Source organism: Ruminococcus sp. MCC718, from assembly GCF_018783905.1.
In the GTDB taxonomy this organism is placed as follows: Bacteria; Bacillota; Clostridia; order Lachnospirales; family Lachnospiraceae; genus Hominisplanchenecus; species Hominisplanchenecus faecis.
Genome location: NZ_WQNP01000135.1, coordinates 1 through 57671 on the forward strand (window position 1 = coordinate 1; position 57671 = coordinate 57671).

At 46.5% G+C, this 57671-nt stretch carries 30 protein-coding genes, 1 pseudogene and 1 riboswitch (1 of these 32 running past the window's edge); of the genes and pseudogenes, 25 read left to right on the forward strand and 6 right to left on the reverse strand.

Annotated elements, in window-relative coordinates:
- Positions 1-132, forward strand: a pseudogene (locus GPK60_RS11485) (IS256 family transposase); the annotation flags it as partial.
- 1106 nt (positions 133-1238) lie between these two features.
- On the opposite strand, the gene GPK60_RS11490 reads toward GPK60_RS11485, so the two are convergent.
- The 4 genes from GPK60_RS11490 to murC form a co-directional block, all read right to left on the reverse strand.
- Complete coding sequence (locus tag GPK60_RS11490; protein WP_022119515.1) at positions 1239-2411, reverse strand: ribose-phosphate pyrophosphokinase; 1173 nt, start codon at positions 2409-2411, stop codon at positions 1239-1241.
- A 100-nt stretch (positions 2412-2511) separates the two neighbouring features.
- On the reverse strand, positions 2512-3510 hold the full coding sequence (locus GPK60_RS11495) for an ATP-binding protein (RefSeq protein ID WP_022119516.1): 999 nt from the start codon (positions 3508-3510) through the stop codon (positions 2512-2514).
- A gap of 10 nt (positions 3511-3520) precedes the next feature.
- Positions 3521-4624: a DnaD domain protein gene (locus GPK60_RS11500; protein ID WP_215660194.1), complete on the reverse strand. Its 1104-nt coding sequence runs from the start codon at positions 4622-4624 to the stop codon at positions 3521-3523.
- A 209-nt stretch (positions 4625-4833) separates the two neighbouring features.
- Complete coding sequence (gene murC / locus GPK60_RS11505) at positions 4834-6213, reverse strand: UDP-N-acetylmuramate--L-alanine ligase (protein ID WP_022119517.1); 1380 nt, start codon at positions 6211-6213, stop codon at positions 4834-4836.
- Between the two features lie 314 nt (positions 6214-6527).
- Between murC and GPK60_RS11510 the strand changes: the two genes are divergently transcribed.
- The 21 genes from GPK60_RS11510 to GPK60_RS11610 all read left to right on the forward strand — a co-directional run bounded on the left by GPK60_RS11510 (position 6528) and on the right by GPK60_RS11610 (position 49751).
- Positions 6528-7802 (forward strand): glucose-1-phosphate adenylyltransferase, encoded by a 1275-nt coding sequence (locus tag GPK60_RS11510; RefSeq protein ID WP_022119518.1) that lies wholly within the window; start codon positions 6528-6530, stop codon positions 7800-7802.
- The gene (gene glgD, locus GPK60_RS11515) at positions 7799-8917 is read left to right on the forward strand and encodes a glucose-1-phosphate adenylyltransferase subunit GlgD (protein WP_173866566.1); all 1119 of its coding nucleotides are present in this window, start codon (positions 7799-7801) and stop codon (positions 8915-8917) included. The genes GPK60_RS11510 and glgD overlap by 4 nt, the downstream gene beginning before the upstream one ends.
- A gap of 233 nt (positions 8918-9150) precedes the next feature.
- Positions 9151-9846, forward strand: a complete 696-nt coding sequence (locus GPK60_RS11520) for a response regulator transcription factor (RefSeq protein WP_173882165.1) — start codon at positions 9151-9153, stop codon at positions 9844-9846.
- Positions 9827-11245, forward strand: a complete 1419-nt coding sequence (locus tag GPK60_RS11525) for a HAMP domain-containing sensor histidine kinase (RefSeq protein WP_215660197.1) — start codon at positions 9827-9829, stop codon at positions 11243-11245. Before GPK60_RS11520 ends, GPK60_RS11525 begins: the two co-directional genes overlap by 20 nt.
- 157 nt (positions 11246-11402) lie before the next feature.
- Positions 11403-11978, forward strand: coding sequence for an aminoacyl-tRNA hydrolase (gene pth / locus GPK60_RS11530; protein WP_215660200.1), 576 nt, complete (start codon positions 11403-11405; stop codon positions 11976-11978).
- Between the two features lie 30 nt (positions 11979-12008).
- Positions 12009-15530 (forward strand): transcription-repair coupling factor, encoded by a 3522-nt coding sequence (gene mfd, locus GPK60_RS11535; protein ID WP_215660209.1) that lies wholly within the window; start codon positions 12009-12011, stop codon positions 15528-15530.
- Positions 15531-15706: 176 nt separating this feature from the next.
- Positions 15707-16819 (forward strand): peptidyl-prolyl cis-trans isomerase, encoded by a 1113-nt coding sequence (locus tag GPK60_RS15720; RefSeq protein WP_215660211.1) that lies wholly within the window; start codon positions 15707-15709, stop codon positions 16817-16819.
- A 780-nt stretch (positions 16820-17599) separates the two neighbouring features.
- Positions 17600-22324, forward strand: a complete 4725-nt coding sequence (locus GPK60_RS11545; protein ID WP_215660213.1) for a glycoside hydrolase family 2 TIM barrel-domain containing protein — start codon at positions 17600-17602, stop codon at positions 22322-22324.
- A gap of 521 nt (positions 22325-22845) precedes the next feature.
- Positions 22846-24591 (forward strand): ABC transporter ATP-binding protein, encoded by a 1746-nt coding sequence (locus GPK60_RS11550; RefSeq protein WP_022119527.1) that lies wholly within the window; start codon positions 22846-22848, stop codon positions 24589-24591.
- Positions 24588-26315, forward strand: a complete 1728-nt coding sequence (locus GPK60_RS11555; protein WP_147631918.1) for an ABC transporter ATP-binding protein — start codon at positions 24588-24590, stop codon at positions 26313-26315. Before GPK60_RS11550 ends, GPK60_RS11555 begins: the two co-directional genes overlap by 4 nt.
- A 259-nt stretch (positions 26316-26574) precedes the next feature.
- Positions 26575-27096: a flavodoxin domain-containing protein gene (locus tag GPK60_RS11560; protein WP_022119529.1), complete on the forward strand. Its 522-nt coding sequence runs from the start codon at positions 26575-26577 to the stop codon at positions 27094-27096.
- A gap of 213 nt (positions 27097-27309) precedes the next feature.
- A riboswitch (cobalamin riboswitch) is annotated at positions 27310-27503 on the forward strand.
- Between the two features lie 186 nt (positions 27504-27689).
- Positions 27690-35042 (forward strand): Ig-like domain-containing protein, encoded by a 7353-nt coding sequence (locus GPK60_RS11565; protein ID WP_215660216.1) that lies wholly within the window; start codon positions 27690-27692, stop codon positions 35040-35042.
- A 166-nt stretch (positions 35043-35208) separates the two neighbouring features.
- Positions 35209-39177: an Ig-like domain-containing protein gene (locus tag GPK60_RS11570; protein ID WP_215660219.1), complete on the forward strand. Its 3969-nt coding sequence runs from the start codon at positions 35209-35211 to the stop codon at positions 39175-39177.
- 82 nt (positions 39178-39259) lie between these two features.
- Entirely contained in the window at positions 39260-41419 is a 2160-nt protein-coding gene (locus tag GPK60_RS11575; protein ID WP_215660222.1) for a DUF4430 domain-containing protein, read from the forward strand.
- Positions 41413-42768 carry a prenyltransferase/squalene oxidase repeat-containing protein gene (locus tag GPK60_RS11580; protein ID WP_173897655.1) on the forward strand — a complete coding sequence of 452 codons (1356 nt, stop codon included), beginning with the start codon at positions 41413-41415 and terminating at the stop codon, positions 42766-42768. The genes GPK60_RS11575 and GPK60_RS11580 overlap by 7 nt, the downstream gene beginning before the upstream one ends.
- 164 nt (positions 42769-42932) lie before the next feature.
- Positions 42933-43844 carry a MoxR family ATPase gene (locus GPK60_RS11585; RefSeq protein WP_252191388.1) on the forward strand — a complete coding sequence of 304 codons (912 nt, stop codon included), beginning with the start codon at positions 42933-42935 and terminating at the stop codon, positions 43842-43844.
- A gap of 9 nt (positions 43845-43853) precedes the next feature.
- Positions 43854-44951, forward strand: a complete 1098-nt coding sequence (locus GPK60_RS11590) for a DUF58 domain-containing protein (RefSeq protein WP_215660227.1) — start codon at positions 43854-43856, stop codon at positions 44949-44951.
- Positions 44952-44960: 9 nt separating this feature from the next.
- Positions 44961-47390 (forward strand): transglutaminase domain-containing protein, encoded by a 2430-nt coding sequence (locus GPK60_RS11595; RefSeq protein WP_215660230.1) that lies wholly within the window; start codon positions 44961-44963, stop codon positions 47388-47390.
- 198 nt (positions 47391-47588) lie between these two features.
- Entirely contained in the window at positions 47589-48065 is a 477-nt protein-coding gene (locus GPK60_RS11600; RefSeq protein WP_022119537.1) for a small multi-drug export protein, read from the forward strand.
- A gap of 111 nt (positions 48066-48176) precedes the next feature.
- The gene (locus GPK60_RS11605; protein ID WP_147631926.1) at positions 48177-48404 is read left to right on the forward strand and encodes an HPr family phosphocarrier protein; all 228 of its coding nucleotides are present in this window, start codon (positions 48177-48179) and stop codon (positions 48402-48404) included.
- 6 nt (positions 48405-48410) lie between these two features.
- On the forward strand, positions 48411-49751 hold the full coding sequence (locus tag GPK60_RS11610; protein ID WP_215660233.1) for a polysaccharide deacetylase family protein: 1341 nt from the start codon (positions 48411-48413) through the stop codon (positions 49749-49751).
- Between the two features lie 174 nt (positions 49752-49925).
- Here GPK60_RS11610 and GPK60_RS11615 read toward each other — a convergent pair whose 3' ends face one another.
- A complete protein-coding gene (locus GPK60_RS11615) occupies positions 49926-51536 on the reverse strand; it encodes a CTP synthase (protein WP_022119540.1) in 1611 nt (536 codons plus the stop codon).
- Positions 51537-51681: 145 nt separating this feature from the next.
- The gene (locus tag GPK60_RS11620) at positions 51682-53160 is read right to left on the reverse strand and encodes a DUF1846 domain-containing protein (protein ID WP_147631928.1); all 1479 of its coding nucleotides are present in this window, start codon (positions 53158-53160) and stop codon (positions 51682-51684) included.
- A gap of 249 nt (positions 53161-53409) precedes the next feature.
- On the opposite strand from GPK60_RS11620, the gene ftsH reads away from it, so the two are divergent.
- The 3 genes from ftsH to hprK all read left to right on the forward strand — a co-directional run.
- Complete coding sequence (gene ftsH / locus GPK60_RS11625) at positions 53410-55398, forward strand: ATP-dependent zinc metalloprotease FtsH (RefSeq protein WP_215660288.1); 1989 nt, start codon at positions 53410-53412, stop codon at positions 55396-55398.
- Between the two features lie 18 nt (positions 55399-55416).
- Positions 55417-57273: an excinuclease ABC subunit UvrC gene (gene uvrC, locus GPK60_RS11630; RefSeq protein ID WP_173897651.1), complete on the forward strand. Its 1857-nt coding sequence runs from the start codon at positions 55417-55419 to the stop codon at positions 57271-57273.
- A gap of 226 nt (positions 57274-57499) precedes the next feature.
- Positions 57500-57671, forward strand: partial view of an HPr(Ser) kinase/phosphatase gene (gene hprK / locus GPK60_RS11635; RefSeq protein WP_147631930.1) — the 5' end (the start) only. Its footprint extends 779 nt past the window's final position; the window shows 172 of its 951 coding nt (coding positions 1-172); its start codon is at positions 57500-57502; the stop codon falls past the right edge of the window.

A 57671-nucleotide genomic window follows, 5' to 3' on the forward strand; every position in this document is an offset into this window, starting at 1 on the left:
GCACTGGAAAAGATGCTGTATCTTGCCAGCGAAAACGTAGTCAGGAAATGGACACAGAGATATCGGAACTGGGATCAGGTGTTGAATCAGTTGATTGTCTTGTATGGAGAACGGCTTACCAACTGTCTGTAGAGAAAAGAAAAGCAGGAATGGATTTGCTCCAAAGCTGACCATTCCCGCTTCCTTTCTATTCCGTCGGCATTTGTATTATTGCCAGAATTTCCCTACTCTATTCCAGAGGTCGGGTGTGGGCAGCGCCCACGAAAAAAGCAATCAATACAATGTCTTATTTGTCATGCAAAAAAATCAAAACGGATGTATAAAATCTTATCAGATGGTTATACTGTAAATAGAAAGATAGATTCGACAACAACAGAATTATAAATTCGACAGCAAAACCTTACATATCTATTTCTTATCAGAAAGATTCACTTTCCAAAGACACAAGATTTTTTACAGCCTCGACGAAAAAGGCAGAACCCGTGACACGCATCGTTTCCTGTTCGATTTGTGCCGTCTATGATCCGCCGTTCGCTGGAACTCGCAGCTACGCTGCTCAGACACCGCTCGGCGGCGGAAACTAGACACAAATCTTTTTACTTCACTCGGAAAAAGATAAAGACATAATTTTTATACAAACTGATCTAAAACGATATCATAGATAATGACCTGATGATTTGTGTTGTAATAACATAGATTATCAGGTTATTTTATATCAGATGTGCACAGAAGAATATGTCATGCGATGTATGATGTGCACCTTGCAGCAAGAAAGCCAGAAGCATTCTTGAACAAATATACAATAGAATTGTCCGACTTATTGTTGCAATTTTATAAAAATATTGGAAGTTGTTAGAAAAGTGTAAAATAAGAAGTTGCTTTCATTTATGGAGAAAAAGTAGTGCCCACACCTTGGTAGTATGAATCCTGTTTGCTCATGTGCAAATAAAATGCGTGATATTTGAGGTACATGTGGTATGTAAATAAGAACAGCCATAATGATTCGAAAACAAATCGTACTGACGATAGCAAGGCTTCCGTCGTGAGGTTTGCGATGTTTCCGCCCCCGAGCCGCTGTCTGAGCCTCGAAGAGGCGAGTTCAGGCAAAGGGCGGATAACACACGAGCGAACCGAACAGGAAACGAAGCGTGTCAGAAGATTGTTTTCGAACCATTATGGCGTTCTGTTTTCCAAAACTATTTCATTCTTAAATCACATCTGTTTGTGCAGGACAAACATTATGAATTGTGTTCTTTTAAGAATTTATTGATCCGGTCTAATGGGTTTAACAGACTGCTGATGGATGCATCATGATTCAGCGTATCAATGATGTAAGCGATATACTTGCTGAGGTCGCAGTTGATATAATACGGTTTCTGGAGCAGCTCCGGTGTCTGGTATACCAGGTTGGTTGTCAGAATGAAATCAAACATGCCGGCTTCATAAGCCTTGTCAAATTTCTCCATGCCGTTTGTGAACAGACCAAACGTAGAGCAGATAAATACACGGTTTGCTTTGCGTTTTTTCAGTTCTGCAGCGACTTCCAGAACACTTCCGCCGGAAGAGATCATATCGTCGATCACGATCATATCTTTGCCTTTCACATCAGAACCCAGGAACTCATGTGCAACGATCGGATTTGTACCGTTTATGATGGTAGCATAATCACGACGTTTGTAGAACATACCCATGTCGGTTCCCAGAACGTTTGCCATGTAGATAGCACGTCCCATACCGCCTTCGTCCGGGCTGATGACCATCATGGTGTCTTTGTTCGGATGAAGATCCGGAACTGCACGGAACAGACCTTTGATAAACTGGTAAACCGGCTGAACGGTCTCAAAACCTTTCAGAGGGATTGCATTCTGCACACGCGGGTCGTGAGCATCAAAGGTAATGATATTGTCAACGCCCATGCGGACCAGTTCGTTCAGTGCCAGTGCACAGTCCAGAGATTCTCTTCCGGTACGTTTGTGCTGACGGCTCTCGTAAAGGAACGGCATGATGACATTGATACGTCTTGCTTTTCCGCCTACTGCTGCGATGATACGCTTCAGATCCTGGAAATGGTCATCCGGTGACATATGGTTTGTATATCCGCAGAGATTGTAGGTCATGCTGTAGTTACATACATCTACCAGAAGATAAAGATCTGCTCCGCGGACGGACTGACGGATCACGCCCTTTGCTTCACCTGAGCCAAATCTTGGCACTTCTGCGTTGATCAAATAAGAATCCCGTTCGTAACCCTGGAAAGAAAGGCTGTTCTTGTGTTCATGGTTCCGCTCCTGTCTCCATGAAACCAGGTAGTCATTGACTTTTTTGCCCAGCTCTTTATGGCTGTCCAGTGCGATCAGCCCCAGTGGTCCTACCGGGATGGTTTCTATACATCGTTCTTTTGTTGTCTGCATTTTGTTGTTGTCCTCCTACGCATACTTACTACATTTTAAATGAAAACCCAATCCTATACATACCTACTTTAACATAAAGTAAAGCAAAGTCAAGCCATTTTCAGCCCTGTTCACCAAGCTTTTTCATTAAGCGGATATCTTTGCCGATCAGTTTCCGCATTTTGAAATTACTGGAAATCCGCGAAAAGACACGCTCGGAATACAGATCCCGCAGAGATTCCAGAGAGAGATTGGTGGAAATGATCGTGGATTTCTTGTTCATCAGACGTTCATTAATACAAAGGAACAGCTGAGAAGCGACGAATGTATTCGTCATTTCCGTTCCGAGGTCGTCGATGATCAGCAGATCGCAGTCAAAAATGGCACTGTGCTGCTGCAAAACTTCATCTTCGGCATATTTTTTGCCGAACGTGGCCGTTGAGAGCACTTCAAACAGGTCAAAAGACGTAAAATAAATGACAGAATGTGCACTTTCAAGCAGTTCCTTGGCAATGCAGTGCGTCAGAAAGGTTTTGCCGACGCCTGTCGCACCGTAAAAGAGCAGATTGTCGTGTTCCATATCAAAATTCTGTACAAAGTGCAGGCATTCATCGACGATTTTCTGGATGTTCTCGCGGGCATTTCTGCCGGTCACGCGGTCTTTCATCGTTTCTGGATAATAATGGAAGCAGAAATGGTCAAAATTTTCCGTTTCCAGGATTGAAGTCAGGTTTGACTGGGTGTAAAGCAGGTTGATCGCTGCCTGGCGGAAACAGTGACATTTCTCATTTCCGATATAGCCGGTGTCTTTGCAGTCCGGGCAGGAATAATGCATTTCCAGAAAATCTTCCGGGAATCCGGCATTTTTCAGCAAAGCTTTGCGGTGGATACCGTATGCGGCAATCTCTGTTTTCAGGTCATCGATCGAAGCAGCCTCCCCTTCCAGAAGGCGGCGGGCACATTTCATGCTTAAAGAAGCGATTTCTCCATTGATCTGTGAAAGCTCCGGCAGTTCCTTTTCTGCAAGGGCGATGCGTGCCTCCTGATCCCGGCGGTTCTGAAGCTGTTTTTTGTTGTATTCGCGGATGATCGTATCGTATTGTGTGTTCGTCAGTGCCATGGCAGTCCTCCTACTGGTTCAGCAGCGATTCCAGATGATCAAAATCATAGTCACGCTGCGAGAAATTGTTGAATTTGCTTCCGGAAGTTACGGCAGGACGCTGTTTCGATGCCGCTTTTCCCGTCTTCTGATGTTTCTGATCAAGTTCCCGGATTTCATTCAGATGGTGGATACCGCTTGCGTGCCAGCTTTCCAGGATTTTGTTGGCATACTGGAAACTCGGGTTCTGCGTCTGGGTCAGTGTGCGGCTGCACGCCTCTAGAATGATATCCGAAGTAAAATGCAGGTCATCAAACCAGTGGTCGATCATCTGCACTTCCGGTTTGCCGGGACCCCGGTCGCGGATGCCGAAAGCATTTAACACAGAATAATATTTCTGGCTGTACTGAGACTGGCGTTCCTTTGCCTGCCCGGCATTTGTGATGCCTTCCTCTGCCCATGCCAGAGCTACTTTATCTATGTAATGAAAACTTTTCGTTCCCCGTGAAATACAGTACTCGATCAGATATTCGATCAGCTCAAAATTAAAATGCAGCGAGTCATAATAATATAAAATAGAAGACATTTCAGTCGGCGAAAGACTGTGCCCGAGGTAAGATTCTGCGATCAGCAGGAGTTGCTTGATATCCTGTTCTCCCTGAAGGGCAGCCATACGGTCTCTGGAAATCTTCAATTTTGGAGAAAGGTCCTTTGCTTCCGTGGAATCATTCGGTTCGGAAGCTGCTTTTTTTGCTGCATTTTTGGAAACGGGTGCCTTTGCAGATGCAGGGAGCACTCCGGAAGAGACAGAAGCAGCAGCCTGCTGCACGCTCTCCGGCTTTCGAACTTCCAGAAAGACCAGATCGCTGATGCTGCCGTCCTGGTCAAATGCCAGGTCGATCAGTCCCTGGTCTGCCCAGTACTGCAGGCCGCGGTAGATGTCCCGCTCGGTATAATCAAAAAGTTCCGCAATGGATTCCAGAGGAATACTGCCATAGTCCGCCGCATGACGCAGCAGACAGAGATAGAGCTTGACATATTCTCCGCCGGCCTGTGGCATATAGTAATCGATAAAATAGTTGGATACGGCAGTCATGTTGTTGGAAAACGGATGATGTAAACGTATATTTTTCATAAGGTAACTCCCCTCCTGTGGAGCAATTCGCAGGCATCGGTTGAGGAAAAAAGGCTTTTCCCCGACATTTCTGTCCACTAGTATAGCATAAAAGAGATGCATTGAGAATAAGGGAAATAAGGGCAGAAAAATCCACATGTTCTGCAAAAAAAGAATGTGCAGAAACATGTGGATCAAAGGAATCAAGACCGGAAAAACGTGTGCAGATTTTATTCTCCGAGCAGTTTCTCACCGATCTTGACAACGTCGCCGGCACCCATGGTGATCAGGACATCACCCGGCTTGCAGTTTTCGAGCAGACAGGTCTCAATCTTGTCGAAGGAGTCGAAATAATCCGCACAGCCGCCAAGAGCGTTCACTTTCTCTGCCAGCATGGATGAGCTGATGCCGAGGGTATCCGTCTCTCTGGCAGCATAGATATCAGCCAGAACGACATGGTCGGCAAGGGTCAGAGCTTTTGCAAAGTCATCCATCAGAGCTTTTGTCCTTGTATAAGTATGCGGCTGGAATACGCACCACAGCTTTTTGTGCGGATAGTTGTGTGCAGCGTGGAGTGTAGCTTCGATCTCAGTCGGATGGTGAGCATAGTCATCGATAATCGTTACGCCGCCGATCTCGCCTTTTTTCTCGAAACGACGTTTGGTGCCGCCGAATTTCTCAAGACCGATACGGGTATGTTCCATGGAAACGCCCATCTGATCGGCCAGGGCGATGGAAGCCAGAGCATTGCTGACATTGTGGATACCAGGAACGTGCAGCACAAAATGACCGAGCAGGGTATCTCCTTTATAGCAGTCAAAGGACGGATGTGCGAATTCGTCAAACGTAATATTGGAAGCATAATAATCGCTGGAAGCGTCCATACCGTAGGTTACGATCTTGCAGGTCAGTCCTTTTGTCAGCTGATCCAGGTGTTCAATCTCACTGTTGACGATCAACGTGCCGTCGTCCGGCAGCAGCTGGGCAAATTTGCGGAAAGAATGGCGGATATCATCAAGATCCTTGAAGAAATCCAGATGATCCGCATCGATATTTAAGATCACGCTGATCTTCGGGAAGAAATGAAGAAAACTGTTCGTGTACTCACAGGCCTCGGTCAGGAACGTGTCATGACCGCCGACACGGATATTGCCGCCGATCGCATCGAGGATACCGCCGACCGAGATGGTCGGGTCCATATCTGCTTCCAGGAAAATGTAGGAAGCCATGGAGGTGGTTGTCGTTTTGCCGTGCGTTCCGGAAATGGCAACCGGCGTTTTGAAGTTGTGCATCATCTGGCCGAGCAGTTCGGCACGGGAGAGCATCGGGATCTGTTTTGCTACCGCAGCGGCATATTCCGGATTGTCCGGGTGGATGGCGGCTGTGTAGACCACCAGATCCGGTGTGTCATCCAGGTTGGAAGCACGCTGACCGTAGTAGAGAATGGCTCCTTCGGCTTCCAGCTGCTTTGTGAGCTCGGATTCGTGGGCATCGGAGCCGGATACTTTGAAATGCTGCTTCAATAATATAGAAGCAAGCCCGCTCATGCTGATGCCGCCGATGCCGATGAAATGTATATGCATTGGTTTCTTGAAATCTATCTGATACATAGTTGTAGTCTCCTTTGTTGTTAAAGTCTGATTTTAGTATAAACTTTTTTTTGAAAAAAAGAAAGAGCTTATTGGAAATCCGGCATAACTTTTACCGTGTTTTTAGGCAGATAATTCAAAGAGTTTTCGCAGAAAAATCGACATAATGCAATTATAATAAAAAACAGGAAAATTTTTTCAAAAATTTGTAAAAAATGTTCACTATTTAAGAAACCTGTGATATAATAAAAAATACAACATAGATGATGCATTTCAGGCATCATGGGAACGGGAAAATGGTTCCTGATGTGAAAATAATATTAAGAGGTGATAGCGTGATTAAAAAAGAAATGATAGCCATGCTGCTTGCCGGAGGACAGGGAAGCCGTCTCGGTGTCCTGACTTCAAAAGTGGCAAAGCCGGCGGTAGCATTCGGCGGCAAATATCGTATTATTGATTTTCCGTTGAGTAACTGTATCAATTCCGGTGTGGACACAGTCGGAGTCCTGACACAGTATCAGCCGCTGAGACTGAACACTCATATCGGGATCGGTATTCCGTGGGATCTTGACCGCAATGTCGGCGGCGTTACCGTACTTCCGCCTTATGAAAAGAGTTCAAAGACAGAATGGTACACAGGTACAGCAAATGCCATTTACCAGAACTTGAATTATATGGAAACTTACAATCCGGAGTATGTCCTGATCCTGTCAGGTGACCATATTTATAAGATGGACTACGAAGTAATGCTTGATTTCCATAAAGCAACCAACGCAGATGTAACGATTGCAGTTATGCCTGTTCCTATGGAAGAAGCAAGCCGTTTTGGTATCGTTGTCACAGACGAAAACAACGTCATTACAGATTTCCAGGAAAAACCGGCAGAGCCAAAGAGTAATCTTGCATCCATGGGTATCTATATTTTCTCATGGAAAGCATTGAGAGAATCTTTGATCGCACTGAAAGACCAGAGCAACTGTGACTTCGGCAAGCACATCATCCCATGGCTCAAAGAGCGTGGAGACCGCATGGCTGCCTACGAGTTCAACGGTTACTGGAAAGACGTTGGAACACTTGGTTCTTACTGGGAAGCAAATATGGAACTGATTGATATCATTCCGGAGTTCAATCTTTACGAAGAGTTCTGGAAGATTTATACATCCAGCGAGATCATTGCACCGCAGTATATTTCAGCAGATGCAAAAGTGGATAAATGTATCGTCGGAGACGGTACCGAGATTTACGGTGAAGTACATAATTCTGTGATCGGACCTGGCGTTACGATCAAAAAAGGTGCGGTTGTGCGTGATTCTATTATTATGCGAGGCACGACGATCGGCGAGAACGTAACGGTAGACCGAAGCATTATTGCAGAAGGTGTTACGGTTGGCAATGACGTAGAGATCGGTATCGGAGAAGAAGCACCGAACAAGTTCAAACCTGCTGTATATGCCTTCGGACTGGCTGTTATCGGCGAGAAATCCGTCATCCCTGCCGGTGTTAAGATAGGAAAGAATACAGCGATTTCAGGAATTACCACAGCAGAAGATTATCCAAATGGTATTTTGGAGAGCGGTGAATCTATTATAAAGGAAGGTGATATGGCATGAGAGCAGTAGGTATTATTTTAGCAGGCGGAAATAACCACCGGATGAGAGAGTTATCCCAGAAGCGTGCGATTGCTGCCATGCCGATCGCGGGTGGTTTCCGTGCAATCGACTTTGCACTGAGCAACATGACGAATTCTTCCATCCAGAAAGTTGCAGTGCTGACACAGTACAATGCAAGATCCTTAAACGAGCATCTGAGTTCTTCCAAATGGTGGGATTTCGGACGTAAACAGGGAGGTCTGTTTGTATTTACACCGACCACAACTGCAGACAACAGTTTCTGGTACCGCGGTACGGCAGATGCGATCGCACAGAATCTGGATTTCCTGAAGAAATGCCATGAGCCGTATGTGATCATTGCTTCCGGTGATGGTGTATACAAGCTGGATTACAACAAAGTGCTGGAATATCATATCGAGAAAAAAGCAGATATCACCGTGGTATGTAAAGACCTTCCAAGAGGAGAAGACGCAACAAGATTCGGTGTTATCAAAATGAATGAAGACAGCCGGATCGAAGAATTCGAAGAGAAACCGATGGTAAGCAATTCCAACTGCATTTCTACCGGTATCTATGTGATTCGAAGAAGACAGCTGATCGAGCTGATCGAGCGGTGTGCACTGGAAGACCGCCACGATTTTGTAAAAGACATCCTGATCCGTTACAAAAATCTGAAACGTATCTATGGATATAAGATCAAAGATTACTGGAGCAATATTGCATCCGTAGACTCTTATTATAAAACAAATATGGATTTCCTGAAACCGGAAGTACGTGATTATTTCTTCCATCAGTATCCGAATATTTATTCAAAAGTAGATGACAATCCGCCGGCAAAATACAACCCGGGTTGTGAAGTGAAAAACAGCCTTGTTTCAAACGGCTGTATTATCAATGGTTATGTGGAGAATTCTGTTCTGTTTAAGAAAGTTTTCGTCGGAGAAAACTGCGTGATCAAGAATTCGATTATTTTGAACGATGTCTATCTTGGAGACAACACACACATCGAGAACTGTATCGTAGAGAGCCGTGATACGATCCGTGCCAATTCTTACCATGTCGGCGAGGACGGCGTCAAGATCGTGATCGAGAAAAACGAGAGATATGTGCTGTAAGGTATTCTTTAGTTTAGCAAAAACAGGTGTGGGGACCGGATATCCGGTTTAAACACGATATAATAAAATGGGGACGAAAAGTGCTTTTATCCGATAGCTGATACCGGATGGAAGCATTTTTTTCACAATTATATCACAATTCTTGCGTAAACTTGAAAAAAATAAAAGATGCAAAAATGACGAAAACAGGGGGAACAGGGAAAAATCTGAAATCAGGAAAGGGGAGTATATCCGTGAACAAAAATGTCATATTATTGATCGAAGATGAAGAAAAATTATCCAGGACACTTGCAGAATATCTGGAGTTGAACGGATACCGTGTACTGCGGGCACTGAACGGACTGGAAGGGCTGTCGATGTTTTATGACCATATGCATGAAGTGGATCTGATCCTGCTGGATATCATGCTGCCGGGTATGGATGGCAGTGAGATCCTCAAGGAGATTCGCAAAAAATCCAATGCACCGGTGATCATGGTGACAGCAAGGGACTCGATCCACGATCAGCTTCTGAACTTTGCAAACGGGGCGGATGATTATATCACGAAACCTTATGCACTGGCGATCGTCAAGGTTCATATTGAGGCAATCCTGAAACGTGCCGGAAAACAGAAAGAGAGGGTGGAAGTCGGACACATCGCGGTGGAGCCGGATACCTGGAGAGTGTATGTGGATGAAAAGGCGATCGAGACAACACCGAAAGAGTATGAACTTTTAAGTTATCTGATCAAGAATAAAAATGTCGTTATGACAAGGGACAGCATCCTGGAATCGGTATGGGGATATGATTACAGCGGAGATACGCGTACGGTGGATACTCTGGTAAAACAGCTTCGCAGGAAGATTGCACCGTATGGAAGTTATATACGTTCGGTGTATGGTGTCGGTTATATATTTGAAGGAGAGGAAAATGAAACAGCAGAAGCTTAGGGCAAGTATGCTATTGATGGAGCTGATGTTTCTTCTGATCGTGGTCGGAGGAAGTGTGCTTCTTTATAATATGTTTGCATCGGCTTATTACCGGCATCAGAAGAGCCGGGTGATCGAAAAAGCATACGAAGAAGTAAAACGCATGGATCTGTCAGGGATCGGCGATGAAGAGATGGAAACATTCAAAAGCTATGAAGGGCAGAATCTGACATTTACCATAGCAAATAAAGAGATGGATCCGGTTTATACAACCGGATCTTCACAGGATAATTTATATCAGGAAGAAAGACAGGTGCACCGCAATATTGTTGTATACCGCAAATTTTTCGAAAAAGATCCAAAAGTACAGTTCTGGAATGCAAGAGGAAAAGAAACGTTATGGTTATTTGGAAGGCTGAAACAGGGCGATGAGCGTTATTATATGTGTGTGAAAGAAAATGTACAGAAAGTCTACAGTGCCCTGTTCTATACCGAAAAATTTTTGCTGTTCGTGGTTGTTTTTTCCCTTCTGAGCGGTTGTGCATTTATGTACTGGCAGTCGCGAAGGATTGCAAAGCCAATCGAAGAACTTTCCGGTGTTTCGCAGAAACTGACTGAGCGTGATTTTTCCGTGCGGGCAAAAAATTACGGAACGTATCAGGAGATCAGTGTTCTGGCACATAATTTCAATACGATGGCAGATGAGATGCAGGATTATATCCAGAAACTGGAAAGCAGCAAGGATGCACTGGAACGTTTCAATAAAATGCGGAACGATTTCACGGCAAATGTCACACATGAGCTGAAGACACCGCTGGCGGTCATTTCCGGACAGATCGAGCTTTTGCAGGCGATGGGAGATAAGGTGGATCAGGATTATTATTTCTCGTCGATCCGTGAAGAAGTGCAGAAGATGAGTGATATGGTTGGAAATCTGCTGAATATTTCTTCTATGGAGCATGAATTGGAAAATGTGGAGAAGCAACGTCTGAATTTATCAGAAACAGTAGAATATATGATGTTGAAATACGATGCACTGTTTCACAAAAAGAATCTGAAGATCGCAAGCGAGATCGAAAAGGACTGCAGGATCCTCGGAAACCGTGAATACATTGAGCAGGCAGCGGGAAACTATATCATGAATGCTTTTGCACATTGTGGCGAGGGAAGGCACATGAAAATTTCTCTGGCAAAGAAAGACGGAAAAGCGGTTTTTGGTGTTTACAACGACAGTGAACCGCTCACAGACGAAGAGAAAAGAAAAATCTGGGAAAAATATTACCAGGGAGAAGAACAGGCAGGGCACAGCGGACTCGGACTTCATATTGTAAAGACTGTGATCACGATGCAGGGCGGAGAATATGGTGTGGAGAATGAGAAAACAGGGGTAAGGTTCTGGTTTTCCTTCCCACTTGTGTAAAAAATGTGAAATCCGAAGACAGACTTGAAAAAAGAGCAGATTTAGAGTATGATGTGCTGGTAAAAAGAAAAGAAACAAAACAGGTAAAAAGCCCGGCTTTTGAAAGTGGGATACCCCACAGAAAAAGGCGGGCAAAATTGTCGTTGGAGGTAAGGATATGTATATAATCGCAGGACTTGGAAATCCTGGCAAACAGTATGCACAGACCAGACATAATGTCGGGTTTGACACGATAGATATATTAGCAGACAAGTATAATATCAGCGTGGATACAAAAAAACACAAAGCACTCTGCGGAAAAGGCATGATCGAAGGTCAGAAAGTGGTGCTTGCCAAACCGCAGACTTTTATGAACTTGAGCGGCGAGAGTGTGCGGGAACTGGTTGATTTCTATAAGATCGATCCGGAAGAAGAACTGATCGTCATTTACGATGACATCAGCCTGGAGCCGGGACAGCTTCGCATCCGTCCAAAAGGAAGTGCCGGCGGCCACAATGGCATCAAAAACATCATCGCACATCTTGGCACCCAGGTTTTTAAACGGGTGAAGGTCGGAGTCGGTGAGAAACCAAAAGGATATGATCTGGCAGACTATGTGCTGAGTCGTTTTCAAAAGGATGAAAGAGTGCTGATGGAGGAAGCCTTTGAGCGGGCCGGAGAAGCAGCCGTCTGCATGATGAATGACACCATGGAACATGCGATGAACCAGTTTAACAAGAAGACAGAAAAATAGACAGGGGCTTGAATGGGAGGTAGCAGACGGATGAGAGCTTTTACAGAACCGCTTCAGGAGCTTGAAGAATTTCAGAAAATACAGCAGGCACTGAAAAAGCAGTCAATCCAGGTGACAGGATGTATCGATGCCCAGAAAGCACACTTTATCTATGCAGCAGGGGCGGCAAAAAAGAAACTGATCGTCACATACAGTGAACTGCGTGCAAAAGAACTGTGTGAAAATTATCGCCTGTTTGATAAAAATGTGCTGTTTTACCCGGCAAAAGATCTGATCTTTTACAGTGCCGATGTGCAGAGCAATCTTCTGGTACAGCAGCGGATCCGTGTACTGCAGAAACTGATGGAAGAAGAGGAAGTGACCATCGTCACGACCATGGGCGGTATCATGGATCATCTTCTGCCGCCGGAAGTTTTTCAAAAGCAGATCGAGACGGTAGAGAGCGATTCGGAATTTGACATGGAGCTCTGGAAAAAGAAACTGACAGCCATGGGCTACGAACGAGTGGGACAGGTCGAAGGAAGCGGGCAGTTTGCCGTGCGAGGCGGTATTCTCGACATTTTTCCGCTGACCGAAGAAAATCCGGTCCGCATCGAGCTGTGGGGCGATGAGATTGACTCTATCCGCAGTTTTGATGTGGAAAGCCAGCGTTCCATTGAAAATCTGGACCGAATCCGCATTTATCCGGCGGGCGAATTTATTGCTGATGACGGGCGGATCAAAAAAGGGCTTGCGGTGCTGGAAAAAGAGGCGAAAAGGCTTGCAGATCAGTTCTTTCAGGAACGGAAAACAGAAGAATCGGCACGCCTGAAAGCTTTTGCAGAAGAAGTAAAACAGAGTCTGACGCAGTGGAAGCAGATGTCTGTGCTCGATGGTCTGGCTCCTTATTTTTATGACAGGATGGTTTCGTTTGCGGAATATTTTCCGAAAGAGGCACTGGTGGTGTTAGATGAGCCGAACCGCCTCTGGGAGGAAGCACAGGCGATCGAAAAGGAGTTCCGGGAGAGCATGACAAACCGACTGGAAAAAGGGTATGTGCTGCCGGGACAGATGAACCTGCTCTGTGAGAGCCAGATGGCATCCGAAAAATTGCAGAAACATCGCTGCATGGGGCTGTGTATGCTGGAGGCGGCAGGACCACAGTGGCATTTTGCGGAGCATTTCAGCATCGATGTACGCAGTGTCAATACCTACAACAACAGCTTTGAACTTCTGGTGAAGGATCTGCAGCAGTGGAAGAAAAAGGGAGAACGCGTGATCCTGCTGTGTGCATCCAGAACCAGGGCGAAACGTCTGGCAGAGGACCTTCGTGATCATGAACTGCGGGCATTTTATTCGGAAGATGCCGACCGCATCGTACAGCGAGGCGAGATCATGCTGCTTTACGGAAGTGCCCACCGCGGGTATGAATATCCGCTGATCAAGTTCCTGGTGATCTCGGAGAGCGATATTTTCGGCAAAGAAAAGAAAAAACGCAAAAAGATCAGACATTACGAAGGTAAGACGATCCACAGTTTTTCAGAGCTTTCTGTTGGCGATTACGTGGTGCATGAAAACCACGGACTCGGCATTTACCGCGGGATTGAAAAAATAGAAGTCGATAAAGTCACAAAAGATTACATGAAGGTGGAGTATGCCGGCGGAAGCAACCTTTATGTGCCGGCAACGCAGCTCGATGTCATCCAGAAATATGCAGATTCGCAGGCAAAACGCCCGAAACTGAATAAACTGGGGACGCAGGAGTGGGGGCGTACCAAGACAAAAGTACGCAGTGCGGTCAAAAACATCGCAAAAGATCTGGTGCAGCTCTATGCGGCGAGACAGCGGGAAGAGGGATTCTGCTATGGAGAGGACACGATCTGGCAGAAAGAGTTCGAAGAGACGTTTCCGTTTGATGAGACGGACGATCAGCTGGAGGCGATCGAAGCGGTGAAACACGATATGGAGAGCAATAAGATCATGGATCGCCTGATCTGCGGCGATGTCGGATATGGCAAGACGGAAGTGGCGATCCGTGCGGCGTTCAAGGCGGCACAGGAGAGCAAACAGGTGGTATTTCTGGTGCCGACGACCATCCTTGCCCAGCAGCATTATAATAATTTCGTCCAGAGGATGAAAGATTATCCGGTGCGTGTGGATCTGCTCTGCCGTTTCCGCACGGCAGCAGAACAGAAAAAAACGCTGGAAGATCTCAAAAAGGGACTGGTTGACATTGTGATCGGCACGCATCGGGTGCTCTCAAAAGATGTGCAGTTCAAAGATCTCGGTCTTCTGATCATCGACGAGGAGCAGCGTTTCGGTGTCACGCACAAAGAAAAGATCAAAAAGCTGCGGGAAAACATCGATGTGCTGACCCTGACGGCAACGCCGATCCCACGGACGCTGCATATGAGCCTGGTTGGGATCCGCGATATGAGCGTTCTGGAGGAAGCACCGATGGAGCGTGTGCCGATCCAGACATATGTCATGGAATACAACGAAGAGATGGTGCGGGAAGCGATCAGCCGGGAACTGGCACGGGGCGGACAGGTCTACTATGTCTATAATCGTGTCAACACGATCGTAGAGACGGCAAATAAGATCGCATCGCTTGTGCCGGAGGCCAGAGTGGCATTTGCACATGGGCAGATGAAAGAGCGTGAACTGGAAAAGATCATGTATGACTTTATCAATGGTGAGATTGATGTGCTTGTATCCACGACGATCATAGAGACCGGACTGGATATTTCCAATGTCAACACGATGATCATCCATGACGCGGACAATCTTGGCCTGTCGCAGCTTTATCAGCTCCGCGGGCGTGTCGGACGTTCGAACCGGACGGCGTATGCTTTTCTGATGTACCGCAGAAACAAAATGCTGCGGGAAGTGGCGGAAAAACGTCTCCATGCGATCCGGGAATTTACCGATCTTGGCAGTGGCTTCAAGATCGCCATGCGTGATCTTGAGATCCGTGGTGCCGGCAATCTCCTCGGGGCAGAGCAGCACGGCCATATGGAGGCAGTCGGCTACGATCTTTACTGCAAAATGCTCAATGAGTCCGTAAAAGAACTCAAAGGTGAGACGCAGCCGGAAGAAGAATTTGATACCGTCATCGATTTGGATATTGATGCTTTTATCCCGGAACGTTATATTAAGAATGAATTCCAGAAGTTGGATGTCTATAAACGCATCGCCACGATCGAGAGCGAAGAAGAATACGATGATATGCTCGAAGAACTGATGGATCGTTTCGGAGAGCCGCCAAAAGCGGTGCAGAACCTGCTTGCTGTGGCAAATTTAAAAGCGATGGCACACCGGGCATGGCTGACCGAGATCGCACAGAAAGGCGACCAGATCCGCTTTACCATGTTTGAGCGGGCAAAGGCAGATCCGGCAGGGATCGAGCTTCTGGTAAAAGAGAGCAAAGGGAAAATGAAATTTGTCATAGATACCAATCCTTACTTTATTTATATGAAGCCGCGTAAAAACGGAAAAGATAATGAGAATGTGCTGACACTGGTACGCAGCCTGACGGAAAAGATGATAAAAAATCTGGCATGTGATGTATGATAAGCTCCTTGAAACAAGAATGTCAGGAATGCTTTAGAATATCGGATGACAATTGACGTACCAGGTGAAAAAGGATATAATAGCAGACAGTATGGTGCCTGAAAGAGGATTTTCTGCGGCAGGATGCCGGAGGTATTCTTGAATGAATGGCACCAGTTGATCAGGAGGAAAAGACAGTGAAAAAAACAATGAAAAACAGACTGGCAGTCGCAGGACTGTGCTTTACGCTGACAGCAGGGATGCTGACCGGATGCAGTGGAAATTCAGGCAAGGCGATCATTACATTGGACGGACAGAAAACAGAATATGCAGTGGCAAATATCATGCTTCGTTATAGCCAGGCACAGATGCAGGCATTTTACGGAGCTTATCTTGGAGATAATCTGTGGTCACAGTACGGCGATTCCACAAAGAGCACGATGATGGATACCCTCAAACAGATGCTGATCCTCGAACAGCATCAGGACGAGTATAATGTGAGCCTGACAGACGATGACAAAAAGAAGATCGATGAAGCTGCACAGCAGTTTATGGATGACAACGACCAGGCAACCCTGAAATCCATGGGTGCGACAAAAGAACGTGTGGCACGTGTTCTGGAACTGTACACGATCCGCAATAAAATGTCAAATGCGATCGTTGCAGATGTTGATACCAACGTAACTGATGACGAAGCAGCCCAGAAAACGATCAATTACGTGGTATTCAGCACTGCAGATACGACCGATTCGGATGGCAATAAAGTGGTACTGACGGATGATGAGAAAGCAGCTTTGCTTGCAAATGCACAGAAAGTACGTGATGCAGCAGCAGGCGGCAAGAGCATGGAAGATGCAGTCAAAGATGTCGATGACACCAAGACCGTGAGCAGCACCTCTTATGGTGATAATGATGAAAGTTACACCCTGGATGAAGCGATCCGCAATGCGGCAGATAAACTGAAAGACGGAGAAGTGGCAGATGAAGTGATCACCACAGATGCAGGATATTATGTCATCCAGATGAAAGCAACCTATGATCCGGATGCAACTGCAAGCAAAAAAGAACGGATCATCAACGAAAGAAAGAGCAGCAAATTCAGCGAAGTCTACGATGCATGGCAAAGTGCAGCAGACTACACACAGGATGATGCTCTGTTAAAAGAGATCACCTTCAATGATATTTACCAGATGGCAACCGAGGCTCAGAGCGAGACCGGAACGGAAAGTACAGAAAGTACCGAAAATGCCGGAAGCACAGAGGCAACCGAGGCTGCAAGTGAGACAGAGAGTGCAGCTGCAACAGAATAATTATCATGCTGGACGTAAAAAGGCAGAGCACGTGACACGCATCGTTTCCTGTTCGGTTTGTGCCGTCTATGATCCGCCGTTCGCTGGAACTCGCAGCTTCGCTGCTCAGACACCGCTCGGCGGCGGAAACTAGACACAAACCTCACGACGGAACCTTGCTACCGTCACTGTGCAGCTGCCTTTTTTCTGTCCAGCATATACATTTCTCAGGCTTTCAAAATTACCGCAAGATGGTACGGAGTTTCTTTTGATTCAGAAACTGGTGATAAAATCGCTAGGGTATAGATACGGGTAGATTTTATGAGTGTGCAGAAGAACATATAATGTATGATATACATCTTTTGGCAAAATAATAAACGTATTCTGAAATCAGGAAGATTGGAACTGCCAGATGCATTAGTGGGAAAAACAGCACAGTCATAACAATCAGAAAGTAAGTCAAGCTGACGGTAGCGAGGCTTCCGTCGTGAGGTTTGCGATGTTGCCGCCCCGGAGAGCCGCTGTTTGAGCCTCGAAGAGGCGAGTTTAGGCGAAGGGCGGCTAACACACGAGCGAACCGAACAGGAAACGATGCGTGTCAGCGGATTTACTTTCTGATGTTATGACGTCCTCTTTAACTATAGTGAAGTTCAAACTAAAAACCTTGACGTTCCACAGGTTTTATTGTATGATAATACTGAATATTTTCGGTGACGCGAATCAGGATTTCGTATTACTGAACAACTTGGGGAGATTTCGGAGGGGAATATCCCCACTTTTAGTCAGTTAAGGAGGAAAAGTATGAGAAGAAAAAGCAGCAAACAGTTGTTTTCTGTACTGATGGCAACCGCTATGGTTATGTCCGGCATCAGCGTTCCGGTCATGGCATCACCGGTTGACGACGCTATGGTGCAGTCTGCTCTGGCAGAAGCCGGCGTAGAGGCATCTGAAAGCAGAGAGATCAATTTCAACAAAGGCTGGAAGTTCCACTTTGGAGATGTGACTGGTGCAGAAGCAAAGAATTACGATGATTCCAAGGCAGATGAATGGGGAGATTTAAATCTTCCGCACGACTTCAGTATCACACAGAAGCCGTCCAACTCCAACGAAGCAGAGTCCGGATTTATGCCGGGTGGTACAGGATGGTACCGCAAGAGCTTTACCCTGCCGAGTGATTACGCAGGCAAGAGTGTTGTCCTGAACTTTGACGGATCTTATAATCATACATATGTATATGTAAATGGCACAAAAGTAGGCGAAAACCATTATGGATATAATGATTTCGCATTTGATATTTCAAAATACCTGGCCTGCGACGGCACCACAGAGAATGTGATCAGCGTAAAAGTGGTACATCAGACTCCGTCCAGCCGCTGGTATTCAGGATCTGGTATCTACCGTGACGTAGAGCTGATCGTTACCGATGCCGTGCATGTTTCCAGAAACGGCACTTACGTGACTACACCAAATCTGGCGACAGAAAAAGACGGCGATGTTACCGTTAAAGTACAGACCGATGTCCAGAATGACAGCAGTGCACAGGCAGCAGCCCAGATCCGCACAACAGTCCTGGATGCAGAGGGCAAAGCAGTTTCCAAGGCAGTGACCACAGATGTGACACTGGCAGCAAACAGCACAGCAGAAAAAGAACAGACCCTGAAAGTAAACAAACCGGCACTGTGGAGCACAGAAAATCCGAACCTGTACTATGTACAGACCGAAGTTCTGGTAGACGGAAAAGTAAAAGACACTTACAAGACAACCTACGGTTTCCGTTACATCAATTTTGATGCAAATACCGGTTTCAGCCTGAACGGCAAAAATGTAAAACTCAAAGGTGTATGTATGCACCATGACCAGGGTGCACTCGGAGCCGCATCAGAACGTGATGCAGTATACCGTCAGGTTAAAAAGCTCAAAGAAATGGGATGTAATGCGATCCGTACCTCTCACAACACACCGTCTTCTGTACTGCTTGAAGCATGCAACGAGCTGGGTATGATGGTTATGGATGAGACGTTTGACGGATGGGCATTCCCGAAAAACGGCAACAGCCAGGACTTCAGCACACACTTCAACCAGACCATCAGTGCAGACAACAAGCTGCTTGGTGCAACGACAGGCGACACCTGGTATAAATTCATTCTGGAATCAAATATCGAGCGTGATAAGAACGATCCGTCCGTTATCATCTGGGATATCGGAAATGAGCTGAACTTCGGTGTTACCGATTTCAGCCAGTACGAGCAGTACGCAAAGAACATGAAGAGCTACATCGAAGCAATCGATAAGACAAGACCGATCACAGTTGGTGATAACAATCCAAATGGTCTTCAGAATGCCAATACACAGGAGTTCCGTAACAAAGTATCTACTGTTCTGGCGAAGAACGGTGAGGGACTTGCAGGAGCCAACTATTCTATGGGATCTATGGCAGGTATCCATAAGACACATCCGGACTGGAAGATCATTGCTACAGAGTCAGCTTCTCCAAGCAACAGCCGCGGTATCTACAATACACTGTCTCAGTACAACAAGACAGGTGACTATCAGTGTACCGCATACGATACCAACGCCGTATCCTGGGGCAACACAGCACGTGAGTCCTGGTGGTACACGATCAAAGATGACTTTGTATCCGGTGAGTTTATCTGGACCGGATTTGACTACATCGGCGAGCCGACACCGTGGAACGGAACCGGAACAGGAAGCGTCAGCGGTGACAAACTGGCAGTACCGAACTCCTCTTACTTTGGTGTGATTGATACCGCAGGCTTTGAGAAGGATTCCTTCTATTTCTACACAAGCCAGTGGAGAGAAGATAAAAAGACACTGCACGTCGTACCGCAGAGCTGGAATGCAGAAGACTTAAGTATCTCCGGCGGCAAAGTACCGGTATACGTTTATTCAAACGCAGCAAAAGTAGAACTTTACCTGAACGACAAGCTGATCGGTACTTCCACAAGAACCCCGATCAAGACAGCAGCCGGTCATGAATGGGCTACTTACAGTAATGTATCAAACGATGCAGACCAGTGTACAGCAGTCAACGAATCACAGCAGTGGAAAGCCCAGGCAATCCAGTTCAAGGTAAAATATGCAGAAGGCACGCTCAGTGCAAAAGCCTATGATGAAAGTGGAAACGAGATCACAGACACGCTTGGTTCTGCTTCCGTTACGACAAACAGCGACAAAGGTAGCAGCCTTGCAGTTACCGCAGAGAAGACAGAGATCCAGGCTGACGGCAGCAGCTTAAGCTACATTGATATTGATGTCAACGACAAAGACGGACGTTTTGTAAGTGCCGCAGACAACAGCATCCGCTTTACCTTAACAGGTAACGGAACGATCGTTGGTGTGGATAACGGAAATCCATCTACCGTAGATAAATTCCAGCAGAAATCCGTTCTGACAAGCGACAAGACCGCAAACATCAAGGCATTCAGCGGAAAAGCACTCGTTATCGTACGCAGCACCGAAGGTGCAGGCGGTTTCGTACTGAAAGCAGAATCCGCAGGTCTGAAAGGGGATTCTGTATTTGTAAGTACCGTAGGTGACAAAAAGGGTGAAGTATTCCTGAAAGATTACAAGATTGAATCAGAATACACCGTTACCATGGGAACCAAACCACAGCTTCAGACAGCCGTAACCGGTATCATGAGTGATGATTCCACACAGAAAGGTACGATCACCTGGAATCTGACAGCTGAGATGTACAACACTCCTGGCGAAAAAGTCCTGAACGGAACACTGAAAGTTGGAAACGAAGAAGTAGCAGTATCTGCAAACCTTCATGTAAAACCGATCATCGTGGCAGTACAGAACTACACAAGAGCAACCGTAAAAAATCTGGTTCCGACCCTGCCTTCAACTGTAGCCGGTATCCTTCCGGATGGCACAGCTTATGGTGCGTATGCAGTTACCTGGGAGTCTATCAAAGCAACGGATCTGGCAAACGTCGGTGATGTTGTAACAGTAAATGGTAAAGTTGACGTAGACGGCACAGAGATGACTGCAACGGCAACCGTACGTGTCGCAGAAGGCGAAGTAAAAGAAGCAGTCAACGTAGCAAAGGAATATAAGACTCTGACAGAGAGCTGCGGACAGCCTGCAGATAATCTGTTCTCCATCGTAGATGGTGTAAACAATGTTCTGGATAAGCCGAATATGCGATGGACAAACTGGAACGACCATCTGCTGAACTCTTCACCGGTTATTACGTTTACATGGGATGAAGTTTACGAACTGGCAAGCATCAATGCATGGTTCTTCGGTGATACGTTCGTATCCGCACCGGAAAGCGTAACCATCGCAGTGTCCGAAGATGGTGAAAACTTCAAAGAAGTTGCATTTACCAAGGGAGATTACCAGGTAAACCAGAAGAACGAACTGGTATTTGAAGATGTCCAGAAAGCAAAAGCACTGAAATTTACCATGAAACAGCAGGGAACAGGCTATGTTGGTCTGACTGAGCTGGAGATCTGGACAAGCACAAACGGTTATACATCCAACAGCACAGCGGAACTGAGTGATCTGAAAGTAAACGGAACAGCAGTAGCCGGCTTTGCAGCAGGCAAACTGGATGGTTATACCGTAAACGTAGACAGAGCAGACAAAGCGGTTGTAGAAGCAACTGCAAGAGACAATGCATCTGTAACAGTAGTACCATTTGATAAAGATGACGTTGTAAAGGTAATCGTTACCTCCGAAGATGGTAAGAAGACCAATACTTACAAGATCAAACTGAATGCAGAGAAAAAAGTAGCAGACAAAGAAACGATCGAAAAAATCCAGGGTGAGATCAAGCTGGCAGAAACAATTGAGAAAGCAGAGTACACAGCAAGCTCTTATGCAGCATATGAAGCAGCTCTGAAAGAAGCTCAGGATATCGTAAAGAAAGACGGAGCTACAAGAGAAGAAGTAAATGCAGCACTTGCAAAACTGCAGACAGCAAGAGCAAATCTTGTAAAAGGCGTTGATCCGAAGCCGGAACCGAACCCGGAACCAAAGCCAGAACCAAAGCCGGAACCGACACCAAACCCGACACCAAACCCGACACCGAACCCGACTCCGGCCAACGATGTTCCGGCAAAAGGTGCTACGATCAAGTACAAAAACGCTACTTACAAGGTGACAAAATCTGCAGCAAAGGGTGGTACGGTAACACTTGTTAAGAGAAATAACAAGAAGACAGCCTTTACTGTTCCGGCAACCGTTAAGAGTGCGAACGGCAAATACACCTTCAAGGTAACTGCGATCGCAAACAAAGCATTCAAGGGCGATAAGAAACTGAAAAAAGTTGTGATCGGCAAAAACGTTCAGACCATCGGCAAGAGTGCGTTTGAAAAAGCAACAAACCTGAAGAGCATCACGATCAAATCCACTTCTCTGAAGAAAGTCGGCAAAAAAGCATTCAAGGGTATCCATGCGAAAGCAAAGATCAAAGTACCGGCTAAGAAGCTGAGATCTTACAAAAGACTGCTGAAAGGAAAAGGACAGAAAGCAGGCGTTAAGATCACAAAATAAGCACATAGAAAAGCGGATACAAAGACAGCCCGATCGGAACTTATAACCATCGGAAAATCGTCCCCGGCAGTGAAAAACTGCCGGGGCGGTTTTTTTACTTGTAAAATATGTAAAAAATGGATAAGATATATAAGATGATGCCAGGGTCAAAAGGTCTAAATCCACATGAGCTTGCTCATAGGTGGATGAAAGACCTTGGGACCCGCCCCGATATGGAGCAGAACATCCAGTGGATGTTCGTTTTGCTCCGACCGAAGCGGAGCGTAGACATAAAAGTGGGATGATAATCCCACGATATGCGAATAGTGGGGTGCTATGTGCCAGTGGCACATGTTTAGCACCGACCGAAGCGGAGCGTAGAAAGGATTGTGGGAGTGCAACGCACGGAACAATCCGTAGGCATCATAGTTGGGGATTTTTGACACCCACATCATAGGATGCCAAAAGCGGTCTGTTTTTACCATTTTGGTATAAAAGAGAAAGTTTCTTTCAAATTGCAGTGAGAACGGAAAGGAGAAATTTTGAAAAAACTTCTTATATATCTTCGCGACTATAAAAAAGAGAGCATTCTTGCCCCGGCGTTCAAAATGCTGGAGGCAACGTTTGACCTTCTGGTTCCTCTTGTTATGGCTGCGATCATCAACACAGGAATTGCAAACAAAGACAAAGGGTATATTCTGTCACACTGCGGACTTCTGATCCTGCTCGGTGTGATTGGTCTGACCTGCAGTATCACCGCACAGTATTTTGCGGCGAAAGCATCCGTTGGATTCTGTACGAAGGTGCGGCATGTGCTGTTCTCACATATCCAGTCCCTTGGATTTGCGGAGATGGACAAGCTGGGTACTTCCACACTGATCACGCGAATGACGAGTGATATCAACCAGGTGCAGAGCGGACTGAATCTCTTCCTGAGACTGTTCCTGAGATCCCCGTTTATTGTATTCGGAAGCATTGTTATGGCATTTATCGTAAGTCCGAAGGCGGCGGTTATTTTTGTTGTAACGATCCCGCTGCTTTCCATCGTTGTCTTTGGCATTATGTTGATCACGATGCCGCTTTACCGGAAGGTACAGGGCAGCCTTGACGGAATCCTGGGGATCACCAGAGAGAATCTGACAGGTGTGCGTGTGATTCGTGCTTTCGGAAGAGAGGAGCAGGAGAAGGATCGCTTTGAGGAGAACAACGGACTTCTGGTACGCAGCCAGCTTCTGGTCGGAAAGATCTCCGCACTGATGAATCCGCTGACTTACGTGATGATCAACCTTGCGGTTGTTGTGATCTTAAATACGGGAGCAGTGCAGATCCATCTTGGAAATATGCAGCAGGGCGATGTGGTAGCCCTTGTGAATTATATGAACCAGATTCTGATCGAGCTGGTCAAGCTGGCAAACCTGATCATTCAGGTGACAAAAGCAATGGCGTGTGCAGAGCGTGTTGCTTCTGTTCTGAACGTAGAGCCGGAAATGGAGTTTTCCTGTCCGGAAAACAATGCAAAAAACAGAAAAACAGGCACTTCAGATGAAGAAGTGGCATTTGATCATGTATCGTTCACTTACGGCGGTGCCGGTGCAGAAACGCTCTCCAATATTCATTTTACGGTGAAAAAAGGACAGACCGTGGGTATCATCGGCGGAACCGGAAGCGGAAAATCCACGCTGGTCAATCTGCTGGCACGTTTTTATGATGCAACGGACGGACAAATCCGCATCGGCGGTCACGATATCAGAAGCTATTCAAGAGAAGAGCTGCGTGGCAAGATTGGTATGGTCATGCAAAAAGCACAGCTGTTTTCCGGTACGATCCGTTCGAACCTTCTTTGGGGCAATCCAGGAGCGACCGATGAGATGCTCTGGGCAGCTCTTGAGACTGCACAGGCAGCCGAATTTGTACAGAAAAAAGAGAAACAGCTGGATGAACCGGTGGAGCAGGGAGGACGCAATCTGTCGGGAGGTCAGAAACAGCGTCTGACGATCGCCCGTGCTCTGGTGGAAGATCCGGAGATCCTGATCCTGGATGACAGTGCAAGTGCACTGGATTTTGCAACGGATGCGGCACTTCGAAAAGCAATCCGTGAGTTGGATAAAGAGATGACGGTATTTATCGTCAGCCAGAGAACGTCCAGTCTGATGCATGCCGATCTGATCCTGGTGCTGGATGACGGCAAGACCGTCGGCATGGGCACGCATGAAGAACTGCTCGGAAACTGCCCGGTTTATCAGGAAATTTATGAAAGTCAGTTTGGAAAGGCAGGTGAGACGGCATGATCATGAGAATCTGGAAACATATTCGAAAATACTGGTTTTATATTGTATGCAGTCTGATTTTTGCCGCTCTTTCTGTTGCATCCCAGCTCTATGTGCCGATTCTGACCGGAAATGCTATTGACCATATGATCGGAGTCGGAAAAGTAGATTTTGCGGGTGTGGCGGCGATCGTACGGGTGATCGTGGCAGCGACTGCTGTGACGGCGATCTCCCAGTGGATCTTTGGTATTTGCAATAACAAGATCACTTATAATGTCAGTCGTGACCTGAGAAATGCAGCGATCGCCAAGATCCAGAGACTGCCGGTTTCTTATCTGGATGCACATCCGACCGGAGATCTGGTCAGCCGTGTGATCGCCGATGTAGAGCAGTTTGCAGACGGACTTTTGATGGGATTTACCCAGTTTTTTACCGGAGTTCTGACGATCCTCGGAACACTGGGTTTTATGCTGTATGTCAATGTGCCGATCACGCTCGTCGTTGTGTGCGTCACACCGCTCAGCTTTATAGTGGCAGGTTTTATCGCAAAGAAAACGTATCGTAATTTCCATATGCAGACCGAAGTCCGCGGCGAGCAGACTGCATTTATCAATGAGATGATCGAAGGACAGAAAGTGGTACAGGCATTCTGTCATGAAAAAGAAAATGTGGATCAGTTTGATGAGATGAACGAGCGTCTTCAGAAGGCGAGCCTGAAAGCAATCTTTTTCAGCAGCATCACAAACCCGGCCACCCGTTTTGTCAACAACGTGGTTTATGCCGGTGTGGCTCTTGTCGGAGCACTGTTTGCCGTGTCCGGCGGCATCAGCGTCGGTCAGCTGTCCTGCTTTTTAAGTTATGCAAACCAGTACACAAAACCGTTTAATGAAATTTCTGGTGTTGTCACAGAGCTTCAGAATGCCATGGCATGTGCGAGCCGCATTTTTGAGCTGCTCGATGAAGAAGAACGCACTCCGGACAAAGCAGATGCGAGAGTACTGACGGAAGAACAGGTTGACGGAACCGTAGAGATTTCCGATGTTTCCTTCAGCTATGTGCCGGACCGCAAACTGATCGAGCATTTCAATCTCTCCGTAAAACCGGGCGAGCGAGTGGCGATCGTAGGACCGACCGGCTGCGGAAAAACAACGATGATCAATCTGCTGATGCGTTTCTATGATGTAGATGCCGGCAAAATCTGCGTTTCCGGAACAGATATCCGTGATATCAGCCGCATTTCCCTTCGCAGAAGTTACGGCATGGTGCTCCAGGATACCTGGCTGAAATCAGGAACGATTTATGAAAATATTGCCTACGGCAGACCGGATGCCACAAAAGAACAGGTCATCGAAGCTGCCAAAGCGGCTCATGCCCACAGCTTTATCAAGCGACTGCCGGACGGCTATGACACCGTGATCTCAGAAGACGGAGGCAATATCAGCCAGGGACAGAAACAGCTGCTGTGTATCGCCAGAGTCATGCTCTGCCTGCCGCCGATGCTGATCCTGGATGAGGCAACATCCAGCATCGATACCCGTACCGAGATCAAGATCCAGCAGGCCTTTGCCAGCATGATGAAAGGCCGCACCAGCTTTATCGTGGCACATCGTCTCTCGACGATACGTGAAGCAGATATTATTCTTGTGATGGACAGTGGAAAAGTTATAGAACAGGGAACACACGAAGAGTTGCTGGCGGAAAAAGGATTTTATGCAAAATTATATAACAGTCAGTATGAATTGTGATAGTTTTGTAAAGTAGTGTCCTTGTTTTGTAAAGAATTTCTGATATGATTATATCTGATGATGCCAGGGTCAAAAGGTCTAAATCCACATGAGCTTGCTCATAGGTGGATTTAGACCTTGGGACCCATCCCGATATGAGCATAAAAGTGGGATGATAATCCCACGATATGCGAATACTTGGGAGGATTGTGGGAGTGCAACGCACGGAACAATCCGTAGGCATCAGTAAAAAAGAACGCAACAGAAGGAAGGTGCTAAAGTGAAACAGATTGTCATATATAAATCGAGAACCGGATTTACGAAAAAATATGCAAAGTGGCTTGCACAGTCGTTAAACTGTGAGTGCATACCACAGGAAGATGTCGGCGGAGAAAGGCTCTCGGATTACGATGTGATCATTTTCGGGAGCAGCTTCCGTGCAGGAAATGTAGAAGAGCTGAAATGGTACAAAGAGACGATCCTGCCGTTTGAAAAGACAAACGTGCTGTTTGTGACCGGGGCGATGCCGCCGTCTTCTGCAGACGCTGTCAAGTCTATTGAACAGCAGCTGGGCAAAGGAGAGGACAGAGAAGTAAAAGTATTCTACCTGCAAAGCGGGCTGAATTATGAAGCGATGAATCTTGGCGATAAGCTTATGATGAAAGTCTTCTGCAAGATGATGAAAAGCCGCAAAGCACACAGTGAAGAAGAGAAAGCCCTTTTTGAACAGATGCAGAAATCCTTTGATGTCTGTGAAAAGGCAAATCTCGAACCGATGCTCAACTATATACAGGGATTATAAAAAAACAGGAATGTTACATGATTAGAATATGAGATGTGACATTCCTGCTTTTTTGACTTTATATAATAAAAAGCATCTGTTATACGAATCGAACAAACGTATGTAAGATACGAAAAAATTCAGTTATATCAAGGACTTTCAGCAAAAAGAAAAAAGTGGATTTGATTGACAATTATAGGAAATAGGGGTACACTGTTGGCGTAATAGAGGGCTAATTTCATAGGAGTTTTGTGGTGAGATTGCGTTTATGTGATCTCTTTAAAGGAATCCGGTGAGAATCCGGAACAGTTATTCCCTGCTGTATGGGGGACGAAAAAGATTATTTGCCACTGGTTAGTCAAACTGGGAAGGCATCTTGAGTAGGAGGAACCCAAGTCAGAACACAAACACAAAACCGGTTTATCAGCAACGTCCGCAGGCATAGCGGAGGTGTATTTTTTGTCCCCTTTTGCCCGGTGTCTGAAAATTATGAAATTGGAGAACACACAGAAAGGGAAGGAGGAAAACGAAAAAGGAAAACACAGATGTGAGCATGTGTAAAATAAAAAAAGCAAACAGAAGCGAATCGCCAAAAAGCGAATGAGGAGAAACAAATGGAACGAAGAGAAAAAAGATTTGCTTCCAGAATTCTGGCATGGTTTCTGACCTTTTTGATGATCACAACCATGATTCCGACAAGTGCATTCGCAGCACTGCCGGCACAGGACACGGGAGCAGTTGTTTCAGAGGATGCGTCATCGGATGAAACAACGCAGGATGGTATTCTTTTAAAGACAACTTTGACGGACAAGCTTAAGGTAAAAGGACAGCGCAAGCTGTTCGATGTCTGGGCAAGAGATGCTGAGGACAACACGCTCAAACCGACAGCAACTCTTGACGGACAGGTACTTTCGGCAACCTGGAGTGATAATGTAAAGACAAGCTTTACGCTGGATTTCCAGGGCATGGAAGAAGGAGAGCATACCGTTGTTATTTCCGCAGAAGACGGAAAAGGAGCATCGAAAACACAGACTTATACCGTTATTTATCAGAAAGCCAAAAAAGGCGAATTTATCGGTTATGCAACGGTCAGCATTGAAGCCTTTACAATCTCAAAAGGTTATATCGTAGAACCAGTTCTGATGCCGGTTTACGAAGGTGACAATGCAGCGAAAGCATTTGTAAACCTGATCCGTGAAGAAGGCTATGATGTAGAATACACCGGAAGTCTGACCAGCGGTTTCTATCTGTCCCATATCGTAGGATCTAATGCAAAAAACCCAAAGAATGCGACAAAGAAACTGGATCTTGCCGGTGCAGCACTTGAGCCGCATATGGCAGAAAAACTTCCGGATCTGATGTTTGACGCCGACGGCGGAACAGAAGGTTCTCTTGGTGAATTTGACTACAACTACATGTCAGGATGGATGTACTGTGTAAATACGGTATTCCCGAATGTAGGATTTGCAGATTATTATCTGTCTGACGGCGATGTCATGCGTGCACAGTTTACTCTGAAGTACGGCGGTGATATCGGAGGTTCCAGCGGTATGGGCGGCGGCTATGATGATTCTTACAGCGTCGCAAACAAAGATGTGCTGACCACCACTCTGGCAAAGATCAATTCTGCACCGAACAGTGCCGAGCTGAAGGCAGATCCGGATATCGCAGCAAAGATCACAGAAGCAAAAGAAGTTCTGCAAAATATTGTTGCAGAACAGAGTGAAGTAGATAAAGTAAACGATGAACTGAACAAACTGCTTGGCGGTGAGATCACAAGTATCACACTGGATCAGAGTGAGATCACACTGGAAAACGAAGGTACCATGCAGTTAAATGCAAAAGTGGAGCTGACAGGCAAACCGACCGAGCCAATCGAATGGAACAGTGAAGAACCTTCTGTTGCAACGGTGAAAAATGGTTTGGTAACAGCTGTCGGTGCAGGAACGACCACGATCACGGCAACCTGCGGCGAAAAGACAGCAACCTGTAAAGTAACCGTAAATGCAAGTCCGCTTCAGGAAGTCCGGCTGGATAAATCAAAAATGGAAATCCTGAAAAATGACAGTGAAACACTGACAGCGACACTGGTTCCGGCAAATACCACAGATGACAGAACCGTTACCTGGAGCACAAATGCAGAAGATGTCGCAACGGTAAATCAGAGCGGAAGAGTAACCGGTAAAAAAGAAGGAACGGCTGTCATTACAGCAAAGGTTGGTGACAAAGAGGCCAGCTGTACGGTAACAGTCAAAGAAGTCCATACACAGCGGATTTATTTTGATGACAGCAAACTGACCCTGAATAAAGGAAAGAACAAAACCTTATCTCTGAGATTTGATCCGTCCAATACAACGGATGCAAAAAAAGCGACCTGGGAAAGCTCAGAGCCGAGCGTTGCAAGTGTTTCCACAAGCGGATACGTACGTGCACTGAAAAAAGGAACGACTACGGTCACGGCAAAAATCGGTGACATGACTGCTTCCATTGAAATAGAAGTTGTAGAAGTGCCGATGACCGGCGTAAAGATCAGCTATGGCTCTAAATCACTGAAAGTAAAACAGTTCACCTATATGTCAGCAAGCTATCTTCCAAGTGATACCACAGATACCAAGAGCGGAACCTGGAAGAGCAGCAATACAAATGTGGCAACCGTTTCCAGTTCAGGAAGGGTAACTGCAGTCAGTGAAGGCGAAGCGATCATCACATTCATAAGCGGTGCTTTTACTGCAGAATGTTATGTAAAAGTTCTGCCTGCAAATGCAGACGTGTTCAGCACCATATCCATCACTCCGAATCAGAAAGAGATTGGATGTGGCGTTTCTGATACACAGAAGATTATGGCAGATGTAGGCAATGGAACCGATCCGGTCGTATGGACTTCTTCCAATCCGGCAGTTGTGGCAGTCAGCACAGACCAGTCTTTGGCAGCAGCACAGTCAGCAGAGAATACGATGCAGGTTGGAAAAGAAGCAGTGGTCACAGCAACCGGAAAGGGAACAGCAGTGATCACAGCAAAATCAGGACAGAAGAGCGTAGATATTCCGGTAACCGTTGTAGCAGCCGGCATGAAAGAGTTCAAGATCCTGGCAGGAACCAATGCAGAAACTTCTTTTGCATACGAGATCACACCGGAATATAATATTACGAAAAACAAATATCAGGTTGTCATCCCGGATGCAATTACCAATGTATATCTCTACTCCAAACTTGCAGATAATGTAACTGCAACGGTAACAGCACGTTACACAGCGGCAAATAACGGATCTGCGAAGAATATTACACTGAGAAGTGGTGCGACATCAAGTGCCGCCTACCTGACCAAAAAAGACATGAATGGCAACACACTGTATGTAGATGTGAAGAAGGGAGACGAGACAACAACTTATGAATTTGATGTTGTTCGTGAATCCACTCTGACATCCTTAAGTGTGGCATCTGCAGATGGAGAAGAAGTACTTCATCCTGGCTTTGATAAAAATGTAACAGATTACACAGTCAGTGTAACCGACAACAACGACAGCGTAAAAATAAATGCAGCAGCATTTCTGGAAAACGCAGCAGTTTCTGTCAACGGTACCGCAGTGACAGGAGAAACATCAGTTCCTCTGAGCGGAGATGAGACTGTGATCACCGTCAAAGCAGCAATGGAAGATGCACCGTCTCAGGCAAGAGAATACAAGATTCATGTTCTGAGAAAAAAATCCGTAAAACTGACACTGAAAGCAGATCCGGCAGATACAGTGATCACACTGAAAGATGCTGACAGCAAAAAGCTGAAAGCAGAGAACGGTGTATACACACTGAAGGCAGAAGAAACTTACAGCTATGTTGCCGTAAAAGCCGGATATGTTACAAAGAAAGATACGATTTCTATTACAGAAAACACCGAGAAAACCATCACAATGGAAAAAGCACCGGAGAGCACCAGAAAAGATGTATCCGCAGCATGGAAAAACTTCCGTAACAGTGATGACAACATGGGTATTACCTCTGCAAAAACACCAACGAGCGAGGCGACAACCTACGAAAAATGGTTTAAGAAACTGGGAAGCGGCTGGGGTGCAGCACCGAGTGTGCAGATCATCGTGGATAATTCCCTGATCGTCATGAGTGCAAACCATATTTACAAACTGGATCTGAATACAGGTGATATCCTGCAGACAGGCGATATGGTAGCAGCGACAAACTTTGGATACACACCGCCAACCTATGCAGACGGCATGATCTTTGCACCGCTGGCAGACGGACGTGTACAGGCGTTCAATGCAGAGACACTGGAATCTCTGTGGGTTTACCAGGATACGCTGAAAGGCCAGTCCTTAAGCCCGATCACTTACAGTGACGGTTATATTTATACCGGATTCTGGAATGCAGAGACAAAAGATGCAAACTATGTGTGCATCCCGGTTACGGATGAAGATCCGACGAACACACAGGAAGCAAAAGAAGCAGCATGGCAGTACACAAGCCTTGGCGGTTTCTACTGGGCAGGTTCTGTGGTACGCGGTGACTATGTTGTATTTGGTACGGATGACGGCACAAGCGGTTCAGACGGAACCGGACATGTATTATCTCTGAACAAGAAGACCGGAGAAGTTATGGACAGCGTCGATGTAATCGGTGACCAGCGTTCTACGATTGCTTATGACAAAGAAACAGACAGACTGTATTTCACAACAAAAGGCGGCTACCTCTACAGTCTAAAACTGAAATCCGACGGAACCTTTGATAAAGATACGCTGAAATCCGTACAGCCTGGAAGCATGAGCACCAGCACACCGGTTGTATACAACGGAAGAATCTATATCGGTGTGACAAGCGGAAGTAACTTCAGCGGAACCTATTCGATCAGCGTGATTGATGCGGCAACGATGACAGAGATCTACAAAGCACCGCTGAAAGGATATCCACAGTGCTCTGTACTTCTGTCAACCGCTTATGAAAAAGAAGACGGAAGTGTTTATCTGTATGCAACTTATAACAAGAATCCGGGTGGTATCACTCTGATCCGTGATAAAAAAGGACAGACAACTCCGGATGTAGAAGAAATTTTCACACCGGAAAAAGCAAGACAGCAGTACTGTATCACAAGTATTATCTGTGACGAAAACGGTACGCTGTACTATAAGAACGACAGTGCATGCGTTATGGCGGTTGCATCCAGTGAGGCATATATGACCGGCGTAACATCAAGTGCAGAAGGCAGCACGATCGATAATGGCGTGGCATTTGACGGAAAACTTTCCAGTCATGACATCGCTGTCCTGACTTCGGCAGATAAGACGACTCTGACCTTTACTGCTTCCGAAGGAAGCAGCATTACCATCGATGGCGTGGAAGGAAACAGCAGAGAGATGGAACTGACAGAAGCAGGCAAGAGCTTTGATGTTGTTGTGAAAAAAGGAAGCGATGAAAGAACTTATAAATTCACACTGAAACGTGAAAAACCGAATACCAACTTAAAAGAACTGTATGTCAGCGACAGTAATCAGTTTAACATGGGACTGGTCAGCTTAACACCGGCGTTCAGTAAGACAAATCATGTTTATCATGCAGAATACAGCACAACACGCCGCTTCCTGAATATCTGGACAGCAGCAGAAGATACAGGTTCAACTTATAAACTGTATCCGGTAAGTGCAGTAGGAAAGAGCACGGTCATCAGCAGTTCAGAAGGAAATATCATCCGTACTGCAACAAACAGTGGACACGACCGTTATGCGATCTATTTTGCAGACAACAGTGACTGCGCGACCGTCCGGATCGAAGTAACTGCAAAAGACGGCAAGACGAAAGATTCTTACTATGTAACACTGAAACAGCAGACAGGAAATGCACCGGTGATCTCGGCAGAAGAAGGTGCAGGTGTGCGTAAGAGTGCAACAAGTGCATCAGTAACATTCACAGCAAATGAATACGGTACGTTGTACTATAAAGTATTGCCGGAAACGGAAACTGCACCGGAATCCATTGATACAACAGGTGAAGGCATCCAGGTTGAAGTAGGTGAAAATACACTGGAATTAACCGATATTACAGATGCAGCATACAAAGTCTATATGGTGCTGAAAGACAGCGACAGTACACCAAAGACAAGTGAAATGCTGACCGTCAGAGTGGCGTCGGTAGAAGAACTGCTGGCACCGGCAAAAGAAGCAGCCATCACAGAGCTGAACGTATACAAAAATGCAGAGGATTACCGTGATGCAGAAAAAACACAGATCACAAAGATCCTTGCAAATGCAAAAGTCCTGATCAACAATGCAAAAACAGCAGAAGAAATTGCAGAACAGTTAAGCGATGCAAAAGCAGATCTGGACAAACTGAAAACAAGTGCAGAACTTGCAGCGGATGAAAAGACACAGACCGATGCAAATGCAGTAAAAGCACTGATCGAAGCACTTGGAGATGTAACACTCGAGAAAAAAGAAAGTGTAGAAGCAGCAAGAAATGCATACGATGCACTTTCCACAGATGCGAAGAAACTGGTTTCCAATTACGATGTTCTGGTTCAGGCAGAAAAGAGCATCCAGACTCTGGAAGCAAAGAAACAGCAGGAAGAACTGAAAAACCAGATGGATGCAGCGGCAGCAGCATCGATAAGCAATGCAATCACAGCGATCGGCGAAGTAACGCTGGATAAGAGAGGTGTAGTAGAAGCAGCAAGAGCCGCATATGACACCTTGACAGATGATCAGAAAGTCCTGGTAACAAACTACACAGATCTGACAGCAGCAGAGAGCCGCATTGCAGAGCTTGTAAAAGAGGCAACGGACAAAGCAGAAGCAGACAAGGCAGAACAGGAAAGACAGGAAGCCCTGAAAGCCAAAGCACAGCCAGTCATCGATGCCATCGCAGCAATCGGAGAAGTAACGCTGAACAGTGAAAAGGCGATCACAGCAGCAAGAAGTGCATATGAAGCCCTGGAAGCAGAAGTAAAAGAAAAAGTAACGAACCTGTCGGATCTGGTCGTAGCAGAGAAGAATCTGGCACTGCTGAAAGCAGAAAAAGAAAGTCGGGACAAAGATGCAGCGGCAGCAGCATCCGTAAGCAGTGCGATCACAGCAATCGGAGAAGTAACGCTGGATAAGAGAGGCGTAGTCGCAGCAGCAAGAGCCGCATACGATACTCTGAGTGATGTCCAGAAATCACTGGTAACAAACTACAGCGATCTGCAGGCCGCAGAGAGCCGCATTGCAGCACTTGTAAAAGAGGCAGCAGACAAAGCAGAAGCAGACAAGGCAGAGCAGGCAAAACAGGAAGCTCTGAAAACCAAAGCACAGCCGGTAGTCGATGCGATTGCAGCAATCGGAGAAGTAACACTTGACAGTGAAGAAGCGATCACAGCAGCAAGAAGTGCATATGAAGCACTGGAAGCAGATGTGAAAGAAAAAGTAACGAACCTGTCTGACCTGGTTATCGCAGAAAAAGACCTGGCTGCACTTAAAGCAGCAAAGAAAGCAGCAGAAGACCTGAAAGCTCAGCAGGATGCTGCAAAGAAACAGGAAGAAGAAGCCAAGAAAGCACAGGAAGAACAGAATGAGAAACTGAAAGCTCTTGAAGAGGCAAGAAAAGCTCAGGAAGAAAAGCAGAAAGCACTTGAAGAGGCACAGAAGGCTCAGGATGCAAAACTGAAAGAGCAGGAAGAAAAACTGAAAGCAGAGAAAGACAAGTATGGATTTAATGAGAAGACAACTTTGAAATCTGCAAAGGTGAAAGGCAAAAAAGTAACTCTGAAATGGAACAAGGTTAAGGGTGCAAGTGGATACGAAATCTACTGCAAGACTGGAAAAGGCAAGTGGAAACTTGTGAAGACGCTCAATAAGGGCAGCAAGGCAAGCTACAAACTGAAAGGAAAAGCAGGTAAGAAATATACCTACAAAGTACGTGTATTCCAGAAAGTAGAAAATAAAGTGATCTACGGTCAGTACTCAAATACCAAGTCTGCAAAGATTAAAAAATAACAATTAAATTTCCGTATGCTGAGAGCATAAAAATATGAAATATATGCTTATCAGCAAGGAAGATGGATGATCAGGGGGGGCAGAAATCTGCCCCCGGATCACCATTACAAAGATTACAATTTCAGAAAAAGAGATGCACTTACAGAAAGAACAGGAGTGTGGAGAAATGAGCAGAAAAACAAAAAAATGTGGTTATAGAAAACGGATTCTTGCAGGAGTTCTGTCGGCAGTTGTAGCTCTGTCATCTGTCCAGATGCCTGTTACTGCTGTCCATGCGGCAGCGTGGGATCAGAATAAATTTTCAGACAGTCTGAAGCTGCGTTTCTGGAACAATGAAAAGCCGGGAGTGCGTTTTTATATCAATGCAGCGGCAAAATATATTCTGGAAAACCAGCAGGAGCAGTCAGAAAAAACAGGAAACAGCTACCCGACCGTAGGAAGTACGTTTGGAGAATGGTCAGTATGGGATCTGCTGCGCGGCATGTATACAGGGGCAGATTATATCAACAGCATACCGGAGAATTATTTTTCTGACTATTTAAAACGTGTGGAAGCACATGTGGAAAATAAGAAAGGAAATCTGCATGCGGCAAAGTCTACCGAGTGGTCAAGACTGATCTTGCCGCTGACTGCAATGGGATATGATATCCGAAGCGTGGCAGGCTATGATTTTATTGAAAAACTATCTGATTCATTCAGTTTTTCGTATCGCCAGGGCATTAACGGTCCGATCTGGGAGATCATTTCCATGAACAGCGGCGGTTATGAATTTGACCAGACGGATCATCCAGAAACAGCAAATACCTTTGGAAAAATGCTGGATTACATTCTGAATCTGGAGATCACCGATGCAAACGGAATCAAAGGCGGCTGGGCATTGTCAGGAAATGTACCGGATGCCGATATCACTGGCATGACACTGACAGCATTTGCACCATATTATCTGAGTCAGGAAAAATATGAGCAAACAGATGCAACCTATAGTTATGATGAGTTTGCAAGTGCGGTAGAACGCGGTATTCTCGTGCTGGCAAATATGCAGAAGCCGAACGGCGGTTTTGAGAGCTGGGGAACGGTCAACAGCGAATCGACCGTATGGGCGATGATGCCGCTTCTAGAAATGGGGATCGATCCGAAATCAGATAAGGTAACGTTGCCGCATATCGGAAAAACATGCAGCTTTGTCAAAGAAGGAGCGACACGGGACGGCGTTTACACCGACAATATGGTAGATGCACTTCTGACCTTCTGGGCAGCCGGAAGCGGAAGCAGTGCGTCGATCGGCGGATTTAAACATGTAACGGCAGGCTACGACGGAGGTGGCGGTTCCGGCACAACGGTCAATCCGATGGCAACCGACCAGGCACTTTACGGACTGATTGCATACGACCGTTTTGCACACAAACAGAATTCCCTTTTTGATATGCAGGATCAGCTGGACGGCAGTTATCTGAATGCCACGGCAGATACTTATACGATCACCTATGACGGTCAGAAAGAGGGCGAGACCTTCACAACAGAAGCTTCCCCTTATGCAGAAGTACTCTTATCCGAAGGAAAAGTAACCGATGAACAGGAAACATTTTTGACGGAGTGGAATACCAAACCGGACGGAAGCGGAATCAGCTATTATCCGGGAGAACTCCTTTCCATGCCGGAGCAGGATATCACGCTTTACGCACAGTACGGACAGCCAAGTTATGCACTGAAATTTGAATTAAACGGTGGTACTCTTTCCGATGACATCATTCTTCCGGACACCTACAGTCCGAAAGACCAGATCACACTGCCGACCGCAGATGAGATCACAAAAGCAGGATGTAAATTTGACGGATGGTACACCAATGCGGAATTTACCGGAAGCAAAGTGACCGAAATACCGGCACACAGTCATGGCGATAAGACTTTTTATGCAAAATGGACGGTAAATACTGAAAAAGCAAATCAGTTTTATGCGATCGTGAATCGTCTGTCCGGCCATGCGACAGCCATTTCTGATAAAGAAGACATTGAAAAGGCGAGAGAATTGTATGATTCAATGCTGGATATCGAGCGGGAGCGGATCACGGCAAGTACTTACCATACTTTCCAGAAGAAGGAAAAAGAACTGAAGGAACTGCTTGCAAGCATGGATCAGGCAGAACAGGTCAGTGCGATGATCAAAGCACTGGATAAAGAACTGACGCTTGCAGATGAGCAGCCGGTAGTGCGTGCAAGAAATGCCTACGATGCACTGACAGAAACAGAAAAAGCGATGGTAGAAAATCTGGATATTCTGACGAAAGCAGAAGAAAAGATCTCACAGATGAAGGAGAACAAAGAAAAGGCAGATGCCGTGATCCGTCAGATCGAAGCGATCGGAGATGTGACCTTAGATTCCAGAGAGGAGATCACAGTGGCAAGAGAAGCATTCCAGGCACTGACAGAGAGCCAGCAGGCACTTGTTCCGGAGCGTGTGAGAAAACTTCTGGAGAATGCAGAAAAGAAGATTACAGAGCTTTTGGAGAAGAAAGACAGGATCGATGCATTTTCAAGCTGCGTTAAGCGGATCCCGGAAAAAGTGTCACTTACAGATGACAGTCTTTCACTTCTTATGAATGCCCATGCCGCATGGCTGAAATTGAACGATGAAGAAAGGGCACAGGTAGATGGAAAGCTGATCGAACAGATCAAAGAAAAAGAAAAAGAATTGCAGGAGCTTGCACAGGCAGAGGCAACGGATGAGGATTATACGGCAGTCAAAGAGATGGAAGAGCGGATTGCTGCGGCAAGCGGTGAGGTGAAACTTGAGGATGAAGAGACCCTGAAAAAGATCCGAAGTGATTTTGATGCGATGAAAAAGATCCGGCAGGCGATGGTTGTCAATTATTATTCTCTCGTTGCACAGGAAATGGATCTGGAGAAGCTGAAAAAAGATACCGCCATCGCAGAAGCCATCAGCGAGCGAATTGCAGCACTTGGCGAGATCACCTTTGAAAGTGAAGAGACGCTGACGGCACTGCGAAAAGATTACACTGCACTGACAACCGCACAGAAAAATCTGGTCAGAAATTATGAGCTGCTTGCACAGGCAGAAAATAAACTGGCAGATCTCAAATACAACAGAAGCCAGGCAGAGTCAGCTGTTGAAAAAATAAATGCCATAGGAGAAGTGACCCTGAACAGTCGTGAAGCTATCGCAAAAGCAAGGGCGGCGTACGATGCACTTCTGGAAGATCAGAAACAGTATGTCAGCGAAGAAATCTTAAAAATATTGACCGATGCGGAGGCAGAATATGCGAGACTGGAGTCCCTTGTTCTGAAAAACATCACGCTGGATAAAACAGAAGTCAACATGAAAAAAGGAGAACGGGTGACACTTCATGTGACTTACGATCCGGAAGATACGATCAGTGACAAAACCATCATCTGGAATGTGGCAGATCCTTCCGTGGCAACCGTGGAAAACGGCACAGTGACAGCCATCGGCGGCGGAGAAACGGCGGTGTCTGCCCATGTTGGAATGCTGACAGCGACCTGTACCTTAAAAGTGGAAGTTCCGCTGGAGAAACTTACATTTACAGAAAACAGCGTGACGCTGAAAAAGGGCGAGAGTCATATGTTAAAAGTACAGCTCCTCCCGGAAGATTTGAATGTAGCGGGCAGCATCCGTTATCGCAGTGCTAATCCACAGGTGGCATCTGTGGATGCAGACGGACAGGTCCGTGCACTTGCATCCGGAGAGACCCTGATCACAGCGTACTGCGTGGAGCAGCCTCAGATCCTGGCACAGATCAAAGTGACAGTTAAAGAAACGCAGCAGGTACAGCCGAAACCGACCGATCCAAACCAGAATATCACCGTTTCCGTACCAAAAGTTTCCTTTATTTCCCTGAAGGCATCCAGGAGCAAAAAAGCAGTGCTGAAGTGGAAGAAGATCAAAGGCGTGTCCGGATATGAGATTTCCTACGCAATCGGAAAGAAGAAAAACTGGAAGCGGGCGAAGACGATCAAAAAGGCGAACACCACAAAACTGACCTGGAAGAAACTGAAATCCAGGAAAAAATATTACTTTAAGATCCAGGCTTATAAGATCGTCGGAGGAAAGAAATACAGCGGAAAATACAGCAAAATTCGTTCTGTGAAAGTAAAATAAGCGGTGACTGATCCGGAACATCACAATTACAGTGAAAAATGGATCAGAATATTTTACAGTTTCAGAATAACAGGAGGAGCATATGAAAGAGCTTTTTCAAAAAATGATGAAAAAGTTGCGGAAACATTCAGAAGCAGCAGGTGCCATTGCGGCACTGCTGCTTATTGTGCTGTTTTCGGGAGTGATGATCCTGGGAATCCGTACGCAGAGAGAAAGTGTGCCGGAAAATCCGATCGATGGCATGGAGAAAAGCTCGATGGTCATGTTGACCGGCACGAAAGAAGTGCTGGCAGAGCAGACAAAAGAGAATGGAAGCAGCCGGCAGCAGATGCAGAATCAGCAGTCAGAAAATCAGGATATGAAGGAGACGGAGAGCGAATCGTCAAAAGAAAGCGGAGCTGACAGCCAGGGCACAGAAAGCACAGGGAGCGAAAGTAAAAACGAAAACGGCAGTTCAACAGAGGCAAACAGAGATGCTTCCGGAAACAATTCCGGCAATAGTAGCGGGACTGCATCAGGAACAAACGGAGGAAATTACGGAGACGGAACAGGCGGCGAAAAGACGGATGGAGACGATAAAAACAACAAAAAGCCGAATAAGAATCACTCCGGAAATAAAAACAAAGACAAAAACGGCAAAAAAGACAGGCAGTATTTCCGGACAACGATTGAAAACGGCGGGACGGTCACGAAAGCAGATTACAGTTATCAGATTGAACAGCTGACGGATCTGAAAGTACTGAAAACAGAAAACACCTTAAACGACGGCAAAGTGACCACTTACCGGGGAAGTCTGAAACTGGCACACGGCGAAAATAAGATTCTGGTGGCAGTCACTTATCAGCAGAAAGACGGTACCGAATTTACTGTTTCCAAAGAATATACCATCTATTACGACGAAGAAAAACTGCTGATCCAGACAAATCTGTCCGATCAGACGGTAAAAAGCGATCACATTTCCTTCCGTGCCTGGGCACAGCTTGGCAAAGAGACGTTTGCACTGACGGCAACGCTAAACGGTACACCGATCAGTGCCGATGAAAACTGGGATTATAAAGACGTTCCTTTGCAGGAGGGCGAAAATCAGATCGTTTTGGATGCAGAAAAAGACGGAAAGAGCGAACAGCAGGTTTATACCATAACTTATGAACGACCGCAGAACCAGAATATCCGCTTTGACACCGATCTGGAGGACAAAGAAGTATATAAAAAGAAATACCGGTTCTATGCACAGGCCTTTATGGGCAGTGACAAAGTCGAAGATCTGACCGCCTGGCTGAACGGAACGCAGCTTTCACCGACAGATGGTGACAACTATGAAGTGCTGCTGGAAGAGGGCGAAAACCAGATCACGCTGTATGCAGAAAAAAACGGAAGCAGTGAAGAGATTACCTATACCGTAACCTATGTCAAACAGAACAGCGGAGACGGAGACGGCGAAGGCAATGTGGAGGCACCAAGAGTTACCTGTACGCTTGGTGATTCCGGAAACAGTCTTGAGACGCAGCGAAAGAGCTTAAGTTTCCAGGTACAGGCAACCGATTATCATGGAAACGGGCTTGGTGCAGACAACATCCGCATTTCCTGTTTCGGTGACAGCGGAGACAATATTACCGGTCTGATCTGGGAGAACAGCGGCGATGTCAGTTACCATACGGAATTGTCCCAAGGCTATAATACCATGGTGATCACCGTCACCGATGCAGAGGACAACACAACGGAACTGACTTACAGCATTTTCTGTACGGCGGCAGAGAGCGGGGAGCGGATCGGAACGGTTCACATCAGCGTGGAAGCAACGACCGTAGGAAGCGGTATTCTGCTGTCACAGGATGTAGATATTTATGAGGGAGAGACTGCGGCGGAGACGGTAGTACGCATGCTGCAGAATAATGGCTATTCTGTTGACTATACCGGAAACTATGAGACCGGTTTTTATCTGGCAAGGATTAGTTCCGAGAGCAATTTTGTCACCGGAAATATTCCAGAGGATTTAAAAACCAAACTGGAAGAACACGGCTTTGAAATTTATGATTTTACACCGAACAGCCTTGGAGATTATGATTTTACAAAAGGAAGCGGCTGGATGTATCAGGTAAACGGCGTTTACCCGAACTATGGCTTAAGCGATTACTGTTTCCAGAACGGCGATACACTGCGGCTGCGTTTCACGCTGGCATACGGAGCTGATATCGGGCAGGACATGACCGGCGGTTCAGATAACTGGGGGTATGAATGGTAATGAAAAAGGGAAATGATCAAAAACAAAATGCAGAAAAAAGAAAAAACAGAATGGCAGCCCTGCTCATGGCACTGATCCTGTGCGTTGGGATGGTTTCCGGCACAAACAAGGAAGTACGGGCACAGTCTGCATCCCAAAACAGTGAGACGCAAACAGCTTCTGAATCAGACGTTACGACAGAAAATACAGCAAATATAGCAGAAAATACAACAAAAAGTGCAGCAACTGTCACACATTACGAATACACGACAGAAGAAGTAAAAGAAACCATCCAGGGTATTTTTGAGTGGGCCAAGAGCCTCACAAATGCTGACGAGCTGATCGATAAGACCTTTCTGGAAGGGGCGGATACTTCGCTCAATGACTGGTTTGCCTTTGCAGCAGTGAGAAGCGGATACAAGGAAGACTATAAAAGCTATCGAAAAGCGATGGAAACAGCGATCGCCAAAAAATATGGAACAAAAAAAGAAAAACTCGGAAAAGCGACCGAATATCAGAGAGCGGCACTGGTGATCGCGGCTCTTGGCGGTGATCCACAGGCAGTAAGTGACATGGCAGGAGAGAAGAGCATCAATCTGATCGCAGACGGAACGTACAACCGCGGAAAGACAGAACCGCTCGATACGCAGGGAACAAATGCACTGATCTGGGCACTGATCGCACTGGATTCCGGGGATTATGAAGTGCCGGAAGATGCATACCAGAGCCGGGAAGAGATCCTGGCAGAACTTTTAAAAGCACAGGAGAGTGACGGCGGATTTTCCCTCTCAGCGGGTTCCGGGCAGATGGATGTAGATATCACTGCCATGGCACTGACTGCCCTGGCACCATATTACGAAGAAAACAGCGAGGCGAAAGCGGCAGCAGATCTTGCACTGTCCTGGATCTCTGAACATCAGGAAAGTGACGGAGGATTCTGTTCTTCCATGGATACCGGCACAGAAAGCTCTGAGAGTTGTGCACAGGTTCTGACGGCTCTTTGCAGTCTAGGCATCGATCCGCAGAGCGACAGTCGTTTTATCAAAAACGGAAATACCGTGCTTGATAATCTGATGAGCTTTCGTCAGGAAGATGGCGGATTTGTCCATGCTTATGTTTATGATGCGTCCAATCCGGCATCCATACCGGATGAATCCGATTTCCTGGCAGGAGGCCAGGCGGCATACGCACTGACCGCATTCTGCCGCTACAAAAACAATATGAAAAATTTATTTAACTTGCGTCCGGAAAAAGCATCCCTGCTTTCGAAAAATGGCAGTGCCATGCCGGTCATGGTCATCGCAGTGGTGATTGCAGTGATCGCAGCGGCAGTGGTACTGATGTTAAAAAGAAGAAACAAAAAAGAATGATCCGGCACAGGAGAAGCAAGGGATGCCATGACAGCAAAAACAGGATTCAGGTGTGCAAAAATACGGTTGGGAAGAAAATTTTAACGGATTTTGCAGAAAGTAAACAGTATAAATATAACAGGACAGTTATGAGAAAGAGAGGGCATATGAGAAAAACAGAAGCAATGATAAACGAGATTGAAAAAGTAATCATTGGAAAAAGAGAAGTGATCGAACAGGTGCTGATGACAATCCTGGCGAAAGGCCATGTGCTTCTGGAAGATATTCCGGGAGTCGGAAAGACAACGCTGGCACTGAGCTTTGCAAAAGTCATGGGCGTGGACTATCACCGGATTCAGTTTACGCCGGATGTTACTCCTTCCGATGTGGTCGGATTCTCCCTGTACGACAGGCAGAGTGGAGAGTTTCAGTACAAACCGGGGGCAGTCGTGTGCAACCTGCTTCTGGCAGATGAGATCAACCGTACTTCCAGCAAGACACAGGCAGCCCTGCTTGAAGTAATGGAAGAAGGAAATGCCACGGTAGATGGAAAAACCTATGAAATCCCGAAGCCATTCACTGTGATTGCCACACAGAATCCGTTCGGTTCTGCCGGAACACAGATGCTCCCGCAGTCTCAGATGGATCGTTTTATGGTCAAACTCTCCATGGGTTATCCGGACTTTGAAAGCCAGATCAATATCCTGCGGGATCGTCAGACGGAGCAGCCGCTGGATTTGCTTCAGATGATCTCATCTCGAGAAGAAGTACAGCAGCTTCAGCAGAAAGTAAAAGAGGTAGAAGTGGCAGATGATATCCTCAGATACATCACACTGCTTGTAGAAGCGACCAGACAGAACGACAAGATCCAGCTCGGCGTCAGCCCGCGAGGAGCACTGGCCCTCAACAACATGGCAAAAGCATCCGCTTACATAAACGGGCGTGATTATGTGATCCCGGATGATGTCCTTCGCGTATTTGCAAAGGTATGTGCACACCGCGTGATCCTGCATCCGCGTGCCAAAGTTGCGGGTATCCAGGCAGAAGAGATCATGGAGCAGATCACACATCAGGTTTCCATTCCGGAGATCAGATAGGAGGAGAACATGAAAAAATCCAGAATCCTTGCCGGCATCTGGATGCTGTTTCTGGTGGTTGCATATCTGGTAAGTGCGAGCATCACCATAGGAATTGCAGCTGTGGCAACCGTTCTGCTCTGCTTTTTCTGCTTTTTTCTTTCGATTGCCATGAAAAATAAAGTAACCTGCTATTTTGAAGTGCCGGACATGGCAGAAAAAGAACAGCAGGTTTACGGGAAACTGATCTTTGAAAACCACAGCCTGCTGCCGGCAGGACGCTTAAGGGCAGAACTTCTGTTTCAAAATCTGCTGACTGGAGAGAAAGAAATCTGCCATCTTGACAGTATGGCAGCGGGGAAAGAAAAGACAGAAACGAAATGGAGTGTTTGCAGCAACTGCTGCGGGGCCATCAGAATATCCGTGCAGAAACTTCTGGTCAGTGACATGCTGGGACTGTTTTTGACCGAGCAGAAGCTTAACATCAGCGATACCATGATCGTGCTTCCGGAAATGAAAACGGTGGAAGTACAGGTCGGGGATAGTTTTACGACCGACTGGGAAAGCATACAATATTCCGAACAGAAAAAAGGGGACGATCCGGGAGAAACCTTCGGGATCCGGGAATACCAGCTAGGTGACAGCACGAAGATGATTCACTGGAAAATCTCACAGAAACTGGGAGAACTTTATGTGAAGGAACCGGGACTTCCGGTAGAAAATGCAGTGCTTCTGTTTTTTGAGACAGCAAAACTGACCGGGGATAGCAGAACTTCAGATCAGGCAGAACTGATGGAAAAATTGATCTCCGTTTCCGAAAATCTGACGGAGAAAGGGATGCATCACAAGATCGGCTGGTACGATCAGAAAAAAGAGCAGCTTTGTATGGAAGAAATCGACTCCGCAGATAACCTTGCCCAGATCATACACGGCTTACTTTCACTGGAGAGAAAAGAAAAAACATTCACAGGCTTGCAGGAATATGCACAGAAATATCAGGAACAGCCATTTGGACATATTCTCTATTTTACCGCAGAAGATCCGGGAAATCTGGCAGATCTCTTTGCATGGCAGTGCAGTTTCCAGACCGTACGGCCAGGAGAAGATGTCGGTATCCTGCTGATTTAGGAGTGAAACATGAAGAAACACAGAAAAATTCAAAAAAAGCAAGAAACAGAACTGCACGTTCAGGTTGCAGAGAAGCCGGAAAACCAGAAAGAAAATGTCGGAGAAGCACTTGCCTGTTTCTGCATTTATGTCGGATGGTATCTTATGGTGATGCAGTTTTGCAGGGCATCTCTGGCGATGACTCTTTCTGGCAGTGTGGGAGCGATTCTACTTGTGATGGCCGTTCTTGTAAATGGACAAAAAGAAAAGAAATTCATACAGAAAATCGTGCATGAAATTCTGGCAGTGGCAGTTCTTTGTTTTCTGATCAGCTTTACGATCCGAAAGGGCTGGATCTTTCAGGGAGCACTGATCGCCGGAAACGGGCTGCTTGAGACGATCGGGAGAAATATGCGAACCTTTGAGCCGGATTATGTACTTACGATTTCCGAACCTTTGCAGCCATTTGTTACAGCCGTTTTTTATGTAACAGCAGGCATGCTTCTGGCAGCTCTTCTGGAATTTTTAAGGGTCAGCAAAAGCTGCATCGGAATGATTCTCGTCAGCCTTATTCCGGGAGTTCTGCTTCTGATCTGGCAGAAAGAAGCAGTTCTTTTTCCGGTGCTTCTGATCTATGTAGGTTTTCTCTGCCTTGTTGCCTTTCGGAAAAAAGAAAAAGGTCTGGCACAGTTACAGACAGATGTGATGCTGCTTGTGTTATTTGCGGCAGTGACGGCAGCCGGATTTTTCATGCTTCGGGGAAAAGCTTCGAGTTTTTCGCCAGACAATCCGTTCTCGCAGAAAGTACAGAAATTTGCAGAACAGATCTGTTATGGGAAAAAGACGGTGGATTCCCTGCCGGAAGGACAGTTCCGGGGGCTTGGAAACCTGAAACTGACCGATGAAGCCGCTCTGAAAGTGACCATGGAACATCCGGATTCTCTCTATCTTCGTGGATTTGTCGGCAGTATTTACACAGAAGACGGCTGGAAACAACAGGATGCAGATGAAATTTATGATAAAAAGGATCTGTTTTACTGGCTTCACAAAGAAAACGTTTCCGGGCTTCAGCAGCTTACCGCTCTTTATCAGCTGGAAAATCCTGCAGACGATGACACCGGAAATATGACTGTCACGACCATTGGTGCGAGCCGGAAATATGCTTATGTGCCGTATGAGCTGAGTACGCTTCCGGATACTCTGGAAAATGTCCGAAGTTTTGGAGATGACCGCCTGATCCCGGAAGGATTCCGGCCGCAAAAGACGATTTCGTTTCCGGTACACAGCAATCTGATCAGAAAGTATCCGCAGATCGCATCCGCATATTATCAGGATCAGGATACGGAGGCATTTGCAGAATACAAAAAATGCGAAAACAGCTACAATGCATATGTATATGACCACTATCTGCAGGTACCGGATTCTCTGAAACAGATGCTTACAAAAGTGCTTGCTTCTGATTCGGATGAGAAAGACAGCGAAAATGTTACGTCTCATATTTCCTATGAAGAGGCAAATACCAGGATTACCGGATATTTAAATGAGAACATCACTTATACAGAAGAGATCGATCCGAAGAATACAGATGCATCCGGAGAAGATCAGAAAACAGATGCAAAGACCGGAAATTTTGTGATCGATTTTCTGATGACGGAGAAGAAAGGCTATTCCGTGCATTATGCATCGGCGGCTGTTCTGATGTACCGCTGCTTCGGAATCCCGGCACGCTATGTCGAGGGTTATTTGGTCACGCCGGAGATGGCAGAAAATGCTCAGGATGACGGAACGATCTATGTGACTGGAAAAGAGGCCCATGCATGGGGGGAAATCTATCAGGACGGCATCGGATGGATCCCGATGGAAGTGACGCCGCCGTATCTCGATAAGATGGAACGCCCGGATTTCGAGACGGTTTCCTGGCAGGGAGCACAAAATCAGGGAGCTTCTGAGCAGACGGACACAGCAGAACAGATCAAAGATGAAGAGCAGACAAAGCCGGAAACCAGGAAAGGCAGAAAACAGCTGCCGGTTCGGAAAATTCTGATCGTTGTGATCCTTTTGCTGATACTGGCACTGATCCTGTGGATCGCTTATCAGATTTTAAAATACCGCAAAAAATGGAAAGAAAAGAATCGGGCGATGTATTCGAAAGATGCCTCACAGGCGATCCGAAGCTGTTATGCACAGCTAAGGTGCTGGCTTATGTACGACGGAGTCCGGATAAAGGGAGGCTCCAGATATCAGATCTGCGAAGAACTGAGCAGAAAGTATAGCTCCGAGATGGCAGATCAGTATCGGAAAGTGACAAGACTGGCAGAAAAAGCCGCATACAGCAGCCATGCCATGGAAGAAAAACAGGCAGAAGAAGTCCGGGCATTTCTTATGAGTACCCAAAAACAGATATTAAATGAAAAGAATCTGTTTCAGAAATGGAAGATGCAGCTGAAAGTCCTCTCCTGAAACACCGGACAGGAGCTCCGGCAGATCACAGGGGCACAAAAGGATAAGCAGAGCCGGTAATTGCTTGACATTTCCAGCAAATCAGCTTATCATACGAATATTGTGACCAGAAATCGGTGCCGTCCGGCATCCATAAAAGGGGTATCATGATCAGCCAAATGGACGGCTGAATGATACAGAAACAGGAAAGGATAACGTATGTCTTATATTATTGTATTTTTCATATCAATGGTTCCGCTGATCGAACTTCGAGGAGCGATTCCATATGCCATAGCCCAGGGACTGCCGTATGTGCCGTCCTACATCATAGCAATCCTCGGAAATATGCTTCCGGTGCCGTTTATTTATCTGTTTGCCAGAAAAGTACTGCTCTGGGGAGCCGACAAACCGGTCATCGGAAAGTTCTTCACCTACTGTATCGAGAAAGGTGAAAAAGGCGGAAAGAAACTTCAGGCGACCGCAGGAAAAGGCCTGTTTGTGGCACTGCTGCTGTTCGTAGGTATTCCGCTTCCGGGAACCGGAGCATGGACCGGAACACTTGCGGCAAGCTTTTTGGATATGGATTTTAAGTCCAGTATCATCGCAGTCATGCTCGGCGTTATGCTTGCCGGCATCATCATGGGACTTGCATCCGCAGGACTGCTCGGGGCAGTCAGTGCATTGTTTGCAGTGTAAGGTTTTTTATGGTTGACCTTATTTTCAGATAATGGTATGCTAAGAGACGAAGGAACAGATAAATTTTCCTTCAATAAAGCATGGTATTTATACCGGGAAAGGAGAATTGTTATGGTAAAGAGAAATATCGTACTTGGCAATGTAGCAAATGTTCAGGAGTTCAACAGAATCTGCGGACATATGGATTTTGATGTGGATCTGGCACAGGGCAAATACCTGGTAGATGCAAAATCCATCATGGGCATTTTCAGTCTGGACATGGAAAAACCATTAGAGCTGTGTGCAAATACAAACGATGAAGCTTTGATTGACGAAAAGTTCAAAGCTTTTATCCAGTAATTGCAGATGTTAAAAAAAGTAATACAAAGATATGCAGTCGCTTTTGGCATGGCAGCAGCCATGTTCGCCGCAGGAGCCGGGGGGATACAGAAAGCAAATGCGGCAGAGATTGCAGATCAGGCAGGAAGTGTACAGGAGTCTGAGACCGTGCGGCAAAGTGAAACGCCGCAGGAGTCCGAGATGCAGAGGCGGCCTGAGACTACACAGCAGTCCGAAACGACCGGCCAAAGTGAGACACTTCCTCTGAAAAATGTTAAAAAAGCACCGAAGCTTTCCGGAAAATGGGTAAAACAGCACGGAAAGGTTCGGTTTCTTTTACAGGATAAGACTTATGCAACAAAGACCTGGGCAAACATAAAAGGCAGATATTATTATTTTGATAAAAATGGTTTCCGCCGCCAGGGGCTGTTCCGCTATCGCAATGGAAAGACGTACTATCTTGGCAAAAAGGGAGCGATGGTCACCGGATGGCAGAAGATCAGAAAGCACTGGTACTATTTCGGCAAAAACGGTGCCATGAAGAAAGCGTCCTGGATCAGGACAAAGACCGGTTATGCCTATGTAGATGCAAAAGGAAAGCGAGTGGTAAGCAGCTGGGTCAAAGTAAAAGGCAAAAAGTACTATATCGATGAAAAAGGCGTCAAAGTGACAAAGAGCCGTTACATTGGCAACAAAGCTTATTATTTTGACAAAAAAGGTGTTTATCATAAGGACAAAAAGATCAAAGAGCGGCTGATCAACCCGAAAGGAAAGATGGTGGCACTGACGTTTGACGATGGTCCGGGACCTTATACCGACCGTCTGTTAAAATGTCTGAAGAACAACCGGGCAGCAGCGACTTTCTTCCTGGTTGGGACGAGTATCGCAAATTATCCGGATACGATACAGCAGATGGCGAAGCAGGGATGCGAGATCGGAAATCACACCTGGGATCATGCAAGCCTTTCATCTTTAAACGGCAGTTCCATACAGAGTGAGATCAGCAGCACAAATGCTCAGATCCGTGCACTCACCGGCCACAATGCGACGCTGGTGCGTCCGCCGTATGGAGCCTACAACAGCAATGTGCAGATCAATGCGGGAGCACCGCTGATCCTGTGGAGCATTGATACCCTGGACTGGAAGACAAGAAACGCCAAGAATACGATAAATGTGGTTATGAATGAAGTGAAAGACGGTTCGATCATCCTGATGCACGATATCCACAGCCCGTCTGTGGATGCAGCAGAAGTGCTGATCCCGAAACTGATCGCATCCGGTTATCAGTTAGTTACGGTCAGTGAACTGGCAAAATACCGCAGTGTAGCTATGTACAGCGGAGGCGTGTACAATGCCTTTTACCGCTGAGTGGATTTTACGGATCCAAGTAGCAAAGCGGATTGCGAATATCCGCTTAACATGAAATAAAGCTGGAGTATAATCGAAAGATATACCCCAGCTTTTTGTTACTTTGTGATGTGAGATTTATGATGCCTGCGGATTGTTCCGTGCGTCGCACTCCCACAATCCCTGGCATCATATCTATTCTGCTTCGTGTTTTGCGACAGCGGCTTCTACGAATCCACGGAACAGCGGATGCGGACGGTTCGGGCGGGACTTCAGTTCCGGATGAGCCTGTGTTCCGATGAAGAACGGGTGATCCGGAAGTTCTACCATTTCCACGATACGTCCATCCGGAGAAATACCGGAGAGCATCATGCCGTTTTCTGTGAGCACTTTGCGGTAATCGTTGTTAAATTCATAACGATGACGATGACGTTCATGGATCGTTTCTTCACCGTAAAGCTTATAAGCCAGGGAAGATTTATCCAGTACACAAGGATAAGAACCAAGTCTTAAGGTACCGCCGATATCCTCGATGCCGTCCTGCTCCGGCAGAAGTGCAATGACCGGATGGGTAGTATTAGGATCCAGTTCGATGCTGTGTGCGTCATTGTAGCCAACCACATGGCGGGCGAATTCAACAACCGATAACTGCATGCCAAGGCAGAGCCCAAGGAATGGGATCTTGCGGATACGGGCAAATTCGATTGCTGTGATCTTGCCTTCGATGCCACGGTCACCGAAACCGCCAGGTACCAGGATGCCATCCATATCACCGAGTACTTCTTCGACGTTACTGTTGTTGAGCAGTTCGGAATCCACCCACTTGATATTTACAGTCGCATGCTGTGCGATACCGCCGTGTTTCAGGGCCTCCACAACACTGATGTAAGCATCGTGCAGCTGGATATATTTGCCTACCAGAGCGATATTTACTTCTTTTGTCGGATGACGCAGAGCATTTACCATAGCTTTCCAGTCTTCCAGATCCGGCTCCGGGCAGTCAAGCTTCAGGCAGTCGCAGACAACCTGTGCCAGATGTTCTTTTTCCATGGCAAGCGGTGCTTCGTAGAGATATTCCACATCAAGATTCTGCAGAACATGGTCACTTGGCACGTTACAGAACAGTGCGATCTTGTCCTTGATGCCATTGTCAAGCGGCAGCTCGGAACGGCACACGATTACATCCGGCTGAATTCCCATACCCTGGAGCTCCTTTACGCTGGCCTGTGTCGGCTTGGTTTTCATTTCACCTGAGGCACGCAGGTAAGGGATCAGAGTAACGTGGATCAGGATCGCATTTTCATGTCCGACATCGTGCTGGAACTGACGGATGGACTCCAGGAACGGCTGACTTTCGATATCGCCGACCGTACCGCCAACTTCAATGATCGCAATGCTGGTTTCGTCTGATGTAAAATCGCGATGGAAACGGCTCTTGATCTCATTGGTGATATGAGGGATGACCTGTACCGTTCCACCGCCGAAATCTCCGCGGCGTTCTTTCTGCAGAACGGACCAGTAAATCTTACCGGTTGTGACATTGGAATTTTTCGTCAGACTTTCGTCGATAAAACGCTCATAATGTCCAAGGTCCAGGTCTGTCTCAGCACCGTCGTCGGTTACAAATACCTCACCATGCTGGATCGGATTCATCGTTCCCGGGTCGATATTGATATAAGGATCGAATTTCTGCATCGTTACTTTGTAGCCACGTGCTTTCAGAAGTCGTCCGAGGGATGCGGCTGTGATACCCTTTCCCAGTCCGGAAACAACACCTCCTGTTACAAATACATATTTTACTGACATAATTTCCTCCGTTCTGTGCACAAAACACGCATTTTTTTTGACCAGATATTAAGTTCCTAAAAAAAATACGGAAAAGATTATACACTATGCAAAGAAAAAAATCCAGTAAATCATACTGGATTTTTCAAAAAAGTGCAAAGAAATTTTAGTGATAGTTTTTGTTGTTCTCATATTTTGCTTCCATCGTGAACTGGATACCGAGCTGTTTCAGCTTTTTGATATCCACCGGGGAGAGCATAACAGAAGTATGTGCCTGGCATTCGGCAAGTTTCGGCAGCTGTTTCATAGCCAGAGCAGCATCTTCATGAGCGGCGGCACTGATGGACAGGGCGATCAGGACCTCATCGGTATGCAGTCTCGGATTGCGGCTTCCGAGGTAAGCAGTTTTCAGACGCTGGATCGGCTCCAGAGATTCCGGTGCAATGATATTTTTCTCGTGGTCAATGCCGGCAAGCTCTTTTAAGGCATTTAACAGAACCGCAGAAGCGGCACCGAGCAGGTCAGAAGTCTTTCCGGTGATGATCCTTCCGTCCGGCAGTTCTATAGCAGCAGCCGGAGCACCGGTCAGTTCTGCGACACGTCTTGCAGCCGGAACAACCTTGCGGTCGGTTGCAGTAACGCCGGCCTGGTTCATGATCAGCTCGATCTTATAAACTTCCTCTTCCTGATTGCGTCCGGTCAGAAGTCCGTTCAGTGCGTTGAAGTAGCGGCGGATGATCTCCTGGCGGGAAGCTTCCTGGCAGAGTGCATCATCGCAGATGCAGTTCCCGGCCATGTTGACGCCCATGTCAGTCGGAGACTGATAAGGGCTTTCGCCGTAGATCTTTTCAAACATTGCTTTTAAAACCGGGAAGATTTCCACATCGCGGTTGTAGTTTACCGTGGTAAATCCATAAGCTTCCAGATGGAACGGATCGATCATGTTGACATCGTTCAGGTCAGCCGTTGCTGCCTCATATGCCAGGTTGATCGGATGTTTCAGCGGAATGTTCCAGATCGGGAAAGTCTCGAATTTCGCATATCCGGCACGGATACCTCTGCGATGCTCCTGATAAAGCTGAGATAAGCAGGTAGCCATCTTTCCGCTTCCAGGACCAGGGGCAGTGATCACCACCAGAGGGCGGGAAGTTTCGATGTAGTCATTTTTACCGAATCCCTCATCACTTACGATATGAGAAACATTATTCGGATAACCCGGAATCATATAGAGGGTGTAAACCTTGATGCCGAGTTTGATCAGACGTTGTTTAAACAGGTCTGCACTGGTCTGTCCGGAGTATTTTGTGATAACGACACTTCCGACAAAAAGTCCACGTTCTTCGAAAGAGTCGATCAGACGCAGTACATCGGTATCGTAAGTGATGCCGAGGTCGCCGCGGATTTTATTTTTTTCAATATCCACCGCACTGATAACGATGACGATCTCTGCGTGCTCGGACAGCTGCATCAGAAGCTGAAGCTTGGAATCCGGCTCAAATCCCGGCAGTACACGGGAAGCGTGGTAGTCATCAAATAACTTTCCGCCAAATTCCAGATAAAGTTTGTCTCCGAATTTGTCAATACGCTCGCGGATACAGCGAGACTGTGTAGCAAGATATTTTTCGTTGTCAAATCCTTTTTTCATATGATTAAGAACCTTTCCTAAAAATTCAAGTCGGATGCACGCAAGAACCGGCGTGCATTTCCTTGTTACAAAGTAACTCTTGCACTAGTATACAATAAATCATACCCGTTCGGCTACCGTTTTTTTAGAAAAGATTCATAATTGTGAGCTTTTTTTCACAATCTATATATTGATTTCTTCTGAAACTGTACTTATAATGGGATAAGTTGGAGTTTGCATATGAGGAGGACAAAAATGGACAACAATCAGATGCAGGGCGGCGGTCCTGGCAGACCACAGGGACCGGGTGGACAAAAACAGCCGGACAATGGTCGCAATAAGAACAATGGGAAAAAGCAAGGCGGCGGCAAAAGCATTCTGGTTTTTCTGGTGATTACTTTGATTGTGATGCTTGCCACGAATATCGTTACCAGCATGGTAAAAGATACAACCGAGCGTGAGATCACTTATAATCAGTTTATTAACATGGTTGACCGCGGAGAGGTCGAATCTGTAGAGATCGGTTCCAATCGAATCGACATCAACCTGAAAAATCAGCCAATACCGGGTGTGAAGATCACCTGTTATACCGGTATCATGGACGATCCGACACTGACAGACCGACTGCTCAAGGCAGGCGTACAGTGTACCAAAACCGTACCGGACAATTCTTCTTACCTGATCTTAAATATCGTGGCAAATGTTCTGCCGCTGGTTATGATCGGATTTATTTTCTACTTTTTCATGCGTCGTATGGGATCAGGCGGCGGAGTCATGGGTGTCGGCAAGAGCAAGGCAAAAGTTTACGGCGAGAAGGAAACCGGTGTGACCTTCCAGGATGTTGCCGGACAGGATGAAGCAAAAGAATCGCTTCAGGAAGTCGTAGGATTTCTCGAAGATCCGCAGAAATACGTGAAGATCGGAGCGAAGTTGCCGAAAGGAGCACTGCTTGTCGGCCCTCCGGGTACCGGTAAGACACTGCTGGCAAAGGCAGTCGCAGGAGAGGCACATGTGCCGTTCTTCTCCATTTCCGGTTCCGATTTCGTAGAAATGTTTGTCGGTGTCGGTGCATCGCGTGTGCGAGACCTGTTTGAAGAGGCCAAAAAGAGTGCACCGTGTATCATTTTTATCGATGAGATCGATGCGATCGGTAAGAGCCGTGACAGCCGTTATGGCGGCGGAAACGACGAGCGTGAGCAGACACTGAACCAGCTGCTTGCGGAGATGGATGGTTTTGATTCCTCCAAAGGTGTGCTGATCCTTGCAGCAACGAACCGTCCGGAAGTTCTGGACTCTGCACTTCTGCGTCCGGGACGTTTTGACCGCCGAGTGATCGTAGATCGCCCGGATCTCAAAGGAAGAGAAGATATTCTGCGTGTACACGCAAAGAACGTTAATCTTGATGAGACGGTCAATTTCAAAGAAATCGCCCTGGCAACAGCCGGAGCTGTCGGATCAGACCTAGCAAATATGGTCAATGAAGCAGCCATCCTTGCTGTAAAAGCAGGAAGAAGTGCCGTATCTCAGGCAGATTTATCGGAAGCAGTCGAGCTGGTTGAGATGGGAAAAGAAAAGAAAAACAAGATCCTGAGCAAAAAAGAGCGGGAGATCGTTTCCTATCATGAAGTCGGACACGCACTGGTCAGTGCACTGCAAAAAGATGCAGAGCCAGTACAGAAGATCACGATCGTGCCGCGTACATCCGGAGCACTCGGATATGTCATGAACATTCCAGAAGAGGAGAAATGCCTCTATACAAAAGAAGAACTGTGGGCGAGACTGGTAGAATTTACCGGCGGCCGTGCAGCAGAGGAGATCGTATTTGGTTCGGTGACAACCGGAGCATCCAATGATATCGAGAAAGCAACTTCCATTGCCCGCTCAATGATCACACGCTACGGTATGTCTGAGAAATTCGGACTGACCGGTCTGGAGCGTGCGGCAAACCAGTACCTCGATAATCAGACGGTTCTGGACTGCAGTGAGGTGACACAGGCCGAGGTCGATAAAGAGATCACTGCCATGCTCAAAAAGGCATATAAGGAAGCAAAAGACATGCTTACGGCAAACCGCAGCATTCTGGATCACATCGCCGCTTTCCTGATCGAGAAAGAGACGATCACCGGAAAGGAATTTATGGAGATCCTGCGTAAAGTACAGGCAGAAGAAGCACAGAAAAACAGCGAAATACAGACCGAAGAAAACAGCACAAAAGTAAATCTTTCAAAAGAGAACACAGCAGACACCACAACCGAGTAAGTGAGGATGTAAAAGCAGATGTTTGATATTCAGGAAGAATTAAAAAAGCTCCCGGCTAAGCCGGGAGTTTATATTATGCATGATGACAGAGATGCCATTATTTATGTGGGCAAGGCGATCAGCTTGAAGAACAGGGTGCGGCAGTATTTTCAGACCAGCCGCAATAAAGGTGCCAAAATCGAGCAGATGGTCACAAGGATCGCCAGATTTGAATATATCGTGACGGATTCCGAGCTGGAGGCACTGGTTCTGGAGTGCAATCTGATCAAGGAACACCGCCCGAAGTACAATACGATGCTCAAGGATGATAAGACTTATCCTTTTATAAAAGTAACGACATCGGAGGCATATCCTCGGATTTTGTTTTCAAGGAGCATGAAAAAGGATAAAAATAAATATTACGGACCGTACACCAGTGCCGGGGCAGTCAAAGATACGATCGAGCTGATCCGTAAGATCTACAAAGTCCGTACCTGTAATCGCAGACTGCCGCAGGATATCGGAAAAGAGCGTCCCTGCCTGAATTATCACATCAAACAGTGTGATGCACCATGTCAGGGCTATATCAGTCAGGAAGAGTACCGCAGATCCTTAAACGGAGCGATGGATTTTCTGAACGGAAACTACGGACCAATCCTGAAAATGCTCGAAAAGCGGATGCTGGATGCCTCGGAGCGTATGGAGTACGAGGAGGCAGCGACCTGGCGTGACCTCAAAAACAGCGTCAGCCAGATCGCACAGAAGCAGAAGATCACAAGCAGCGACGGCGAGGACAAAGATGTGATCGCCGTGAAAATGGACGGCAGCGACGCAGTAGCCCAGGTATTTTTTATCAGACAGGGCAGGCTGATCGGCAGAGACCATTTCTTCCTGCGGATCGCACCGCACGATTCGCAGAATATCGTGATTTCCAGTTTTATGAAGCAGTTCTATTCCGGCACGCCGTTTATTCCAAGGGAGATCATGATCCCGTGTGAGATCGAAGATCAGTCCGTCTTAGAAGAGTGGCTCGGAAAGCGAAAAGGGCAGAAGGTGCACATCAAAGTACCGAAAAAAGGTACCAGGGAAAAACTGGTTGAGCTTGCCACGCAGAATGCAGAGATTGTCCTGCGACAGGACAAAGATCGTATCAAACGAGAAGAAGGACGCACAATCGGGGCGATGAAAGAAATTGCCGGCTGGCTGGATCTGCCAGATCTGGTACGAGTGGAAGCCTATGATATTTCCAATATCAGCGGTTTCGAGTCGGTCGGATCCATGGCAGTCTTTGAACGCGGCAAACCAAAACGAAGTGATTACCGCAAATTCCGTATCAAAACCGTGCAGGGGCCAAACGACTACGCAAGCATGGAAGAAGTCCTGACAAGACGTTTTACACACGAGAGTGACCCTGAGAAAAAAGAGTATGACAGTTTCGGAAAACTGCCGGATCTGATCATGATGGACGGCGGCCGCGGTCAGGTCAATATCGCACTTGGCGTTCTGGAAAAGCTGGATCTTAACATCCCGGTCTGCGGTATGGTAAAAGATGACCGGCACCGCACCAGAGGCCTGTATTATAATAACGTAGAGATCCCGATCGACCGCGACAGCGAGGGATTTAAACTGATCACCCGCGTGCAGGATGAAGCCCACCGTTTTGCCATCGAGTATCACCGCTCCCTGCGAAGCAAAGATCAGGTACATTCGATCCTGGATGACATTGACGGTATCGGTCCGGCAAGAAGAAAGGCACTAATGCGTCATTTCCTCTCCCTGGAAGCGATCCGCGAGGCGAGCGAAGAGGAACTGGCAGCAGTGCCTTCAATGACCGCCTTAAGTGCAGGAAAAGTCTACGCTTTCTTCCATGAAAAGAAAAAAGAAGAACAAGGATGATTGTATGCAGCAAGAATGCCTCTGGCATTCTTGAATTTTCATGTGAACAGTATACAATTTTTTACAGAATCTGTTTTGTTTCTTGTATGATGTGTACGGATGTGATAGAATGAGAGCATGAAATCGAAGGAACGTGCATGAATTTGACGATGTTGTGTGCGTTCATGAGCAAGTAGCGAAGCGGATTGTGAATGTCCGCTTTACTGACAGGAAAGGACAAAAACAGATGAACAGTAACAGTAGTGTAGAATTGACAAAAATTGCAAAAAGCATGGAACTGAAGAATCTGACACCGGATGTTGATATTTCATCGATCGTGGTGACCACACCGGATATCAACAGACCGGCACTGCAGCTGACCGGATATTTCGAACATTTCGCATCCGAGCGTGTACAGA

Coding starts and splice junctions, on each gene's coding strand:
- GPK60_RS11490 (WP_022119515.1), bottom strand. CDS start 2,411: ATGCAGACAACAAAAGAACGATGTATAGAAACCATCCCGGTAGGACCA.
- GPK60_RS11495 (WP_022119516.1), bottom strand. CDS start 3,510: ATGGCACTGACGAACACACAATACGATACGATCATCCGCGAATACAAC.
- GPK60_RS11500 (WP_215660194.1), bottom strand. CDS start 4,624: ATGAAAAATATACGTTTACATCATCCGTTTTCCAACAACATGACTGCC.
- murC (WP_022119517.1), bottom strand. CDS start 6,213: ATGTATCAGATAGATTTCAAGAAACCAATGCATATACATTTCATCGGC.
- glgD (WP_173866566.1), top strand. CDS start 7,799: ATGAGAGCAGTAGGTATTATTTTAGCAGGCGGAAATAACCACCGGATG.
- GPK60_RS11525 (WP_215660197.1), top strand. CDS start 9,827: ATGAAACAGCAGAAGCTTAGGGCAAGTATGCTATTGATGGAGCTGATG.
- pth (WP_215660200.1), top strand. CDS start 11,403: ATGTATATAATCGCAGGACTTGGAAATCCTGGCAAACAGTATGCACAG.
- mfd (WP_215660209.1), top strand. CDS start 12,009: ATGAGAGCTTTTACAGAACCGCTTCAGGAGCTTGAAGAATTTCAGAAA.
- GPK60_RS11545 (WP_215660213.1), top strand. CDS start 17,600: ATGAGAAGAAAAAGCAGCAAACAGTTGTTTTCTGTACTGATGGCAACC.
- GPK60_RS11555 (WP_147631918.1), top strand. CDS start 24,588: ATGATCATGAGAATCTGGAAACATATTCGAAAATACTGGTTTTATATT.
- GPK60_RS11565 (WP_215660216.1), top strand. CDS start 27,690: ATGGAACGAAGAGAAAAAAGATTTGCTTCCAGAATTCTGGCATGGTTT.
- GPK60_RS11570 (WP_215660219.1), top strand. CDS start 35,209: ATGAGCAGAAAAACAAAAAAATGTGGTTATAGAAAACGGATTCTTGCA.
- GPK60_RS11575 (WP_215660222.1), top strand. CDS start 39,260: ATGAAAGAGCTTTTTCAAAAAATGATGAAAAAGTTGCGGAAACATTCA.
- GPK60_RS11580 (WP_173897655.1), top strand. CDS start 41,413: ATGGTAATGAAAAAGGGAAATGATCAAAAACAAAATGCAGAAAAAAGA.
- GPK60_RS11585 (WP_252191388.1), top strand. CDS start 42,933: ATGATAAACGAGATTGAAAAAGTAATCATTGGAAAAAGAGAAGTGATC.
- GPK60_RS11590 (WP_215660227.1), top strand. CDS start 43,854: ATGAAAAAATCCAGAATCCTTGCCGGCATCTGGATGCTGTTTCTGGTG.
- GPK60_RS11595 (WP_215660230.1), top strand. CDS start 44,961: ATGAAGAAACACAGAAAAATTCAAAAAAAGCAAGAAACAGAACTGCAC.
- GPK60_RS11600 (WP_022119537.1), top strand. CDS start 47,589: ATGTCTTATATTATTGTATTTTTCATATCAATGGTTCCGCTGATCGAA.
- GPK60_RS11605 (WP_147631926.1), top strand. CDS start 48,177: ATGGTAAAGAGAAATATCGTACTTGGCAATGTAGCAAATGTTCAGGAG.
- GPK60_RS11610 (WP_215660233.1), top strand. CDS start 48,411: ATGTTAAAAAAAGTAATACAAAGATATGCAGTCGCTTTTGGCATGGCA.
- GPK60_RS11615 (WP_022119540.1), bottom strand. CDS start 51,536: ATGTCAGTAAAATATGTATTTGTAACAGGAGGTGTTGTTTCCGGACTG.
- GPK60_RS11620 (WP_147631928.1), bottom strand. CDS start 53,160: ATGAAAAAAGGATTTGACAACGAAAAATATCTTGCTACACAGTCTCGC.
- ftsH (WP_215660288.1), top strand. CDS start 53,410: ATGCAGGGCGGCGGTCCTGGCAGACCACAGGGACCGGGTGGACAAAAA.
- uvrC (WP_173897651.1), top strand. CDS start 55,417: ATGTTTGATATTCAGGAAGAATTAAAAAAGCTCCCGGCTAAGCCGGGA.